This window comes from Microbacterium bandirmense (genome assembly GCF_037204185.1).
Classification (GTDB): Bacteria; Actinomycetota; Actinomycetes; order Actinomycetales; family Microbacteriaceae; genus Microbacterium; species Microbacterium bandirmense.
This window is the reverse complement of sequence record NZ_JBBDGM010000004.1, coordinates 111712-167294: the sequence shown is the minus strand read 5'-3', so window position 1 is coordinate 167294 and position 55583 is coordinate 111712. Positions and strand designations below refer to the sequence as shown.

Genomic DNA, 55583 nt, shown 5'->3' with positions numbered 1-55583 from the left:
GCAATGACGAATTCTGACCCGCACCAGCCGCGCGACCTTCCCCGCACGGCGGTGCCCGACGGCATCACCGACCCGGTGGAGTCGGCGCGCGCCGAGCTCAAGGCGGCGCTGGCCGCGATCGAGGTGCGCGGCAACTTCCCCCGCCGCATCGAGAAGGCCTCGCAGCGCGGCATCGTACGGGCACGCGCCTTCGCGCACCGCAACCCGGTCGGAGCGGCCGCAGCGGTCGCCGGTGTCGCCGCCGTCGTCGGCGGACTGGTCTGGGTGATCGCCAGGGCCGCTTCGCGCTAGAGTCGGCGCGGGTTCGCCCTCCACGGGTTGAGGGGGCACACTGGATACATGTCCGAAGCTGCTGCTGAGAACCCGTCCGGATTCACCCTGTGGGCCGTGTGGCGCCGCAATCCCGATGCACCGGTGAGCGAGCCCGACGCCACCGAACTCGAGACGATCGTCGGATACATCGAGGACTCCGGCGTCACGGTGCGCGGCTTCTACGATGTCAGCGGCCTGAAGGCCGACGCCGACCTGATGGTGTGGCTGCACGGCGACACCGCCGAAGAACTGCAGCGCGCTCTGCGCCGGTTGCGTCGCACCGATCTGCTGCACTCGCTGCTGCCGGTGTGGAACGTGATGGGCGTGCACCGTGACGCCGAGTTCAACCGGGCCCACGTGCCCGGCTTCCTGCGTGGTGTCGACCCCAAGGGCTGGCTGTGCCTGTACCCCTTCGTGCGCACCCCGCAGTGGTACCTGATCGACGAGGACGACCGTCGCCGCATGCTCGCCGACCACGGTCGCAAGGGCGCGGCGCACCGCGGCGTGATCGCCAACACGGTGGCGGCCTTCGCACTGGGCGACTACGAGTGGCTGCTGCCGCTCGAGGCCGATGACCCCACCGAGCTCGTCGATCTCATGCGCGACCTGCGCTACACCGAGGCGCGCGACTATGTGAAGGAGGAGGTGCCCTTCTACACCGGGCGCCGCCTGCGCTTCGACGAGATCGCCGACGTGCTGCAGTGACCGCCGTGGCATCCGCTCCCATTCGTCTCGGCACCCGCCGCAGCGCGCTCGCCCAGGCGCAGTCCGGCCATGTCGCCGACGCCCTGGCGAAGGTCGCCGGCCGCCCGGTCGAGCTGGTGCCGATCGTCTCGGAGGGCGACACGAACAGGGCATCCCTGTCGGAGATCGGCGGAACGGGCATCTTCGCGAACCGTCTGCGTGAGGCTCTCGTGGCGGGGGAGTGCGACATCCTGGTGCACTCCCTCAAGGATCTGCCCACGGCCGTGCCGCCCGAGCTGGTGATCGCCGCCACCCCGCTCCGTGAAGACGCCCGTGACGTGGTGATCACCCGCGGCGGAACGCCGCTGCACGAGCTGCACCGCGGCAGCAGGGTCGGCACCGGCGCCCCGCGCCGCATCGCACAGGTGCGCCGGCGCGCACCGCACGCCGAGGTCGTCGACATCCGCGGCAACGTCGACTCGCGGCTGGAGCGGGTCTCGACGGGTGAGCTCGATGCGGTCATTCTCGCCGCCGCCGGCCTGTCACGGCTGCGCCCCGAGATGAAGCTGCACCGCGAGGACCTCGGGCTGGCCGAGTGGCCCACCGCCCCCGGGCAGGGCGCGCTGGCCGTGGAGACCGTCGCCGACGCCCCCGCCGAGCTGATCGAGGCGCTCGCACAGCTCGAGGATGAGGCCACCCGGCTGGCCGTCACCGTCGAGCGCGCGATCCTCGCCGGGCTCGAAGTCGGATGCCAGGCGCCCATGGCCGCCCATGCGGTCGTCACGGGTGACAGCATCCGCGTGCGTGCCGTCGTGTACGAGCCCGGCGGCGGCCGCCGAATCGGACTCGATGTCACCGAGTCCCTGAACCGGGGGTATATTCGACGGAACGGCAGCGGCAACGGTGCGGATGCTGCCGATGGTGCAGACCCGATGCGCACAGCCCGTGATATCGGTGATTCTGCGGCCCATCGGCTGCTCGAACAGGGAGCGGCCGACCTCCTCCCGCGAGAGTGATCCTGATGACTGCTTCCGAAACAAAGACGGCCCGGCCGCTGGACGGCTGGCGAGTGCTGGTGCCCCGTGGCGGCCCCTGGGGCGACGGTGTTGCGGCGAGTCTGCGCGCGCAGGGGGCGGTGCCGGTGGTGGCGCCGCTGATCAATTTCGCGCCGACCACCGACCAGGAGGCTCTCGATGCGGCGCTCGCGCGTCTGCAGGCCGGAGACTACGACTGGCTGACCGTGACCAGTGCGACGACGGTCGACGTGCTGTACGCGCATCGGGTCGAGATCCCGCGCACCACCAAGGTCGCCGCCGTCGGCGAGACCACGGCTGCGGCGCTGCATGCGGTCGGCTACGAGGTCGCCCTGGTCCCCGACCTCGACAACTCCGCCGCGGGGATGGCCGAGCAGATGATCGGCCTCGAGCCCGAGCCTCGGCACATCCTGTCACTGCGCAGCGAGATCGCCAAGCCGGTGCTCTCGGTGATGCTCAAGGATGCCGGTCATGACGTCGACAGCGTCGTCGCCTACCGCACGGTGGGTGTGCCGGTCACCGACCGCATCCGCCGCGACGTCGAGAACGGCCGCATCAACGCGATCCTGATCACCAGCGGCTCGGTCGCCGGTCAGGTGCGCGAGCAGTTCCCCGAGATTCCCGACAGCACGCTGCTGGCCGCGATCGGCCCGCGCACCGCGAAGGACGCCCGCAAGGCGGGGCTGACGATCGCCGCGATCGCCGACAAGCAGACCGTGGATGCCCTGATCGAGACCGTCTCGCACTTCACGCTTCCGCACGCGGCCGACGAGTTCGCGCCGTGAGTCGGTTTCCTGAGGCGCGGCTGCGCCGTCTCCGTCAGTCGGCGCCGGTCCGCTCGATCGCGCGAGAGACCTCGCTCGAGGCGCGACAGCTGGTGCTGCCGATGTTCGTGCGCGAGGGTCTCGCCGAGCCGTCGCCGATCGGCTCGATGCCCGGCGTCGTGCAGCACTCGCTCGACTCGCTGAAGAAGACGGCGTCGGATGCTGCCGAGGCCGGCCTCGGCGGGGTGATGCTCTTCGGCGTGCCCGAAGTGCGCGATGCCATCGGCGCAGGGGCGGACGACCCGAAGGGCGTCCTCAACGTCGCGACCGAGGCTCTCGTGGCCGAGGTCGGCGATGCGCTGGTGGTGCAGACCGACCTGTGCCTGGATGAGTTCACCGACCACGGGCACTGCGGAGTGCTCTCCGACTCCGGTGCTGTCGACAACGACGCCACACTCGAGCGGTACGAGTCGATGGCTCTCGCGCAGGCGCGCGCCGGCTCGCAGCTGCTGGGGCTCAGCGGAATGATGGACGGCCAGGTCGCCGCGATCCGCGGGGCGCTCGACGCCGAGGGCTTCCACGACGTGCTGCTGCTGGCCTATTCGGCCAAGTACGCCAGCGCGTTCTACGGGCCGTTCCGCGAGGCGGTCGACTCGCAGCTGCAGGGCGACCGACGCACGTATCAGATGGATCCGGGCAACCGCCGCGAGGGTGTGCGCGAAGCGCTGTTCGATCAGGACGAGGGCGCCGACATCGTGATGGTGAAGCCCGCGATGGGCTTCCTCGACGTGCTGCGCGAGGTGCGCGATGCCGTGGATGTGCCGGTGTGGGCGTACCAGGTGTCCGGCGAGTACGCCATGGTCGAGGCGGCAGCCGCGAACGGCTGGATCGATCGTCGTGGCGCGATCCTCGAGTCGCTCATGTCGATCCGTCGTGCCGGTGCCGACGCGGTGCTGACGTACTGGGCTCTCGAAGCGGCACGGCTGCGGTCCTGACCCGCCACCCGGTGCCCATCCGATCCGTTCCCGTGCCGGATTACTGATGCCGCCGGTGCAGGACCGGCATGTCGTTTTCCGACACGCCGCCAGGCACACCGACCATCAGTGATCCGGTACACCAGGCGCGAACATAGCCGCGGGATCTACGCTGGTCTGCATGTCTGATCGCAACGACTCCCTGTTCGACGCCGCCCGCGCGGTGATTCCCGGCGGTGTGAACTCGCCGGTTCGCGCGTACGGTTCCGTGGGCGGGACGCCGCGTTTTCTGGCATCCGCTTCCGGCGCGACGGTGACGGACGCCGCCGGCGCGACCTATCTCGACCTCGTCGCATCGTGGGGTCCTGCGCTGCTCGGTCACGCGCACCCCGAGGTCGTGCAGGCGGTGCAGGAGGCGGCGACGCGCGGTCTGTCGTTCGGCGCCCCGACGGAAGGTGAGGTCGAACTCGCCGAGATGATCGCGAAGCGCGTGCGCCACGGCGACGCGCGACCGGTCGAGCGGGTGCGACTGGTCTCGACCGGCACCGAGGCGACCATGACGGCGATCCGCCTCGCGCGCGGTGCCACCGGTCGCGACCTGCTGGTCAAGTTCGCCGGCCATTACCACGGGCATTCCGACGGTCTGCTCGCCGCCGCAGGCTCAGGCGTGGCGACCCTGGCGCTGCCCGGCTCCGCGGGAGTGCCGGCGCCGATCGCCGCGCAGACGCTGGTGATCGACTACAACGACCCGGATGCTCTCTCCGCCGTGTTCGCCGAGCACGGTGACCGCATCGCCGCGGTGATCGTCGAGGCCGCATCCGCGAACATGGGCGTCGTTCCACCGGTGTCGGGCTTCAACCGCCTGATCGCCGAGACCGCGCACGCACACGGCGCGCTGATGATCCTCGACGAGGTGCTCACCGGGTTCCGCGTGCACCCGGCCGGCTTCTGGGGACTGCAGCAGCAGAGCGGTGAGCAGTACCTGCCCGACATCATCACCTTCGGCAAGGTCGTCGGCGGCGGCATGCCGCTGGCGGCGCTGGGTGGCCGCGCGGAGATCATGGACTTGCTCGCGCCGGTCGGGCCGGTGTACCAGGCGGGCACGCTGTCTGGGAATCCGCTCTCGGTCGCCGCGGGCCTTGCCACGCTGCGCCTCGCGACCGACGAGGTGTACGCCGGCATCGACGCGGCCGCCGATCGCCTGGCATCCGCTCTCGACACCGCGCTGTCGGATGCCGGTGTCGTGCACGCCGTACCGCGGGCCGGCAACCTGTTCGGCGTCGTCTTCGCCGCCGAGACCCCGCGCGACTACGCGCAGGCACAGGCGCAGGAGTCGTTCCGGTACGCACCCTTCTTCCACGCGATGCGCGAGCAGGGCGTGGCACTGCCGCCGAGCGTGTTCGAGGCGTGGTTCCTCACCGCCGCACACGGCGATCAGGAGCTGGCGGCGATCGAGGCCGCTCTGCCCGCGGCTGCTCGGGCCGCCGCCGCTGCGAAGTGATCAACATGGATGGACCTTATCTGGCGACTCGATAAGGTTCGCCTGATGTAAGTGTCTTGATAGATCTTATCCTTTCGACCGATAAGATCTATCAAGATGGACGAACTACAGAATCCTTACCGCCCCGGCGCAGGCACGCAACCGCCAGCGCTCCTCGGTCGTGACGCATACATCAATCACTTCGGTACGTTGTTGCGCCGAGCGCTCAACGGGATGCCAGGCAAGAGTGTCATGCCCATCGGGCTTCGCGGTGTCGGCAAGACAGTGCTCCTCAACCGGTTCACGGAGATCGCAGAAAATGAGGGTCTCGCCGTCGCATTCATCGAAGCACCCGAGACAGGTGATCTGCGGTCGTTGTTGACGAGGTCATTGCGCAAGATTCTCCTGACATTCGATGCGAGGAAGCCGTCGGCGAAGGCGCTGAAGGCGCTAAGAGTGCTGAAGTCCTTTCAAATGCAGCTACCTGATGGCTCTTCGGTGTCATTGGACTTGGACGCGCTCGCCGGCACCGCCGACTCTGGCGTACTGTCCGACGATCTCACTGATCTGCTTGTTGCTGCCGGGGAGGCTGCAGTCGAGCGGGACACGGGCATTCTCATCGCGATCGATGAGGTGCAATATCTCACCGCAGAGGAGCTCGGCGCCGCCATTTCGGCAATCCATCGCACAACCCAGCTCAATCTTCCTGTCGTCCTCGTCGGCGCAGGACTTCCCCAGTTGCCTGGCCTCGCGGGTGATTCGAAGTCGTACGCTGAGAGGCTCTTCGAATTTCCGGCGATCGGGTCGCTGAACGACTCCGATGCGCGCGCGGCGCTCGTCGTTCCTGCTGAAGCGCAGGGGGTCACCTTCACTGATGATGCAATCGCAGCTTTGATCGCCGAGACGGCCGGTTATCCTTACTTCGTTCAGGAGTGGGGATATCACCTGTGGAACCACAGTCAGGGACCACGAATCGACCTTGGTGATGTTGACGGGGTGCGAACGATCGTGACGGATCACCTCGACCGCAATTTCTTCCTTGTGCGTCTGGATCGGCTGACCCCTAAAGAGAAGGAATATCTGGCTGCAATGGCCGAGTTGGGACCCGGTCCGCATAGATCCGGTGATATCGCGGCTGCACTCGGGGTGAGAGTTGAGAGCGTCGCTCCTCGCCGATCGGGCTTGATCACCAAAGGAATGATCTACAGCCCCGCGCATGGCGATACGGCTTTCACTGTTCCGTTGTTCGGAGAATTCATGATGCGGACCAAAGGCCGGGCGTAGAACGCCGCACCCGAATGCTGTGCGATCCCACCAAGGGATCGTTGCGGTCCTGTGAGCAAGTCGCAGGCATCTCGCAGGGCGGCGCTGGCAGACTGTACGCATGGTGACGTTGCTGTTGGATCAGACGCGACTCGAGGTCGTGCTGTCTCCGATCGAGCGGGCATCCACCTTCCATCGCGCCAACCTGCACATCGAGCGTGAGCACATCACCAAGGTGCAGCTCACCGACGATGCGTGGACCTGGATGCGCGGTGTGCCGGGACCGGGAACCTACATCCCCGGCATTCTGGCCGCGGGCACCTGGAAGGCGGCCGGCACGACGGACTTCGTGCTGATCCGCCGTCGGCGTCCCAGCGTCGTGATCGACCTCGAGGGTGACCCGCAGTATCAGCGGCTGATCCTGACGACCCGCCACGGGCTCGCGCTCACGCAGGCGCTGCGTCTCGACGTGACCGAGCACCCCGAGGACGTCGTCGACATCGCGTCGACCGCACCGGTGCCGACACCTAAGCGTCAGCGTCCGGTGATCCGACCCCGCCCGGCCTGATCCCGCCCGGCCTGACCCGGCGCCCGGGCCGGACTCGGCGGTCAGCCGTGGTGCTGGTCGGCGGACTGGTCGTCCTGCTCGTCTGACGGGGCGTCGGGCTGCTCCGCCTCGCCAGCGGGGGTGGAGTCCGCCTCGTTCGCCGATGGGCTGCTGGCCGTCGCCCGGGAATCCGCGGTGCCGTAGGGATAGCTCGGCGCGGGGCCGTCGAAGAAACGGCTGGCAGCGGACGACAGCGAGGTGCGCATCGCCGCGAGTCGTGGATCGTCCTCGGCATCGTCGACGGCGGAGTCGTCGTCATCGTCGTGCACGACGGCCGGTGGCGCCACCGGGATCGCCTCGGTGCCCGGCGTCGGATCGTCGGTCGTGCTGGCGGGGATGCCGGTGATCAGATCCGTGAAGGACTGCACCTCGTGGGTGATGGGCAGAGCGACCGAGGCCGTGGCCGTCGGCAGCAGCACCGGGCGGTCCTGCGCGTCGTCCTCATCGGTGCTCGCCGGTGCAGCCGCCGAATCGTCGCGCGCTGTGTCGCCTTCGGCAGAGTCGGATGCTGCCGCATCGGCGGCACGGGGAGCCCAGGCATCCGAGACATCGACATCGTCCACCTCGTCGTCGGCGTCCGCGATCGGAGCCGCTTCGCCCTCGACCGAAGCGTCGTCGGCGATCGGCGTCTCGCCGAGGAGGGGAGCCTCATGGTCGATCGCCGTCTCGCTCGCGACGGGAACGTCGGTCGCAGCATCCGCATCGTCGGCGGCTTCGCCGGTCGCTTCGTGCTCACCCGCAGTCTCGCCGGCCGCATTCGATGCATCCGCATCCGCATCAGCGTCCGCGCCCGACGGGATGATGTCGATCGGCGCCGTGCCGTAGCCGACGCCCGCGGCGGCGACCACGCCGCCGTCGGCGACCACCGCGGCCGCCCCGGCGAGGGGCACGCCACCGGCGACCAGCGCGGCATCGGCGACCGGGTCGGCGGACCCGGCGGGGTGGGTGACCGGGTTCGCGACCTCGTCCACCCGGGGGCTGTCACCGCGGCGCCCGTACACCAGGTCGAGGAAGACCTCCTCCAGGCTTGGCCCGCGCTGCTGCAGGGTGCTCAGAGCGATCCCCGCCTCGGCGGCGATGGCACCCACCCGCGTGGCATCCGAGTTGCGCACGGTCACGCCGGAGCGCAGCAGGTCGAACGAGAGGTCGGCAGAGGTGAGCGCCGCGATCAGCGCAGGGCGATCCTCGGCATCCACGACCACGGCGCCGCCGGCGGGGTCGGCCAGATCGTCCATGCTGCCCGAGAACACCGCCTTGCCCCGCGACAGCACCACGACGTTGTCGGCGACCTGCTCGATCTCACTCAGCACGTGCGACGAGACGAGCACGGTGCGGCCCTCGTCGGCGAGACGACGCATCAGCAGGCGCATCCAGCGGATGCCCTCCGGGTCGAGGCCGTTCGCGGGCTCATCGAGCACCAGCACGCCGGGATCGCCGAGCAGGGCGGTCGCGACCGCGAGACGCTGGCGCATGCCCAGCGAGTAGCTGCCCAGACGGGTGTCGGCGTCGTCCTGCAGGCCGACCAGGTGCAGCACCTCGGCCACGCGCTCGCTGGGAATGCCGTTGGCCTTTGCCGCGATGTTCAGGTGACGCGCCGCCGTGCGACGTGGACGGTATGACGACTCCTCGAGCACGGCGCCGATCGTGCGCAGCGGCTGGCGCAGCTCGGAGTACGGCACGCCGCCGATGGTGGCTGTGCCGGTCGTCGGCTTGATCTGCCCGAGCAGGATGCGCAGCGATGTCGTCTTGCCCGCGCCGTTGGGCCCGAGAAAGCCGGTCACGGCTCCCGGCTCGACGCGCACGGAGAGCTCGGAGACGGCGGTGACCGTATTGAAGCGCTTGGTGACGTCGGCGAATTCAAGCACCTGTCCTTCAGGCATGGTGACTCCCCCTGTTGTCTGCCAGTTCACCCCATCTTCTCGGAAATACCTGAGAATGCGGGTCTTACCTGCCGAAAACGCCCATCCCGGGGGCCCGAATGGGGGCAGAACCCGAAGCGGAGTAGCCTGGCGACCGTGACCGACGTCGAAGAAGCCACCGTCCTCGCGCGCACCGAGAGCTCCCTCGGCCGCATCACCCTCAACCGTCCCCGTGCGATCAACGCGCTCGATCTGGGGATGATCGAGCAGATCACGGCGGCACTGACCGCGTGGATCGACGACAGCGACGTGCAGACCGTGCTGATCGACGGCGCGGGCGATCGCGGGCTGTGCGCCGGCGGCGATGTTCGCGCGCTGCACGACCAGATCGTGGCCGGCGCCCCCGAGCGCACCGCGGAGTTCTTCCGCGCCGAGTACGCCATGAACGCCCTGATCGCCGAGTACCCCAAGCCGGTCGTGGTCTTCGCCGACGGCATCACGATGGGCGGCGGCATCGGCCTGGCCGGCCACGCGGCGGTGCGCATCGTCACCGAGCGATCACGTCTGGCCATGCCCGAGACGCGCATCGGCTTCACCCCGGACGTCGGCGGCACCTGGCTGCTCGGCCGGGCGCCGGGGCGCATGGGCGAGTACTTCGGTCTGACGGGACAGAGCATGAGCGGGGCGGATGCCGTCCACCTCGGCTTCGCCGACCACTTCGTGCCCTCCGAGAATCTCGACGCGCTGCGCGATGCGCTCGCCTATCGGGCCGATCCCGGCACCCCGAACGAGATGGTGCTGCTGTTCGACGAGACGCCCGAGCCGTCCTCATTGCCTGACGTGCGGGAGTGGGTCGATGAGGCGTTCTCCGCCGACACCGTCGGCGGGATCGTGGAGCGCTTGCGCGCATCGGATGCCCCGGGCGCAGCATCCGCCCTCGCCACTCTCGAGGAGCTGTCGCCGACCGCCCTCGCCGTCACTCTCGATGCCGTTCGCGAGGCGCGTGCCATGAGCGGCGTGCGGGAAGCCCTTGAGGGCGAGTACCGCCGCGTGATGTGGTTCGCGCACAATCACCCCGACCTGGTCGAGGGCATCCGCGCGCAGCTTGTCGACAAGGACCGGCAGCCGAGATGGCAGCCCGCGACGATCGCCGAGATGCCCGACGATGCCGGCGCCGCAGCCCGCGCCTACGTTCCCGAGGCGCCGCTGTTCTGATCGTCAGACCGAGGCGATGAGCTCCCGCAGGCGGGCGACGTGCGCGGCGGGCTGGCGCTCGCGGGCGTAGGCGACGGCGCCCTCGCGGTGCGGGGCGAGCAGCGCCCGATCGGCCTCGAGGCGCACGATCTGGTCTGCCAAGCCCTCGGCATCAGGGGTGGTCGTGCCGATCGCGGCCTCCTCGAACTCGGTGGCCAGCACCGGATCGCTGACGATCACCGGACGTCCATGGGCGAAGGCCTCCAGCGCGACCATCGGCTGGTTGTCGAAGCCCAGCGAGGTGATGAGTGCGGCATCGGCGGCGTCCATCAGCTCACCCACCCGCTCACCGGGCACCGGGCCGTGGAACGTCACCGCCTCGACGGGGCGGTGGGTGCCGCCCGCGACGTCGAGATGCACGCGATCCGGGCCGAGCCGCTCGACCACCAGGCGCATGGCATCGAGCGCGACCTCGAGGCGCTTCTCGGGCGCGAACCGCGCCACCCACAGCAGGCGCAGCGGACCGCCCTCGGGAGCGGCCGCCACGCGCAGCGGCTGCGCCACGTTCGAGAACGCCTCCACGCGTCCGGCTCCGGCGGCGCGCAGCGCCTCCGCCTGATGGCGTGACGGCGAGAGGACGATGTCGGCGCGCTGGGCGATGCGCAGGGTCATCGTGCGCAGCGCGTTGTTGAGCGGATGGCTGCCGGTGAAGCGGTCACCGCCGCGGATGCCGGTGAGCGCACCGTGCACGCGTGAGACCAGCGGTGCGAACGGCGCGAGCACGGCGGGCGCGCGCCAGAAGAAGGTGTGCACGGTGTGCAGCGAGGGGATGCCGAGGCGGCGGGCCACGGCGATCGCCGCTGCCGCGAGGGCGAACTCGGAGTGCACGACCACGGCGCCGATCTCATGCCGCCGGATCGTCGCGGCGACCAGCGGAGCGAGATCGCCGGCACGGCCCAGCAGCGGCAGGTCGAGCACGGGGATCGTGCCGCGCCGGGGCGGTGCGATCGTGACGAGCGGATGCTGCACAGCACCCGCCATCTCATCGTCGGCGCGCCGCAGGGCGAGTGCATCCGCATCGGGGGCGAGCACCACGACCCGCACACCTTCGTCGGCCAGCGCTTCGGCCTGCCGCAGGAAGGCGGTCTGCGCACCGCCCAGGTAGCGCAGCGAGTAGTCGCACACCATCAGCACCGCGGGTGCGGCCGTCTCGTCCTCGCGCATGGATTCCCTTCGCTCGCTCCAGCGAGTCTATTCGGGCGTTTCCCTGTCAGCGAAGGTCATCCCTGAGGGGGATACGAAGGTCGGAAGTTCGTGGCACGCTATCGTGTGGCCTTTTCCGGCCACTCTCAATCTCGCAAGGAAGTCTGCCTGTGCTGGGAAAAATCCTCTTTCGATACCTCTCACGATACCGATGGCTGCTGCTCGGCGTGCTGGTGTTCCAGTTCGCGAGTGCGATGGCCTCGCTCTACCTGCCCCGGCTGAACGCCGACATCATCGACCAGGGCGTGGCCCGCGCCGACATCGGCTACATCTGGTCGCACGGTGCATTCATGCTGACCGTCTCCCTCGGCCAGATCGTCGCGTCGATCGTGGCGACGTTCTTCGCTGCGAAGGCGGCGATGGCACTCGGCCGTGACATCCGCGCCGACGTGTTCTCCCGCGTGAGCGGCTTCTCCGAGCGCGAGGTCTCGCAGTTCGGAGCCGGCTCGCTGATCACCCGCAACACCAATGACGTGCAGCAGGTGCAGATGCTGGCGATGATGGGCGCGACCATGTTCGTCACCGCCCCGCTGCTGGCCATCGGCGGCATCATCATGGCCGTGCAGACCGACGTCGGCCTCAGCTGGCTGATCGCCGTCTCGGTGCCGGTGCTGCTCATCGTCGCCGTGCTCATCATCGGCCGCATGGTGCCGCTGTTCCGCTCCAACCAGCGCAAGCTCGACACCGTGAACCGCATCATGCGCGAGCAGCTGACGGGGGTGCGCGTGGTGCGCGCCTTCGTGCGCGAGCGCATCGAAGAGCAGCGGTTCCGCGTCGCCAACACCGACCTGATGGTGCTCGGGCGCAAGATCGGCTCGCTGTTCGTGCTGCTGTTCCCGCTGTTCATGCTGATCCTCAACGTCACCGTCGTGGCCGTCATCTGGTTCGGCGGCATCGAGATCAACGAGGGCAACGTCGAGGTCGGCACCCTGTTCGCCTTCATGCAGTACATCGGCCAGATCATGATGGGCGTGATCATGTCGAGCTTCATGGCGATGATGATCCCGCGCGCCGCTGTCTCGGCCGAGCGCGTCGGCGAGGTGCTCGACGCCGAGTCGTCGATGACCCGGCCCGAGAACGGCACGACCGCGTTCCCCGAGCCCGGCGCCGTCGCCTTCGACGACGTCGAGTTCACCTACCCCGGCGCCGAGGCCCCCGTGCTCAGCCGGATCAGCTTCACCGCGGCGCCGGGTGAGACCGTCGCGATCGTCGGATCGACCGGATCGGGCAAGACCACGCTGGTTTCGCTGATCCCGCGCCTGTTCGACGTCACGGGCGGCGCCGTTCGGGTCGGTGGTGTCGACGTGCGCGAGGCCGACGTGGATGCCCTGTGGCAGGGCATCGGCCTAGTGCCTCAGCGTCCGTTCCTGTTCACCGGCACTGTGGCATCCAACCTGCGCTACGGCCGTGAGGAGGCCACCGACGAAGAGCTCTGGAAGGCGCTCGAGATCGCTCAGGGGCGGGACTTCGTCGAGGCGATGCCCGAGGGGCTGAACTCCCGGATCTCCCAGGGCGGCACCAATGTCTCGGGCGGTCAGCGGCAGCGGCTCGCGATCGCCAGGGCGATCGTGCACCAGCCGCAGATCCTGGTCTTCGACGACTCGTTCTCGGCACTCGACCTGACCACCGATGCGAGACTGCGGCAGGCACTGTGGCGCGAACTGCCCGAGGTGACCAAGATCGTCGTCGCGCAGCGCGTGTCGACCATCACCGACGCCGACCGCATCGTCGTGATCGAAGACGGCACCCTCGCCGGCGTCGGCACGCACGATGAACTCCTCGCCACGAGCTCGACATACCGCGAGATCGTCGAATCGCAGCTGGGGGTGGACGCATGAGCCGCTCGACGAACTCAGAGACTCAGAGCACGAACGACAAGACCGTGACCACAGCAGCATCCGAGGTCTCGGCCGACGACGCCTACGAGGCAGAGCTGGCTGAGGCGGCGCGCCTGGACGGAGGCGGCTGGGACGGCCCCGCGGCGGGCAAGGCCGACAATTTCGGCAAGAGCTTCGCCCGCATGATCGGCCTGCTCAAGCCCTCGGCCATCTGGCTCGTCTTCGTGTCGGTGCTCGGCGCCATCGGCGTCGTCCTGGCCGTGATCGCGCCGAAGGTTCTCGGCGAGGCGACCAACATCGTCTACGAGGGCTTCATCTCGAACGTCCTCGGCCAGAGCGTCGGAGGAGCCCCCGGCTTCCCCGAGGGCACCAGCAGGGACCAGGTGGTCGAGACGCTGCGCGCCGCCGGCCAGGACGACTTCGCCAACATGGTCGGCGCCATGGCCGACTTCCAGGTCGGTGACGGCGTCGACTTCGAGCGCCTGCGCTGGATCATCGTGGCGGTGATGGCGATCTACGTCGTCTCGGCTCTGCTCAGCTGGATCCAGGGCTACGTCATCAACGTGATCATGGTGCGCACCATGTGGCGTCTGCGCGAGAGCGTCGAGGCCAAGATCAACCGCCTGCCGCTGTCGTACTTCGACAAGGTGCAGCGTGGCGAGCTGATCTCGCGGGTCACCAACGACATCGACAACATCACGCAGACCATGCAGCAGTCGCTGTCGGGTGCCCTGACCTCGGTGCTCACCGTGATCGGCGTGCTGATCATGATGTTCTCCATCTCGTGGCAGCTGGCGCTGGTCGCACTGGTCTCGCTGCCGCTGATGGGCGTCATCTTCGGCATCATCGGTCCGCGCTCTCAGAAGGCGTTCGGCACCCAGTGGCGCAAGGTCGGCCGACTGAACGCCCGCGTCGAGGAGGCCTTCTCCGGCCACGCGCTGGTGAAGGTGTTCGGTCGCGAGCAGGACGCCCTCGACAAGTTCCAGGTCGAGAACGAGGAGCTGTTCCAGGCGAGCTTCAAGGCGCAGTTCCTGTCGGGCATCATCATGCCCGCCATGACCTTCGTCGGAAACCTCACCTACGTCGGCATCGCCGTGCTCGGCGGGCTGATGGTCGCCGGCGGAAACCTGCGCCTGGGTGACGTGCAGGCGTTCATCCAGTACTCGCAGCAGTTCAGCCAGCCGCTCAGCGAGCTGGGCGGCATGGCGGCGGTCGTGCAGTCGGGCACGGCCTCGGCCGAGCGCGTCTTCGACTTCCTGGATGCCGACGAGCAGGACCCCGACGACGAGGACGCCCCCACCGTGAAGGACGGGCGGGGCGTGATCGAGTTCGAACATGCGGCCTTCTCGTACAGCGACGACCGCCCGCTCATCAAGGACCTGTCGTTCCGGGTCGAGCCGGGGCAGACCGTCGCGATCGTCGGTCCGACCGGTGCCGGCAAGACGACGCTGGTGAACCTCATCATGCGGTTCTACGAGCTCGACTCGGGCCAGATCCTGCTCGACGGGCAGGACATCTCGAAGATGACCCGCGACGACCTCCGTCGCCGCACCGGCATGGTGCTGCAGGATCCGTGGCTGTTCGGCGGAACGATCCGCGACAACATCCGCTACGGCAACGAGTCGGCCTCCGATGACGAGATCATCGCGGCCGCCGAGGCGACGTACGTCGACCGGTTCGTGCACTCGCTGCCCGACGGGTACGAGACCGTGCTCGACGAGGACGCCTCGAACGTGTCGGCCGGTGAGCGTCAGCTGATCACGATCGCCCGCGCGTTCGTGGCGCGGCCCTCGATCCTCATCCTCGACGAGGCGACCAGCGCCGTCGACACCCGCACCGAGCTGCTGCTGCAGCACGCCATGGCCGCACTGCGCCAGGGGCGCACCTCGTTCGTGATCGCGCACCGCCTGTCGACGATCCGCGATGCCGACCTCATCCTGGTGATGGAGCACGGCGACATCGTCGAGCAGGGCGACCACGACGAGCTGATCGCCAAGCAGGGCGCCTATTGGCGCCTGTACCAGTCGCAGTTCGAGCAGGCCGCGACCGATATCGACGCCGAGGAGGCGCTGACGGGCTCGGTGCCCGTGATCGTCACCGGCGAGGCCGATGATGCCTCCGAGGCCGCTGCCGAGCAGGCCATCGCCGAAGCGCCGGACGCCGTACAGCTGGCCGAGGCGGTGAAGGACGCCGAGTCGACGGCATCCGACCCCCGCCGCGACTGACGCACCACGCAGAGCGCCCGCCCCGTTCCCACGGGGCGGGCGCTCTCTGTTTCTGCGACGTCTCCCGCGGGGCGGGCCGGGCCGGCGTGCGCGTCAGTCGATGCCGAGCAGCTCGAGCGGGTGCGTCAGGCGCCACCAGGCACTGGGCGGGGTGATCTCTCCGGCGAGCGATACCGAGGTCTCAGCCGTGCCGAGCGGACCCTCTGCGATCAGCGTGCCGATCTGCGCGCCGGCCTCGGTTTCGTCGCCCAGGTCGAGGGTCGTCTTCGCGGTCGCCGTGGCGCCGTTCCACAGCACGACCTGCGCGTCGGCATCCGACACCACGTCGACCGGATCGCCCCACTCGGTCGAGACGTGCCCGACGACCGTGCCCTTCGGCACGGCGATCGGTTGGGAGGCGAGCGACGCCTCGACCTCGGCGAACAGCTGGCGGGTGACGGCCAAGCGCGCCTCGTCGTCGTCCTGACCGAGAACGGCCGCGTACAGGCGCACGGTGCCGTCGCCGGACGGGACATCCTTGGCGGTGAGCAGGTTCCAGTGCGAGAGCGTGCCGGTCTTGATGCCGACGACGCCGGCGTCCTCGAGCATGCCGTTCGTGTTGGTCACGGTACCGGCGCCGGGGATCTCGGCCGTGCGGGTGCCGACGATCTCGGCGAACACCGGGTTCTTCATCGCGAGCTCGCCGAGCTCGAGCACAGCCGTCGGCGAGGCGATGTTGTCCTCGTCGAAGCCGGACGGCGACTCGATCACCATGCCGTCGATGCCGTGGTCGCTCAGCCACTTCTCGGATGCCTGCGCGAACGCCCAGTCCGATCCCCACAGCTCGTCGGAGAGCCGGTCGATGTAGTTGTTGGCCGACCCCAGCAGCACGCCCTGCAGCATCTGGTACTCGGTCAGACTGCCGCCCACCGGAACGTCGAGTGCCGACTGGTCCATGCTGCGGTACTGCCAATAATCGACGGTGTCGCCGTAGTCGAACTCGAAGCTGGGACCCTGTTCGCCCGGCTCGAGCGGCAGCTCGTCGAGCACCATCAGCACACTCGCGACCTTGGAGATGCTGGCGATCTCGTCGCGGTCGGTGGTGGAGGCCACCGGGGCGATGCCCTCGACCGTCACCGCGGCACTGCCGGTGCCCGGCCATGTGACGGCGGCCACCGGAGCGGGTGCGATCTCGACCTTCGCCGTATCGGCCACGGGGGCGACGGCGTTCAGCGGCCACAGCAGCGTCGTGGCGACATACGAGCCGCACACAGCTGCGACGATCCCGATCGGGATCAGCACGCGCGGACGCAGCCAGCCGGGCACCAGCTTTGCGCCGGCGAACAGCTCGGGCGACGTGCGCGACTCGGGCAGCGACTCGGGCGTCAGCGCGGTGGTGTCGATCCAGGTGAGCGCCGTGGGAGGACGCTTCTCGTCAGCCCACTCGGTCTGCGGTTCGGGCGCGGGCGACGATGTGCCGACCACGGCGACCTCGCGGGTCGCAGTGCCCTCCTCGAGCAGTGCGTCGAACTCAGCATCCGGATCGGCGTCGGCGTCGATCGAATGCGGATGCCCGTCTGCGGGCACGCTGAAGAAGCGCGGCTCGGGCTCTGAATCGGCGACACCCACAGGCACAGTATCGAGGTAGCCGTCGGTGAAGCCGGTAACCAGGGGGTGTTCCGCAGTGTCCGTGTCGTCGACGACTTCGTCGAGACGGTCGCTCGGGGGACGTGCTTCGCCAGGGTCTCCGGGGGTAGGGGCATCGTCGATGATGCCGTCGTCGGCGGCGCGCAGTGAGTCGCCGAAGGCCGGCAGCGGACCGCGGAAGGCTGTCTCTGCCTGCGCATGGGCGCGCTCGCGCAGTTCACGGCGCGTGGCAGGGCGCGTGGACTCGGGGGAGGTGGTCACCCGTCCACGCTACCGAACGTCGCTATGTCCGCTGACCGGACTATGATCGATGGCACAACCACGGGAGTCCGGCAAGCCGGGCTGAGAGGAAGCGAACCGCGCTTCGACCGTCGAACCTGATCCGGATCATGCCGGCGCAGGGAGGAGATCATATGAGTACGTCCACACGCACGTCCACCACCACCCGCACGGGGCTGGGACGGCCGGAGATCTGGCGCTGGCGCGTCGTCGACATCGTCGTCGCCAGTGTTCTCGGCGTCGCCTGCGGGTTCCTGTTCCTGGCCTGGAACGTCGGCTACCTCGGGCCGAAGGCCCTGCTCGAGCCGCTGATGCCCGGAGTGCAGGGGCTGCTCGACGGCCCGTGGCTGATCGCCGGCGTGCTCGGCGGTCTGATCATCCGCAAGGTCGGCGCCGCGATCTACGTCGAGACGATCGCCGCGGTGGTCTCGGCTCTCGCCGGCGCGCAGTGGGGTGGCTTCCTCACGATCGAGGCGGGCCTCGTGCAGGGGCTCGGTGCCGAGCTGATCTTCCTGCTGTTCGCCTACCGGGTGTGGACCCTGCCCGTCGCGATGCTCGCCGGTGCGGGTGCTGCGCTGTTCGGCGGTGTCAACAACCTGCTCCTGTGGTTCGCCGGATCGGGCGCGGCGTTCACCGTCGTCTACCTGATCTGCACCGTGATCTCGGGTGCCGTGCTGGCCGGCCTGCTCGGCTGGCTGCTCGCCCGCGGGCTCGCGTCGACCGGGGCGCTCGACCGCTTCGGTTCGGGGCGCGAGGTGCGGGCGCGGGTCTGAGGAGGGCCATGTCGTCTGCGGGCGATATCGCACCTGCAGCGGTCGAGGCCCGCGGGTGGGGCTGGCGGCATGCCAGTCGCCTCGCGTGGGCACTGCGCGACGTGTCGCTGCACATCGAGCCCGGTGAGCGGGTTCTGCTGCTCGGCGCCTCGGGTGCCGGCAAGTCCACGCTGCTGCACGGCCTTGCCGGTGTGCTCGGCGGTGATGAGGAAGGCGAGGTCGAGGGCGAGCTGCTCATCGACGGCATCCCCGCCGCCGCGGCACGCGGCCGCACCGGACTCGTGCTGCAGGACCCCGACTCGCAGGTGATCCTCGCCCGGGTCGGCGACGACGTGGCGTTCGGATGCGAGAACCTCGGCATCCCGCGCGACGAGATCTGGCGTCGTGTCGACGCGGCGCTCGACGCGGTGGGCCTCGACGTACCGCGTGACCGGGCCACGAAGGCGCTGTCGGGCGGGCAGAAGCAGCGTCTCGCGCTGGCGGGATCGCTGGCGATGCAGCCCGGGCTGCTGCTGCTCGACGAACCCACCGCGAACCTCGATCCAGATGGCGTGCTCGAGGTGCGTGAGGCGGTGGAGCGGATGCTGGCGGCGCAGCGCACCACGCTGATCGTCGTCGAGCACAGGCTCGACGTCTGGCTGCCGCTGATCGACCGGGTCATCGTGATCGGCGACGACGGCGGCGGTGCCGGGGTGATCGCCGACGGGCATCCCGACACCGTGCTCGCCGCGCAGGGCGAGCGGCTCGCGCGGGCTGGCGTCTGGGTGCCGGGGCGCGCACCGCAGTATCCGCCGCCGCCATCGTCGCCACCCGGGGAGGTGCTGATCGGCGCCCGCGATCTCGCCGTCGCCCGCGTGCGTGGCACGACGGTCGCGGCGGGCATCGACGTGAACGTGCGGGCGGGGTCGGTGCTCGCGATCACCGGACCCAACGGGGTCGGCAAGTCGACGCTCGGCCTCACCCTCGCGGGACTGCTGCCGCCGGCGGGCGGCGATCTCATCGCCTCGGATGCCCTGGCGGGCGACGCCGGTCCGTACCCGATCCGGTGGGCGTCGCGGCAGCTGCTGACCCGCATCGGCACGGTGTTCCAGGAGCCCGAGCATCAGCTGCTGGCGTCGACGGTGCAGGGCGAGCTCGCGATCGGCCCACGCTCGCTGGGACTGCCCGAGGCCGAGATCGCTGACCGCACCGACGAGCTGCTGCAGAGACTGCGGCTCGACCGGCTCGCGAAGGCCAACCCGTACACGCTCTCCGGCGGCGAGAAGCGGCGATTGACCGTCGCCGCGGCGCTCGCGACCCGCCCGCGTGTGCTCGTGCTCGACGAGCCGACCTTCGGTCAGGACGCCCGCACCTGGCAGGAGCTGATCGCGATGCTCGCCGATCTGCGGAATGCCGGCTCGGCACTGGTGACGGTCACGCACGACCTCGATGTGGTCACAGCTCTGCACGCCGAGCAGCTCACGCTGGTGGCGCGGTCGTGACGCTGCTCGAGACGCGGGCGCGCACCGGCGCCATGGCCCGCATCAATCCGGTGGCGAAGCTGGGGGCCAGTGCACTGATCGCGGTGCCGCTGATCCTCACCCTCGACATGGTCTCGGCCGCCGTCGCCCTCGCTCTGGAGTGCGTGCTGTTCCTGTTCGCCGGCATCGGCTGGCGGGAGTTCTGGGTGCGCACCTGGCCGGTGTGGCTGGCGGCACCCCTCACCGGTGTGACGATCGCGCTGTACGGCGAGGCGAGCGGCACCGTGTACTTCGAGTGGTTCCTGGTGCACATCAGCGACGGGTCGCTGGCGCTCGCCGGGGCCACCACGCTGCGGGTGCTGGCGATCGCCCTGCCCTCGGTGGTGCTGTTCATCACCGTCGATCCGACCGACCTCGCCGACGGACTCGCGCAGACCTGGCGGCTGCCGGCGCGGTTCGTGCTCGGCGCGCTGGCGGGCCTGCGCATGGTGGGGCTGTTCGTCGACGACTGGCGTGCGCTCGAGCTGGCCCGCCGTGCGCGCGGAGTCGCCGACCGCGGACGGATCCGCCGCTTCCTCGGCATGGCCTTCGCACTGCTGGTGCTCTCGATCCGCCGCGGTGCGAAGCTGTCGACCGCGATGGAGGCGCGCGGCTTCGGAGCGAGCACCCGGCGTGCGTGGGCGCGCCCCGCGCGCTTCGGGGGGCAGGAGTGGATGCTGCTGCTCATCGGTGCGGTGATCTCAGCATCCGCTATCGCCGCCGCTGTCGCGACGGGTACGTGGAACTTCATCCTCGGACCCGGGTGACGGGGCGCGGGCCGCGGTGACGGGGCTCGGCCCCGGCCGGCGGCTCAGGTGGCGTTCCAGAGCTCGCGGTAGTAGGCGAGGCGCTCGCGGTCGGGCGTGAGGCCGTAGGCCTCGATGAGCGCGTCCTCCCAGCCGGGGCCGTAGTTCCACTCGGTGCTCATGGATGCCACGGCGAGATCCGCCCAGCGGTCCGCGGTGCCCATGAGGCCGAGGTCGACGTGCGCGATCCAGCGTCCGTCCGCATCGAGCAGCGTGTTCGGGCAGCAGGCGTCGGCGTGCGAGACCACGAGGCGGTCGATCGGCGGCGGGGTGCGGAAGCGCTCGGGAACGCGGATGCCGCGGCGCTCGGCGTTCTCGATGCGCGAGGTCACGCTCCACTCCCAGGGGCACTCCGTGACAGGCAGACCCTCGTGCAGCGCACGCAGACCCTCACCGACCGCACGCACGGCGAGCTCCGGCCGGGCCTCCCACTGCGGAGCGACGGCACTCGCGCCATCGATCGCCGCAGTGACCAGCCATTCGTGCTCGGCATCCTCACCTTGCGCGAGAACGCGCGGCACGGTGATCCACCGTCGAGCCCACGTCATACGTTCGGCCTCGTCGCGCAGGTTCGACTCGGCGTGACGCGGGCCGCACTTGATGAAGAACGGCGCTCCGGCATCCGGCGTGGCACGGAACGTGAGTCCGCCGTAGTCGTTCTCCCAGACGCACTCCAGCGAGGCGCCGTCCGCCAGCGCGCGCACGCGTTCGGGAACGGTCACGGGCGCAGCGGGAATCGACATGTGTCCATCCTGCCCGCCGTCGCGCCGATGGTCCTCTGCGAGAATGCCTGCATGGGTTCGGATGAACGGGCGGACATCACCGTCATGCGCCACGTGCGCGACCGCATCGACCGCGAGTTCGCCCAGCCGCTGAACGTCGAAGACCTCGCACGTGGCGTGCACATGTCGGCCGGATTCCTCAGCCGTGAGTTCCGGCGCATCTACGGCGAGCCGCCGTACTCGTATCTGATGACGCGGCGCATCGAGCGGGCGATGACGCTGCTGCGGCGCGGGGACCTGTCGGTCACCGACATCTGCTTCGCCGTCGGGTTCTCGTCGCTCGGCACCTTCAGCACCCGCTTCTCGCAGCTCGTGGGCGTCTCACCCAGTGCCTACCGCGATGACCCCTCCCGCTCGGTCGAGGGCATCCCGCCGTGCCTGGCGAAGCAGATCACCAGACCGGTCAGGAATCGAGAAGCGCAGGCGGTGACGCGGTCGTAGCGTGGGGTCATGAACATCTCGATCCACAACACGTTCCTCCCACACACCGACGCCGAGGCGGCGCTCGGCTTCTACCGCGATCTGCTCGGCTTCGAGGTGCGCAACGACGTCGGCTACAACGGCTTGCGCTGGCTCACGGTCGGCCCTGCCGGGGATGCGACCTCGATCGTGCTGCACCCGCCCGTCGTCGACCCCGGCGTGACCGAGGCCGAGCGCGAGACCGTGCTGAACCTGATGGCCAAGGGCGTGCTCGCCGCCGTCACACTGGGCACCGACGACCTCGACGGGCTGTTCGAGCGCCTCGAGGCCGGAGGCGCCGACATCGTTCAGGAGCCCACCGACCAGGACTACGGTGTGCGCGACTGCGCGTTCCGCGACCCCTCCGGCAACCTGGTCCGCGTCAACCAGCTCTGATTCGTCCGCGGACTCAGAGCAGTTCGCGCAGGGCCTGCTCCAGCACGACGGCGTGGTTGTGCTCGGTGTCGTGCAGGGCGTAGACGAGGGTGACGATGGGATGCTGTCGCAGCTCGTCCGCCAGGGCGCGCAGCGCCTCGGCGTCTTCACCGGCCAGTTCTGCCCGGTACCGATCGGCATAGATCTCGAAATCCGTGTCGGGCGCGGCGTGCCAGTCGTGCCGCAGCTCGGTGCTCGGCGCGATGTCCTTGGCCCACAGATCGATCGCGGCTCTCTCCTTCGAGACCCCTCTCGGCCACAGGCGGTCGATCAGCACACGGAACCCATCCTCGGCTGAGGCCGTGTCGTAGGCTCGTTTGCGACGAAGGTCCATGTGCTCAGCATCCCCCTGTCGTGCGCAACCCGCCAGTGGCGGCACTCAGAACCACGTATGCTGAGACCCAGTCGCACACGACGCCGTGGACAGGTGGCGTGTCGTTTCGAAGGAGAACACGATGCAGATCACGGGACAGGGTGCGCTCATCACGGGTGGTGCCAGCGGTCTGGGCCTGGCCACCGCGCGCCGGCTGGCCGCCGCGGGCGCACAGGTCGCGATCGTCGACCTGCCGGGCTCGAACGGCGCCGAGATCGCCGCCGAGCTGGGCGGCGTCTTCACGCCCGCCGACGTGACCAGCCCCGACGAGGTCGCCGCGGCCGTGGCATCCGCTCAGGCGATCGCGCCGCTGCGCGTCGTCGTCAACTGCGCCGGCATCGCCCCACCCGCCAAGGTGATCGACCGCGACGGCAATCCCGCCGACCTCGCGGCCTTCGAGCGGATCGTGCGCATCAACCTCGTCGGCACCTTCAACGTCACCTCGCAGGCGGCCGCCGTCATCGCGCAGAACGAGCCGACCGAGGGCGGTGACCGCGGCGTGATCGTCAACACCGCCAGTGTCGCGGCCTTCGACGGACAGATCGGGCAGCCGGCGTACTCGGCGTCGAAGGGCGGCGTGCACGCCATGACGCTGCCGATCGCGCGCGAACTCGCGCGCCACGGCATCCGCGTCTGCACGATCGCCCCCGGCATCATGGAGACCCCCATGCTCGCGGGCCTGCCCGAGGCGGCGCAGGCTTCGCTCGGACAGCAGGTGCCGCATCCGGCGCGCCTCGGCAAGCCCGACGAGTACGCGGCGCTGGCCCTGCACATCATCGAAAACGGCTACCTCAACGGCGAGACCATCCGCCTCGACGGTGCCATCCGCATGGCACCCAAGTAAGGAGACCCCATGTCACTCGCAGGCAAGACCATCCTCATGTCGGGCGGCAGTCGTGGCATCGGCCTCGCCATCGCGCTGCGCGCGGCGGCAGACGGCGCGAACATCGCGATGCTCGCCAAGACCGACTCCCCGCACCCGAAGCTCGAGGGCACCGTGCACACGGCGGCCGATGCCATTCGCGCGGCGGGCGGCCAGGCTCTGCCGATCGTCGGCGATGTGCGCGACGACGACGATGTCACCGGTGCCGTGTTCAAGACGCAGGGCGAGTTCGGCGGCATCGACATCGTGATCAACAACGCCAGCGTCATCGACCTGTCGCGCTCGACCGATCTGGCCGCGAAGAAGTACGACCTGATGCAGGACGTCAACGTGCGCGGAACCTTCATGCTCTCGCGGGCCGCGGTGCCGGTGCTGCGCGAGGCCGAGAACCCGCACATCCTGTCGCTGTCGCCGCCGCTGAACCTGTCTCCGAAGTGGCTGGGCGCCCATACCGGCTACACTCTCGCCAAGTACGGCATGACGATGGCGACACTGGGGCTCGCGGCGGAGTTCGCGGATGCCGGGATCGCCGCGAACACGCTGTGGCCGCGCACCACGATCGCGACCGCCGCGGTGCAGAACGTACTCGGCGGTGACCGGCTGATGGCCGTCAGCCGCACGCCGGAGATCTACGCCGACGCCGCATACGAGGTGCTCACCAAGCCCGCTCGCGAGTACACCGGTCAGACGCTCATCGTCGAGGACGTGCTGTCGGATGCCGGTGTGACCGACTTCTCGAAGTATGCCGCCGTGCCGGGTACGCCCGACGACCGCCTGTTCCCGGACATCTTCCTGGACTGACGCGCCCGGTTTCCGGCATCCGCTCCTTCAATCGGGAACGGATGCAGGGAGATTGAACGCTTGCAGGGCGACACGCCGACGAGTTCGCCTGCAAGTGTATTTTCGACCTGCATTCGTTCCCGGAGGCGTGTCGGCTGCGTCGGCGTCAGCCGCGCGCGGCCGCCAGTGCGGCGGCGAAGCGCGCGGCACGGGCCTCGAGATCGGCCCAGTCGGATGCTGCGATCGACGCCCCGCTCGCGAGATCGCCCCCGGCGCCGACGGCCACGGCGCCTGCGGTGAACCAGTCCGCCAGGTTGTCGGGCTTGACGCCGCCGGTCGGCATCAGCGGGGCATCCGGGAACGGACCGCGCAGCGCGCCGAGGTACGACGGCCCGCCCAGGGATGCCGGGAAGATCTTCACCACGTCGACGCCGAGATCCAGGGCGGTCATGACCTCGGTCGGCGTCAAGGCGCCGGTCATCACGACGCGACCGGTGTCGAGCATGGCGCGGGTGAGGTCGGGCAGCGTGCCGGGGCTGACGAGGAACTCCGCTCCCGCATCGGCGGCAGCGGCAGCCTGTTCGGCGGTGGTGACGGTGCCGGCGCCGATGTGCGCGGCGTCGCCGTGCCGTGCGACGAGCTCGCGGATCACGGCCGGGGCGTCAGGGGTCGAGTAGGTCACCTCGATGCCGGTGATGCCGCCGCGGATGATCGCCTCAGCGGCATCGAGCGCACTCTCGGGGGAGGGAGCGCGCAGTACGGCGAGGACGCCGGTCTGGCGGGTGCGGGCGAGGCGGTCGGTCATGGGGCTCCGTTCGTCTGTTCCATTCTCCTTGCCGCAACTTGTCATTACAAGTTCTTTACGCAGGTGGCTCCCGTACCCTGGAGACATGTCAGCATCCGATGAGAACTCGCGCCCCCGTTCCACCCCGGTGCGCGCCACCGGATCTGCGCGCACCCAGGTGCGCCCCAAGACCGAGGGCTGGACGCAGCAGAAGGATGCCGAAGGCCGGCCGCTGCTGCAGTTCGCCAGTCCCAAGCGCGGCAAGCCGCCCGTGCACCTGGCCGACCTGACCCCCGCCGAGCGCGTCGAGAAGGTCAAGGAGCTGGGCCTGCCCGGGTTCCGGGCCAAGCAGCTGTCGACGCACTACTTCACGCACTACACGTCCGACCCCGCGCAGATGACCGACCTTCCCGCCGCCCAGCGCGATGAACTCGTCGCCGGCATGCTGCCGCCGCTGCTCACCGAGGTCAAGCGCCTCGAGACCGATCGCGGTGACACCATCAAGTTCCTCTGGCGGCTGCACGACGGCGCGCTCGTCGAGTCGGTGCTGATGCGCTACCCGGGGCGGATCACCCTGTGCGTGTCGAGCCAGGCCGGCTGCGGCATGAACTGCCCGTTCTGCGCCACCGGCCAGGCGGGGCTCACCCGCAACATGTCGACCGCCGAGATCATCGAGCAGATCGTGCGCGCCAACCGTCTGATCGCCGAGGGTGGTCTCGGCGGGGTTTCGTCTCGCTCCGCGCGCTCAACCACCGGTCCTGACAGGGAACGTGTGACGAACATCGTCTTCATGGGCATGGGCGAGCCGCTCGCCAACTACAAGCGCGTCATGGATGCTGTCCGCATCATGGTCGCACGGCAGCCCGACGGCCTCGGCATGAGCGCGCGCGGCATCACGGTGTCGACCGTCGGACTGGTGCCGGCGATCCGCAAGCTGTCCGACGAGGACATCCCGGTCACCTTCGCCCTCTCGCTGCACGCCCCCGACGACGAGCTGCGCGACGAGCTGATCCCGGTGAACTCGCGCTGGAAGGTCGGCGAGGCACTGGATGCCGCCCGCGAGTACTTCGACAAGACCGGCCGCCGGGTGTCGATCGAGTACGCGCTGATCAAGGACATGAACGACCACCCCTGGCGCGCCGACCTGCTGGCATCCAAGCTCAACTCGCGCGGCAAGGGCTGGGTGCACGTGAACCCGATCCCGCTGAACCCGACGCCCGGTTCGATCTGGACAGCATCCGAGAAGGCCGTGCAGGACGAGTTCGTCCGCCGACTCAATGACGCCGGCATCCCGACCACGCTGCGCGACACCCGCGGCAAGGAGATCGACGGCGCGTGCGGTCAGCTGGTCGCGACCAGCGAGGACGAGGTCGCCGCGGCCGCAATGGCCTGACGGCACGGCGCGCCAGGGTCGCCTTCAGCGCGCGAGGGGTCGCCTTCAGTGCGCGGTGGCGGATGCCGGCGCCGTCGCGGGCCGGCGGTCGCGCTCCCCGTCGCGCGCGCCGAGGGCGGCCGCGCGGTCGAGCCAGCCCTCGATGCGCGCGGCCGACGCGGCCTTCACTCCCAGCATCCGATGTGTGCGCACCGAACGGATGCCGACCAGCTTCATCGTGTTGCGCACCACCTGGGTCTGTGCGGGCACTCCGGTGACCGGCGTGAAGAACCATGGTGTGTCGGCGAGCAGCAGCAGGCGGCCGCGATTCGCGCCCACCAGGCCGACCGGCAGGCCCGCAGGGGTGTAGCGGTACTCCTGCTGGGGCAGCAGGGCGCGGTCGAAGAACCCCTTCAGAACCGCGGGCACGCCGCCCCACCACAGCGGGGTGGCGATGATGACGTTCGTCGCCTCGTGCAGGGCTGCCCTCGCCTCGACGAGGTCGGGTTCGAGGGTCATGCGCTCGCGGTACCCGAACCGCAGGTGGGGATCGAAGTCGAGATCGCGCAGCGCGAGCAGGCGGGCGTCTGCGTGCGCTTCTGCGTAGCGTCGGGAGAGTTCGGCGGTGAGTGAGCGGTCGTCGGGGTGACCGTCGATGACGAGGGCGGAGGCCATGGTGGTCCAATCTTGACAGTGTCTATTTGATTGACAGTGTCAAGATAGGGAACAATGTTGCGCGTGTCAAGTTCCCGATCGGCGTACCATCATGGGGATCTCGCGCACGCGCTGGAAGCCGCGGCGATGCAGCTGCTGGCCGACAAGCCCGCCACCGAGATCAGCCTGCGCGAGGTCGCGCGCGCGGCCGATGTCAGCCACAACGCGCCGTACCACCACTTCTCCGATCGACGCGGGCTGCTCAAGACCCTCGCCGAGCGCAGCATGGCTGAACTCGTCGCCGACGTCCGTGCGGCGTTGGAGGGTGCCCCGGACGCGACGGCAGCGCTGATCGCCGGCGGCCAGGCGTACATCCGCTTCGCCGTCGAGCGACCCCACGCGTTCGACGTCATCTACGACCCGACGGTCTGCATCCCCGGCGCGCCCACCGCGACCATGGCGCCCCTCATCGACGAGCTCGAGACGCTGCTCGGGGGCGCGGTCGTCGACGCCGGTCTTCGCGCGAGCGACCTCACCGCGTGCTGGGGGCTCGTGCACGGACTCGGCACGCTGGCCGCGGCCGGGCACTTCCGTCTCGACGTGGCGACGGACTCGTTCGAGTCCGCGGCGCGGGCGATGCTAGCGGGCTGACCGACCGGCGGGCGTGCGCAGCTGGACCAGCCGACCCGATCCCTCGATCAGCTCGGCCCACGAGTCCACTTCGACGCGGCACTCCGCGACCGCGCACGTCGGGAACTCGACGAAGGTCCCGGTGAGCTCGGCCACGGCATCGTGCATCCCGGGGTTGTGACCCACGAGCATCGCGACCTCCGCCTCATCGGGCAGACGCGACGCCGCCGCCAGGATCGAACGCGCCGACGCCGCGTACAGCAGCGGCTCGTGCACGACCTCGACACCGTGCACCGCGCCGTACTCGGCGGCGGTGGTGCGCGCCCGCACCGCCGTGCTCGAGACGATGTGCGTCGGTCGGATGCCCTCGTCGCGCAGCCGTAGAGCCATGTCGGGCGCATCACGCCGGCCTCGGGCGTTCAGCGGCCGGTCATGATCGGCCAGCGCCGGGTCGCCCCAGTCGGATTTGGCGTGACGGGCCAGCAGCAGCGTCTTCATGCCGCCCATTGTCACATCCCGCAATCCTGGGAGCCGTCCTCAGCGATCATCCGGGACTCCCACAGGCGGGGTTTCCTACTCTCGAGGGATGTCCTATTCCGCACATCGCCCTGGTCGGATGGATTCCCAGGGGCGGATCTCGTTCGAGACCGATGCGTCCGACGGTTCGGTGACCGACGAGGACCTCGACTTCCTGCGACACTACGAGCCGGCCGGCAGCGACTCTCCGGCGGGAGACGCCCTGGTCCCTGAGCGACCTTCGTCTCATCGCTCCGCTCCTCGCTCAGGAACCGCGGAGCGAGACGAAGGGCCGGCGTCCGAGCCCGTGGCATCCGAGACCCCCGCTGCGCCACCCCGCGCAGCGCGGCAGCCCCGGGAGCGTCGCCCGCGCCGCGCCGTTCGACGGGCGGAGCGCACCCCCGGCTCACGCGAGCGCACCCCCGGCTCACGCCTGCGCACGCTCGCGATCCTCGGCGGGGCCGAGGGTGAGATCCTCGACCGCGTGCCCGGCGAGACCCCGCGCTTCGTCCAGATGTTCTTCGTGCTGCTGGGTACCGCACTGGTCTCGGCGATCTCGATGCTGTTCGCCCTGACCACGGGCGTACAGGTCGCGATCTGGGTGGCCGTGCCGCTCGCGATCGTGTGGGCCGGCATCATCTTCAATCTCGACCGCTTCCTCACCTCGACCATGACCTCGACGCGCAGCGTCGCCAAGCTGATCGGCCTGGCGGTGCCGCGTGTCGCGATGGCGGCCCTGATCGGCGTGCTCGTCGCCGAGCCGCTCGTGCTGCAGGTGTTCCACAACGACATCTCGCGCGAGGTGGCATCGACCAACATCACCCAGTCACAGTCCGATCAGGACGCACTCGAGGCCGGACCCGAGAAGAAGGCACTCGACGCAGCATCCGAGCGCGTCGCCGTCCTCGAGAACCAGGCGGCCACCGGCGTCGTCGCGGGCACCGACGAGGGATCGGCCAGCACATCCGCGGCGGCCTCGACCGTCGACGACCTCACCGCCAAGATGACCGAGCAGCAGCAGGTCATCGATGACGCCCGTGCGCTCTACCAGTGCGAGCTCACCGGCGAGGGCGCCGGCGAGGTGCCCGGCTGCACGGGCGTGAACGGAGAGGGCTCGAGCTCGGATGCCGCCAAGGCGCAGCTCGCCCAGGCCCAGCAGACCTACGACGCGCTCGCCGCGCAGCTGCGCGACGCCAACGACGACCTCGCCGCCGCCGAGACCGCTGCCAAGCAGAACACCTCGGCGTCGGAGGCTACCAACCGCCAGCAGGCGCAGGACCAGCTTCCGGCCGCGCAGCAGACCTACGAGCAGGCGCTCGCCGCGTACAACGCCCGCGCCGACTCGGTCGCCGCCGGCAACGCGCAGGCGGTCGGGCTGCTCAGCCAGATCACCGGGCTGAACCGCCTCGCGGCGAAGGAGCCCACCATCTGGTGGGCGCACTGGCTGATCGCCGCCCTGTTCTTCATGATCGAGCTGCTGCCCGTGCTGGTGAAGGTTCTCACCAGCTGGGGCGATCCCTCGCTGTACGAGAAGACGAAGGCGATCCGCAAGCAGGTGCAGCTCGACCGCGTGACGGCCGACGGCTTCCGTGATCGCGCGGCGATCGTCGCCGAGAGCGCCGCGGCGCCGGCCGCGGGTGCGTCCGCCCAGACCTCGGATGCCGCACTGCAGACGGCGGATGCTGCACAGCGCGAGACGGATGCTGCAGCATCCGATCCCGGCAACGGAACGACCCCGTCGGCCGACCCCGGCCCGCCGACCGGGCCGGTGACGCGCGCCGACCTGCGCGAGACCGCCGGCGTCTGAACCCGAACATCAGCCCCCGCCAGCCCGTCCAGGTCGCAATGGATGTCGCTATTCCTGGCGAATAGCGACATCCATTGCGACCTGAAGTGCGGGACGAGGCAGGATGGCAGCAACGATTGCGACCTGAACAACCGTCGGAGAGGATGGCGCCATGACGTCGCGCAACGTGGTGTGCATGGCCGGAGTGATCGCGGTGGCGCTGTACGCCGCCTGGGCCGCGGTGCAGATCCTGGTGCTGAACCCGCTCGCCGCCGTGCCCGGTGCCTCACTGGCCGAGGTGTACGCCGAGATGGCCGCCGTCGGGGAGCGGATGCCCGTGACCGGCGTGCTCGTGTTCCTCGGGATCGGCGTCGTCATCGCCGTGGTCGTCGCGGTGCTCAGCATCCGATCCCGCCTCGATGCGACCGTGACCGCGCTGCTGTTCGCGAGTGTGCTCGCGCTGGGCGTGCCGGCGTACTTCCTCGCCTCGTTCGGCCCCGGCATGTCGGTCGCCGATGCGTTCATGGTCTCGGGTGCGGATCTGACGCCCTGGGCGGCGCCGCTGTACATCGTGAGCCTGCTCGCCTCAGGAGCGATCGTCGGCCTCGCCGTGCGACTGGCGCGCCGACGGCCCGCCGCCGCGCCCGCATGACCTGCGCGGCAGTAGCGTGGACGGATGGTCAACTATCGCTATCTCGGTAACAGCGGACTCAAGGTCTCGGAGATCACCTACGGAAACTGGGTGACGCACGCCTCGCAGGTCGGCGACGATGCCGCCGTCGCGACCGTGCACGCCGCACTGGATGCCGGCATCACCACCTTCGACACCGCCGACACCTACGCCAACACCGCGGCCGAGGTCGTGCTGGGCAAGGCCATCGCCGGGCAGCGCCGCGCGGGCCTTGAGATCTTCACGAAGGTGTACTTCCCAACCGGGCCGAAGGGCCCGAACGACACCGGCCTCAGCCGCAAGCACATCCTCGAGTCGATCAACGGGTCGCTCAAGCGACTCGGCACCGACTACGTCGACCTGTACCAGGCGCACCGCTTCGACTACGAGACCCCGCTCGAGGAGACCATGCAGGCCTTCGCCGATGTCGTGCGGCAGGGCAAGGCGCTGTACATCGGCGTCTCGGAGTGGACCGCCGAACAGCTGCGCGACGGGCATGCGCTGGCCCGACAGCTGGGCGTGCAGCTGATCTCGAACCAGCCGCAGTACTCGATGCTGCACCGGGTCATCGAGAGCAAGGTCGTGCCCACATCGCAGCAGCTGGGCATCTCGCAGATCGTCTGGTCGCCGATGGCTCAGGGCGTGCTCAGCGGCAAGTACCTGCCCGGCCAGCCGGTGCCCGACGGGTCAAGGGCGACCGACCCGCATTCGGGCGCCGAGTTCATCAAGCGCCTCCTTCAGGATGACATCCTCGAGGCCGTGCAGCGGCTGAAGCCCATCGCCGCCGAGGCGGGTCTGACGATGCCGCAGCTCGCGATCGCCTGGGTGCTGCAGAACCCCAACGTCGCCGCGGCGCTGGTGGGCGCTTCGCGCCCCGAGCAGCTCGCCGACACGGTGAAGGCCTCCGGTGTGACGCTGGACGCCGAGGTCATGACCGCGATCGACGAGGCGCTCGCCGGTGTCGTGAACGACGACCCCTCGGCGACGTACGACGTGTCGCCGAAGACACGACTGGTCTGAGGTCGCTCAGCCTGCCGCTCAGGTCGCAACGGATGCCGCTATTCCGCACGGATAGCGGCATCCACTGCGACCTGGACCGGGGTCGGCGCTACTCCTTGACCGCGCCCGAGGTCAGACCCTGCACGATCCAGCGGCTCGCGAGGGCGAACATCACCATCGTCGGCAGGATCGTCAGCACGGCTGCGGCCGACATCGAGCCCCAGTCGATGTTGAACGTCGAGATGAAGCCGTTCAGCGCCGAGGGCACGGTGCGGTTCGCATCGGTGTTGATCAGCACCACCGACAGGAACAGCTCGTTCCAGCAGTTCACGAAGTTGAAGATGAACGCCGCGATGATGCCGGGCGTCATCACCGGAACCAGCACCCGGAACAGAGCGCCGAGCCGCGAGCATCCGTCGATCATCGCCGCCTCCTCGAGGGCGTCGGGCACGTTCTCGAAGAAGCCGCGCAGCATGACCGTCGAGAACGGGATGCAGATCGCGATGTACACCAGGATGAGACCGGGCTTGGTGTCGACCAGGCCCAGATCGCTCATCATCGAGTACAGCGGCCCGAGCGCGATGAACGCGGGGATCATCTGCGTCAGCAGGAACGCGATCAGCACCGGTCCCTTGCCGCGGAACTCGAACCGGGCCAGCACGTAGGCGCTGAGCAGCGCGATCAGGGTCGCCACGGCGCCGGCGGTGACGGCCACCAGCGCCGAGTTGCCGAGGAACACCCCGAACGAACTCGTCTCGAACAGGCCGACGTAGTTGTCGAGCGACGGCTCGCTCGGCCAGTACTCGATCGGGTAGGCGTTGATCGTGCCCGGCGACTTGAACGACGTCAGCGCGATCCAGTACAGCGGGAACAGCGTGATGATCAGCCACAGCCCCAGGCCTACCACCCGCACGACGCCGCCGACGGTCACCCGGCGCGGCGGGCGCGGGGCGTCCGCGGGGTTCGGCACGGTCACCCGGCGCGTCTCGGTCATGGTGCGTGCGGTCTCGATGGTGCTCATCGCTGCGCCCTCCTCATCGCCATCAGGTAGAACGCGCAGAACACGAACAGGAACGCGACGACGATCAGTCCGATCGCGCTCGCGATGCCGTAGTTGCCCTGCTGGGTGTAGTTGATCATCCACGTCGTGATGATGTGCGTCTGGTTCGCGGGGCCTCCGCCGGTCATCGCGTAGATGATGTCGGGGAAGTTGAAGATCCAGATCACGCGCAGCAGGATCGTCAGGAACAGCGTCATCGAGATGTACGGGATGATGATCGAGAACAGCTGACGGGCCTTGCCCGCACCGTCGAGGCTCGCCGCCTCGAGCACGTCATCGGGCACCGACTGCAGGGCCGCGAGGATCATGATCGCGAAGAACGTCACGCCGTACCAGATGTTCGCCACGATCACGGCGAACATCGCCAGCTTCGGATCGGCCAGCCACGGCAGCGGGGCGTCGATCAGGCCGGCCTTCATGAGCAGGTCGTTGATCACGCCGAACTCGGCGTTGAACATCCAGCGGAACAGCATCCCGATCAGGAAGCCGGACACCGCCCACGGGAAGAACACCAGCGCCTGGTACAGCCCGCGGAAGCGGAACCTCTTGCGCAGGGCCAGTGCGATGAGGAAGCCGATCACCAGCTGCGGGACGAGCGAGCCGACCACCCACAGCACCGAGTTCCACGCCACCGTCCCGAACGACGGGTCCTGGAACACGGCGACGAAGTTGTCGAAGCCGACGAAGGGCGTCGAGGTGAGGTCCCACAGGTTCCAGTCGTGGAACGCCATGCGGGCGCCCTGCAGCATCGGGAAGTACGTGAACCAGCACACGAACACGATCGCCGGCAGCATGAACGCGAGCAGCGTCAGCGCGTGCCGCGCGCGGAACGGTCGCCGGCGGGCCGGGGAGGCCCCGCCGGCTGTGCCGGCGGAGCCTCGTGTGCGGGCGCTCGTGCGAGTGCGCAGTGCCAAGGGTCAACCCTTCTCCGAGGCGTATTTCTCCGTCCAGAACTCATCCCAGGACGACAGCAGCTCTTCGGTGGTCATGCTTCCCAGCAGCACCTTCTGCACGTCCTGATCGGACTTCTGGATCCACTCGGTCCACCAGCTCACGCCACGCGGCTGCTGCACGTTGACGTACGTGTCGGGGTTCTCGGTCATCGTGACGTAGCTCGTCCACGGGCCGGTCGAGTAGAACTCGTCGTCGGATGCTGCGGCGATGATCGGCACCAGGCTGTTGGCCTGCGCGAATTCGGTCGCGGGCTCGGCCGACGACAGGAACTCCACCAGCTTCGTCGCGGCCTCCTTGCTCTCGCTGGCCTCAGCCACACCCCAGCCGGCGACGGCCAGAGGCTGCGCCGCCTTGCCCGAGGGGCCCACGAGCAGCGGCGCCGTGTCCCACTGGTCCTCGGTCAGCGAGGACTCCTGCACGGTGGCGATGACCTCGGGGTCCTGCAGCAGGAACGCGGTCGAGCCGTTGGTGAAGCCGGCGACCATCTCGGGGTAGCCCCACGACACGGCCGACGGCGGGGAGGCCTGCTCGAACAGCGCGAAGTAGTCGTCGAGGGCGTCCTGCGCCTCGGGGGCGGCGAAGATCGTCGAGCCGTCCTGCAGGAGGAACGCGTTCTCGACGTCGAGGTCGTCCATGACGTACGCCTCGATCGCCGCGACCACGTTGCTGTTGGCGTTCTGCCCACCGCGGAACGCGTACCCGTAGGTGTTGTTCTTCGGATCCTGGATGGCCGAGGCCTGCTCGAGCAGATCCTTCCAGCTGTGCGGCGGGCCGTCGAAGCCGGCCTGCTCGACGAGGTCCTTGCGGTAGAACAGCGAGAGACCGTAGAAGCCATAGGGCACGAAGTAGCTCTTGCCGTCGGCGGCGACCGATGCCGCCTTCGCGTTGTCGGTCAGTGCGTCCCAGCCGTCCCACGACTCGAGGTCCGAGCCGAGGTCGTGCAGCCAGCCGTTGTTGGCGAACGGCCCGACGGTGATGTCGCGCACCTCGAGTACGTCGACGCCCTTGCCGGACTGCAGCATCTGCTGGATCTTCTGATCGGCCTGCTCGGTGGGCGGTGAGACGAGGTTGACCTTGATCTTCGGGTTCTCGGCCTCGAACTCGTCGAGCAGGCCGCGGATCAGGTCGGTGCGGGCGGGGTTGGTCAGGCTCTCGACCATCTGCAGGGTGACCGAGCCGTCTTCCGCCGGGCCGGCGCCCGAGGAGCATCCGGTCAGGGCGAGGACGGCGACGGTGCCGATTCCCGCAGCGGTCAGCATCTTGCGCTTCATGATGTGCCTCTGTTCTTTCGTGTGTCGTATCGGGTGTCAGGAGATGGTGCTGAGGTGCGCGGGGCGGATGCCGGCGCGGGTGAGCAGCTGCGGGACGCAGCGCTCGACGAAGGCGTCGAAGTCGGACGTCTCGGTGTACAGGTGCACCGAGAGGCGGAAGTAGCCGATGCCGCGGAAGCTGGTGAACGCGGTCTCGACGCCGACCTCGTCGAGCAGCTGCATGCGCAGCTCGTCGGCCTCTTCGCGGGTCGCCCCGAGTCCGAGTGGCAGCCGGATCAGTCGCATCGACGGCACTGCCCCCGGCAGCTGCATGAGGGGGTCGTCATCGCTGTAGGGGCGCAGCGCCTGAGCGATCGTCTCGGCGCCGGCATCCGCGATCGAGGCGAGCGTCTCACGTGCGTTCGCCCAGCCGTACTCGCGCTCGACGAAGTCGACCGCGGCGGGAGTGGCCAGGTACGAGGTCGCGTCGATGGTGCCCTGGGTGTCGAAGCGCCCGGGGTACGGCTCGCCGGCGCCCCAGGAGTCGATCAGCGGCCACAGGTCCTGCCGGTCGGCGGCTTCGGTGACCAGCAGGGCCGAACCGCGCGGAGCGCACGGCCACTTGTGCATGTTGCCGAACCACCAGTCGCCGCCGCCCTGCTCTCGGGCGTTCTCGATCAGACCCGGGGCGTGCGCTCCGTCGACGAGTGTGCGCACGCCCCGCGTCGTCGCCAGTTCGGCGATGCGGCGCGTGGGGAGGGTGCGTGCGGTGGGCGAGGTGATCTGGTCGACGAGGATCAGACGGGTGCGGTCGGTGAGGGCATCCGAGAATCGCTGCACGATCTCGTCATCGGATGCCGACAGCGGCAGCTCCACGGTGCGCACCGACGCGCCGAAGCGACGCGCCAGGCGCTGCGCGCCCATCGTGATCGCGCCGTAGCCGTGGTCGGTGACGAGGATCTCGTCACCGACGCTCAGGCGCAGTGCGTTGTAGACGACGGTGGCCGCTGCGGACGCGTTCGGCACGAAGACGCTGTCGGATGCCCGTGCCCCGACGAACGGCGCGGTGCGCTCGCGCGCCTCGTGGACGCGCTCGGCGATGCGGGGGAACCACTCCACGGGGCTGCGGTCGGCGCGGGCGCGCATCTCGTTCTGCTGGGCGACGACAGAGGTCGGCACGGCGCCGAAGGAGCCGTGGTTGAGATGGATGAGGTTCGGATCGAGCGGCCAGGCGTCCTTGGCGCGGGCGAACGACTTCAGCGAGAGCGAAGCGGGAAGGGGTGTGGCCGTCATGGATCCTCGTCGACAGTTCAGAGAGTTGTTGCACAACTGTGCCACATCCTCCGCGATCTCGCGACTGAATGATGCAAGAATCGAAGAAGTTGTTATACAAATTGGTGTTGAGAGTGTCATCCGTCAGACTCGCTGGAGAAGCACCGCATCAGAGGGGAGCGGCATGAGCGCGCTGGACACCGCCGTGCACGGACTGCGCGCGCTGATCGCCGAGGGCACGCTGCGACCCGGTGACCGTCTGCCGAGCGAGGGCGAGCTGTGCGAGCATCTCGGTGTCTCGCGGGGCTCGCTGCGCGAGGGCATCCGCATGCTGTCGGCGCTCGGCGTGCTCGAGACGCGACACGGCTCGGGCAGCTACGTGAGCGACCTGAACGCCGGCGACCTGATCGGCAGCCTCTCGCTGACGGTCGGTCTGCTCCCACTGGAGTCGATCCTCGAGCTGTACGAACTCCGCCGCGCGCTCGAGGCGCACGCGGCGGCGCTGGCCACGGCGCGCATCTCTCCCGACGAGATCGCCGAGCTGGAGGCGATCCTGGTCGAGCTCGAGGGGACCGTCGACGACGGCGAACAGTCCGCCCTCGATCACCGGTTCCACATGCGCGTGGCAGAGATCGCCGGCAACTCGGCGCTCGCCAGCCTGCTGGCGGTGTTCCGCGCCCGCTCGCGCGCCTACCGGATCTTCCGCACCGAGAGCGCCGCCGAGATCAAGGTGCTCTCGGATGCCGGGCATCGGTCGATCCTGCGGGGACTGCAGTCGCGCGATCCCGTGGCTGCATCGTCGGCCGCCGCCGGCCACGTCGCGCAGACCGAGTACTGGCTGCGCAAGCTGCAGCCCGACGCCATCGGCCTCACCGACTGACGCCTTCACCGACCTGCGGCCTCACCGACTGACGCCTTCACCGACCTACGGCCTCCCGACTTACGGCTCACCGTCACTCCAGGTCGCAATGGATGCCGCTATCCGCGCGGAATAGCGGCATCCATTGCGACCTGAACGAGAATACGGCCCCCCGCAGGAGCTCAGAGTGCGCCGAAGACGGCGCCGGGGTTCATGATGCCGTCAGGGTCGAGGGCGCGCTTGATGCGCAGGTTCAGCTCGAGCACGTCGTCGCCGAGGTAGTCGGCCAGCCAGGGCTGCTTGAGCCTGCCGACGCCGTGCTCGCCGGTGATCGTGCCGCTCAGGGCGATGGCGAGATCCATCACCTCGCCGAAGGCGATCTCAGCGTTCGCCCGCTGCTCGGCATCCGTCGGATCCAGCACGATCAGCGGATGCGTGTTGCCGTCACCGGCATGGGCGACCACCGCGATCTCCACGCCTCGGGTCTCGGCGATCACGCGCATGCCGTCGATCAGATCACCCAGCCGCGGCAGCGGCACGCCGACGTCCTCCAGCAGCAGTGCTCCGCGCTTCTCGACCGCCGGGATCGCCTGCCGACGCGCCTCGATCAGCGCCTCGCTCTCGTCGGGATCGCTGGTCGCGTACACCTCGGATGCCCCGTGCATCCCGCACGTCTGCTCGATCATCTCGATCTGCTGTGCGGCGATCTCGACGGATTCGTCGGACTGCACGATCAGCATCGCGGCCGATTCACGGTCGAGGTCCATGCGCATCATGTCCTCGACGGCGTTGATGGTGACGCGGTCCATGAACTCCAGCATCGACGGGCGCATGGCGGCCTTGATGTCGACGACGGCGCCGATCGCGCCCTCGACCGTCGGGAACATCGCCACCAGCGTGGTGGGAGCGCGCTGCGCGGGAACCAGCCGCAGCACCGCCTCGGTGACGATGCCGAGCGTGCCCTCGCTGCCGACGAACAGCTTCGTCAACGAGAGGCCTGCGACGTCCTTCAGGCGCGGCCCGCCGAGCTTCACGGCGCGGCCGTCGGCCAGCACGACGGTGAGCCCCAGCACGTAGTCGGTCGTCACGCCGTACTTCACGCAGCACAGCCCGCCGGCGTTGGTGGCGACATTGCCGCCGATCGAGCAGAACTCCTGCGACGACGGGTCGGGCGGGTACCAGAGACCGTGCTCGGATGCCGCCGACTTCACCTCGGCATTGAACGCGCCGGGCTGCACGACGGCCATCTGCAGGGCCGGGTCGATGCGGATCTCGCGCATGCGGTCCAGCGATATCACGATCGTGCCGTCGACGGCCGAGGAGCCTCCCGACAGGCCCGAGCCCGCACCGCGGGGCACGATGCCGATGCCCTCGCGCGCCGCGATGCGCACGACGGCCTGCACATCCTCGGTCGAGGTCGCGCGCACCACGGCGAGCGGAGTGCCCGCGTTCGGATCCTCGGCGCGGTCGCGACGGTACGCCTGCAGCGAGTCGGGGTCGGTGATGAGCGACCCCTCGGGCAGCGCGGAGCGCAGGTCGGCGATGGCGTTCTCAGCGGTCACAGGGCACCTTTGCGGGAGTCGGATGCCGGCGGCGCCGGCGGGCGGAAGACGTTCAGTCCAGCGTGATGTCGACCTGGATCTCGGCGGCGATCCGCTCGAGCGCTGCGCGCAGCGCATCGAGGTCCACCGACGCCGGAACCGTGGCGGTCACCGATGACTCGAACAGCCGCCCACCGGCCATCGCGGCATCCCGCGTCTCGGTGGTCATGCTCTCGATGCTCAGGGCATGGGTGCTGAGCACACCCGAGATCTCTCGCACGATGCCGGGGCGGTCATTGCCCAGCACGGTCAGCGAGACGCGCTGTTCGACGTCGGATTCCGCTGCGCCCGCGCCCGCGTGGACGGTGATCGTCAGCATCCCCTCGAGGGCGCCGAGCGCCGCACGCAGGTCGCCCACGCGCTCTTCGGCGACCGAGATCTCGATCACCCCCGCGAAGGTGCCGGCGAGCTCGGCGAGGCGGCTGTTCTCCCAGTTGCCGCCGTGGGCATCGACGACATCGGCAACGGCGGAGACGAGTCCGGGGCGATCCGCTCCCGCGACCGTGAGGATGAGCGTGGTCATGCCGCCCAGACTAGCCCGGTGCCGGCCGTCGGCGGTTCACAACTCCGGAGAAAACGGTCCGCTGAGCGGTGAAAGTGGCGCGGAGCGCCCGAACCGGCGTGAATCTCCGGAGTCTTGGACGGCGCGCCGCCCAGAGCGAGCTCGAGAAGCCGGCTCAGCCCCAGGCGCCGCCACCCAGGAACCGCTCCATGCGCTCCCGATGCGGCGCCAGGTCCCAGCCCTGCGCGGCCACCCACTCGTCGGAGTAGTACGTCTGCGCATAGCGGATGCCGCTGTCGCAGATCAGGGTGACGACGCTGCCGGTCTCGCCGGCATCGCGCATCCGCCCGATCAGCTCGAACGCCCCGTACAGATTGGTGCCCGTCGAGCCGCCGGCGAGGTGCAGGCTGCGCTCGCGCAGCAGCCGGATCGCGGCGATCGAGGCGGCATCGGGCACCGGGATCATCTCGTCGATCACGCTCGGCACGAACGAGGGCTCCACCCGTGGCCGGCCGATGCCCTCGATGCGGCTCGGCGCTCCTGTGGCATCCGCGTCGCCCTTCCAGGCGGCGTAGAACGCCGAGCCCTCGGGGTCGACGACGGCGACCTGCGTCGCGTGGCGGCGGTAGCGCACGTAGCGTCCGAACGTCGCGCTGGTACCGCCGGTGCCGGCGCCGACGACGATCCAGCGGGGGATCGGATGCCGCTCCTGCGCCAGCTGGCTGAACACGCTCTCGGCGATGTTGTTGTTGCCGCGCCAGTCGGTGGCGCGCTCGGCGTAGGTGAACTGGTCGAGGTAGTGACCGTTGCACCCGGCGGCGAGGCGTCGCGCCTCGGGCGAGATGTCTTCCGCCCGGTCGACGAAGTGGCAGCTGCCACCGTAGAACTCGATGAGGTCGATCTTCTCCTGGCTGGTCGAGCGGGGCACGACGGTGATGAAGGTCAGGCCGAGCATGCGGGCGAAGTACGCCTCCGAGACGGCCGTCGAGCCGCTCGACGACTCCACCAGCGTTGTGCCCTCATCGATCAGGCCGTTGACCAGCCCGTACAGGATCAGCGAGCGGGCCAGGCGATGCTTCAGCGACCCGGTCGGATGCACCGACTCGTCCTTCAGATACAGGTCGATGCCCCACTCCGCCGGCAGCGGGAACAGGTGCAGGTGCGTGTCGGCCGAGCGGTTGGCATCCGCCTCGAGCACCTGGATGGCGGAACTGACCCACTCACTCATGCTTCGAGCGTAACGGCCGCGATCACGCGATGCGGATGAGCGCCCCGCGGGAGTTCTCGGCGTCGAGCCGGAACTCGAACCGCGAGCGGTCGCCGCGGTGATAGGCGATGAAGAACTCGATCGGCCGGTCGCCGGCGTCGCGGCTAACGCTGCGCAGGCGCAGCAGAGCGGCGCCCGCGGTCACGCCCAGCAGCAGCGCCTGCTCGTGCGTCGCGACGGTCGCCTCGGCCGAGCGGATGCCGTGCGTCGCCGTGATGCCGTGCTCGGCGAGAAGACCGTAAAGCGAGGCGTCGCGCAGATCGGCATCGAGCGAGTGGATGCCGACGGCCTCGGGCATCCACGTCGTCGACAGCGACCATGTGTCGCCGTCGACGTGACGCAGGCGCTCGAGCACGATCACCGGGTCGCCCTCGTCGAGTTCGAGGGCGGCGGCGACCTCGGCGTCGGCGGTGATGCGCTCGTGGCGCAGCACGTCGCTGTGCACGTGCCCGCCGCGCCGCTCGACCTCTTCGTACAGGCCGACGAGGGTGTGCACGAGCGACTCCGGCGTGCGCGGCCGGGCGACGAACGTGCCCTTGCCCTTGACGCGCTCGACGAGACCCTCGTGCTCGAGCTGTCCCAGCGCCTGCCGCACCACGGTGCGGGAGACCCCGTACTGCTCGCACAGCCGGTGCTCACCGGGCAGGGGGTCGCCGGGCTGCAGGCCCTCGTCGTCGATGTGCTCGATGATCAGACGACGCAGCTGGTCGTACATCGGTGCGGCGGAGCGACGGTCGATCGCCTCGATCATGGTGGACTCCTCGTCGGTGACGTTAGTCAGTATGCGACGCCGGCCTGCAGGATCACGTTGGCGTACGGGGTGAACTCGCCCGAGCGCACGAACGCGCGCGCCGCACGGGTCTGCTTCTTGAACTCGACGTGCGGCACGAGGGTGATCTCGATGCTCGGCAGCCGCTCGCGCAGCGCCTCGAGCACGTGCGGGCTCGCCTCGGCGACCTCGGCCGACACCGTCGCGCCCTCCACGACCAGTTCGGCGAGCACCGTGTCGAGCACATCGAGGAACGCGGGGGAGCCGGGCCGGTAGGCGAGATCGATGCGCTCAGCATCCGGCGGGATCGGCAGGCCGGCATCGGTGACGACGATCAGGTCGGTGTGGCCGGTCTCGCTGATGACGCGCGACAGCGCGGGGTTGATGGTGGTGTTCGTCTTGCGCATGGTGGCCTCTCTCAGCTCTCGGATGCCCGGGTCCACCCGGAAGCGGCGAGCAGGGCATCCACCTCGTCCCGCTTGGGCAGGCTGGGCGACGCACCCTGCCGGGTGACGGCGATCGCGCCGGCCGCGCTCGCGAGCCGGGTGGCGTCGGCGAGCGACCAGCCCTCGGCGAGGGCGGCGCCGAGGTATCCCGCATAGGCGTCGCCCGCCGCGGTGGTGTCCACCGGCTCGACGGGGATCGGGTCGATGAACGTGGTGCCCTCGGCGGTCACGACGCACGAGCCCTTCTCGGCCATCGTGATGACCGCGGCCCGCGCGCCCTGGGTCAGGAACCAGCGCCCGGCGCGCTCGGCGGATTCGGCACCGGTCACCTCGATGCCGCTCATGATCGTCGCCTCGGTCTCGTTCGGCGTGACGATGTCGATGTGCGCCCACACCTCGGGGTCGAGGGTCGCGGCGGGAGCCGGGTCGAGTACGACCGTCATGCCGTGCTCGCGGGCGCGCGAGGTGATGTGCAGCGTGAGCGATGCCGGGGTCTCGAGCTGCGTGAGCAGCACCGAGGTCGTGGGGGCGAGGGCCTCGAGCGCCGCATCGATCTGCTCGGGGCTGAGGTGCGCGTTGGCCAGGGGCACCATCACGATGTCGTTCTGCGCCGAGGCGTCGACGCGGATGTGTGCGATGCCGGTGGGGCCGGGCACGGTGCGCAGGTGCGCCAGGTCGACCCCGGCGCCGCTCAGGCCGTCGACGACGAGGTCGTGGAACAGGTCGTCGCCGACGCAGCCGACGAAGCTGGTGCGTGCGCCGGCGAGGCCCGCGGAGACGGCCTGGTTGGCGCCCTTTCCGCCCAGCAGCAGGGTGAACTCGTCGCCCAGGATCGTCTCTCCGCGTGCGGGAAGGCGCTGCGAGAAGGTAGTCACGTCGGCGGTGACGCTGCCGACGATGACGACACCGGTGCGGGTGGACTGGTCGCTGGTCATATTCTCCCGATCGTCGGTGACGTGGCATCCGCTGTGACGTGGCATCGTCTTTTGACAGAGGCGGATGCCGTCATTACATTAGCCGCATCCCCACCTGTAACGACAGGTGGGCGCTCGTGAACGGAGACCCGATGACCGCGCCGCGGCTGTATGTGGACAGTGCCGACCTCGACCGGGTCGGGCGACTGCTCTCGGCCGGCGTCGTGCAAGGCGTCACCACCAACCCGACGATCCTCGAGCGCGGGGGCCGCGCGGCCGCCGAGATCCCCGACCTCTACGCGCGGTGGGTGGCCGAGGGCGCGCACGAGGTGTTCTTCCAGACCTGGGGCGAGGACCGGGCATCCTTCCTGCGCAACGCAGCGGGTCTGCTCGAGCTCGGCGACCGCGTCGCAGTGAAGGTCCCCGCCACCGCGGACGGGTTCGCGGCGGCATCCGCCCTCGTGCGCGACGGTGCCTCGGTCCTCGTCACCGCCGTCTACTCCGTCGCGCAGGCCCTCGCGTGCGCGAGCATCGGCGTGCGCTACATCGCCCCGTACCTCGGCCGGATGCGCGATGCCGGGATGGACGGCGATGCGCTCATCGCGCGGATGCAGGCGATGTGCGCGGACAGCGACACGAACGTGCTCGCAGCCAGTCTGCGCTCGCCCGACGACATCGTGGGCCTGCGCGAGGCAGGCGTGCCGTATTTCACCGCTGCGCCCGACGTGCTCGACGCGCTGCTGCACCACCCGGTCAGCGACTCATCGGCGGCCGAGTTCGACGCCGCCATGGACCGGATCGGCTGACCAGCGGCTTACGCCTGAGCGGCCTGACGCAGCCAGCGCTCCACCCCGGCGACGTGCGCCGTCGCCAGTGACGCCGCCAGCGTCGAGTCGCGGCCCGCAATCGCCTCGGCGATGGCCTGATGCTCCGACAGCGTGCGCGCGACCGCCCCCTGCTCGGTGAGACCGCGCCACACTCGCGCTCGGATCGTCTGGCTGCTGAGACCATCGATCAGGCTCGCGAGATAGCCGTTGCCCGCCAGCTCGACGACCTGCCCGTGAAAATGCGTGTCATGCGCCACGAGGTCATCGATCGACACGGTCTCGGGGTCGACCGACGCGACGTCCTCGAGCAGCTGCTGAGCCTGTTCGGTCGTCGCAAGGCCCGCGGCGAGTCCGGTGGCCTGCGATTCGAGCATCCGACGCACGGCGAACAGCTCGAGCAGCGAGTCGTCGTCGTGCATGTCGACGACGAAGCTGATCGCCTCGAGCAGCAGGTGCGGCTCGAGGCTGGTGACGTACGTGCCGTCGCCGCGGCGCACATCGAGCACGCGGATGACCTCGAGGGCCTTCACGGCCTCGCGCATCGAGTTGCGCGACAGGCCGAGGTGCTCGGCCAGCTCCTTCTCGGGCGGGAGCCGGTCTCCGGGGGCGAGCTCGCCCGACACGATCATCGCCTTGATCTTCTGGATCGCTTCGTCGGTGACAGCCATGGCGACATCCTCCCACAGTGATCGGATGTCTGGGTGCTGTGTTCGCCTCGGATGCGGCAGGATGGGCTCATGCGCGTCATCGACTCCCATCTGCACCTGTGGAACCTCGACGTCCTGACCTACCCGTGGCTCGACGGAGCGCTGTCGGCGACGTACGCAGCCGAGCAGATCGACGCCGAGCGTCTCGCGGGCGTCGAGACCGAGGCCGCGGTCTTCGTGCAGGCCGATCCCCTGGAGGGGCAGTCGCTCGACGAGGTGCGGTGGGTGGATGCCACAGCCGGCGCCACGGGCGTCGTCGCGATCGTCGCCGGTGCACGCCTCGACCGCGGTGCCGAGACCGAAGCGCACCTGGAACGGCTGGCGGCCCTCGATCGCGTCGTCGGCGTGCGCCACCTGCTGCAGGGCGAGGCCGATGGCTTCGCCCGTACGGCTGAGTTCATCGAGGGTGCGCGCGCACTGGCATCCCGAGGGTGGACATTCGACGCCTGCGTCCGTGCCCAGCAGATCCCCGACGTGACCGCGCTCGCCGCGGCGGTGCCCGAGCTGCCGATCGTGCTCGACCACCTCGGCAAGCCGGCCATCGGAACGGCGGATGCTGCGCACGAGCCGAGCGCGGAGTGGCTCGGCGACCTGCGTGAGCTGGCGTCGAGCCCTCAGGTGTTCTGCAAGCTCTCGGGGCTTCCTGCCGAGGCCGGCGGCAACTGGAGCGCGGCGCAGGTGACGCCGTTCCTCGACGCGGTGCTGGACGCCTTCGGTCCGGACCGCCTCATGTGGGGCAGCGACTGGCCGGTCTCGTCCGTCGACTTCACCCCGCCCGAGGGCAGCGAGTACCGCACCGGCGACCGCGCCCGCTGGTTCGACACGGTGCTGGCGTGGGCCGACGCTCGCCGCCTGGATGCGGATGCCATCTTCTGGGCCAACGCCTGCCGGTTCTACGGGATCCGGTGAGTCGGCCCGGTGCGGGCGGTGCTCCAGGTCGCAATGGATGCCGCTTTGGCGCCGGAATAGCGGCATCCATTGCGACGGGAACGGGATCGGATGCCGGGATAGCGGCATCCATTGCGACCGGAACGCGTCGGATGCCGGAGCACGTCGGATGCCGGAACGCGTCGGATGCGGGGATGCGCCGGATCAGGCGCGCAGGGCGGCCCGCACGCGCGCGATGATCTGCTCGGGGTGGGCGAACAGCGCGCTGGTGACCTCGATGACGATCCATCCTGCTGCGCGCAGCCCCGCGATGCGCTCCACGTCGGCGGCGTACTGACCGCTGTGCAGCACGCCGTGGTACTCGATCGCGATCTTGCGGTCGGGGTAGGCCAGGTCGACGCAGCCGAGGAACCTGCCGTCCTCGTACACGTCGTGATTCAGCAGCGGCTCGGGCAGACCGGCGAGCACCAGGTGGCAGCGCAGCTGTGATTCCCGCGGAGACCACGAGTCCTCTCGAACGAGCTCGACCGCCTCGCGCAGGCGCCGGATGCCCGACCAGCGGAACGACGCGATCGTGGAGCGCAGCTGATCGATGGTCGTCAACGGTGCTCGGCCGACGTCCGGGCGTCCGGGGCCGGGCCGCCACTGGCGGCAGTAGTAGTCGCCGAGCGCGACGAGGTCGGGCAGGCGAAGATGAGCGAGCTGAGCCCACGAGGTGGCGGGGCTGACGATCATGAAATCTCGAACCCGGGAGACCGTTGTCGCGTCTGGCGCGGCACGATGACCGCGAACTCCCTTCGCCCGCACCAGTGGACCGTCGCCGATCGTGCTGACGTGTACGTCGAGGTGCTGACCGTCCATCGGATCGGGTGGCGCGCCATCGGTGTCGCTGCGTGGCGTGAAGACAAGCGGCAGCGGGCCACCCAGCACGGCGACCGCCGACTCATGACTGAGGACCTGGTCAGCGCGCAGGCGCGGCGCATAGTGGTACGCCTGGATCCTGCGCTCGGTCACCTGCCGGGTGAACGGATCGAAGTCGGAGAGGTCGGAGGCGATGGGTCGCACCCGCACAGCGTGGAACGGCGCGTCGAGATCCGAGCGCCGCAGACGTCCGGGGGTCGCGCCGGCGTTCAGCGCGTCGGCAACGGCGAACCGCAGGCCGAGCGATTCGGGAAGAGGGCCGGGGTTTCGCATCCCGACACCTTGCCAGCAGACGCGGCGGTGCCGTCTGAGTTGTCCACAGCCCCGCTCCAGGTCGCAATGGATGCCGCTATGGCCTCGGGATAGCGGCATCCATTGCGACGGGAACGCGTCGGATGCCGGGATAGCGGCATCCATTGCGACGGGAACGCGTCGGATGCGGGAACGGGTCGGATGCTGGGGGGGTGCCCCTATGTTGTTTGTCAAGCGGCGAGGGTTTGGTCTGACCGAGTAGGTGGCTGGTAGAGGGTGCCGTCGCGGAGCATGGCGTAGAGGACGTCGGATCGGCGTCGGGCGAGGGCGATGATGGCTTGGTTGTGTCGTTTGCCTTGGGCGATCTTGCGGTCGTAGTAGGCGCGCGATTCGGGATCGCGGAGCGCGGCGAAGGCGGAGAGGAACAGGGTCCGTTTCAGGATCTTGTTCCCGCGCCGAGATGAGTGTTCTCCGCGAATCGAGGATCCTGACCGTCTGGTCACGGGGGCGAGGCCGGCGTAGGCGGCGAGGTGCCCTGCAGTGGGGAAGGTCTTCGTGGTCACTTCGGTCAGGAGCCGGGCTGCGGTCCTGACGCCGACTCCGGGCATGCTCGTCAGGACCGGCTGAAGAGGGTGCGCATCGACGATCTTCTCGACCTCGACGGCGATCTCGTCCCGTTGCCTGCGCAGCGCGGCCAGCTGCTCCGCCAGGCGCGGCAGCACGAGGGCTGCGGCGTCGGTCCCAGAGACCACGACCGTCTGCTCGCCGAGAGCCGCGAGGATCTCTCCCGCCCAGACGCGGCCCTTGCGGGGCGCGTTCTTCAGGAGCTGGTTCCCGAGGCGCTTCTCGCCGGCAGCTTTGAGCGCTGCCGGCGACGGGTAGCGCTGCAGCAGATCGAGCATCGCCGGGTGATCCAGACGCGGGCCGATCACCCGCTCCAGCGCGGGGTGAATCTGGGTGAGCAGGCCCCTGATCCGGTTCGAGACCTGGGTAATCTGCCCGGCGAGGTCATCGTCGAACCCGCAGAGCATCGACAGCTCAGCGACCTGCTCGTCGGCGACCTGGATGGATCGCAGCGTGTGCGGCATCGTGCGGGCGGTTTCGGCGATGATTGCGGCGTCCCTGGCGTCGGTTTTGGCTTCTCCAGGATGCAGGTCCGCGATGCGCCGCATCGCCAACCCGGGCAGGTAGCCCACCAGCGCGCCGACAGCCTGCGCGACCGCGACCGGCAGCGCACCGATCGTCGCGGGCTGGTCGACCACGAGGAGGATCAGACCGCGTGTGCTCAACTGGTCGAGCACGGTCCGCAGTCGGGCCTCGTCGTTCGGGAGTGCCTTGTCGAACAGGCGCTTGCCCACCCGGTCAAGGGCGACCGCGTGGTGCTCACCTTTGCCGACGTCGAGTCCGATGAAAACGTCGACGTCGTCGAATCTATCAATGCTCGTGACCACTTCGTCCTCCGTTCACTGACGACCGCAACCGCAGGCGGCGCGTCTCGGCATCCACGTTACGAACGGCCTCGAGCAGAAGCTCGGGTCCAGCCCCTATCAGCGATCACACACCACCAACCAGGCCCGGTGACAACACCCCCCAGATCATGAGCGACAGGGGGCAGCAATCATGCCGGGCCCAGCAGGCCGTCACCCCTCAGGATCCCTCCATCCGGGGCTACAAAGAAAGTAACGGGGCAGTGCCTACTCGGAGCGGAGGCGCAGGGCGGCCATGCCGCCGTCGACCTCGATGCACGTGCCGGTCGTCGAACCCGACAGCGGACTGACCAGGTACAGCACGGCGCCGGCGACCTCGTCGGGCGAGACCAGGCGGCCGTGCGGCTGGCGGGCGTTGAGCGCGGCGCGCTCAGCGGCGGGGTCGTCGGCCGAGTCGAGCAGGCGGCTCACCCACGGAGTGTCGGCGGTACCCGGGTTGACGGCATTGACCCGGATGCCCTCGCGCAGGTGGTCGGCGGCCATCGCGCGGGTCAGTGCCGAGACGGCGCCCTTCGACGCCGAGTACAGTGCGCGCTGCGGAAGGCCCGTGGTGGATGCGATGGATGCTGTGTTGCACACTGCTGCCGACGGGGATTTCCGCAGCCAGCGGAGTGCCGCCGCGGTCACGCGGGCGATGCCGGTGACGTTGATCGAGAGGACGCGCGCCCACTCGTCATCGTCGTTGGCGGTGATGTCGCCCTGTGCGCCGATGCCGGCGTTGTTGATCACGATGTCGATGCGACCGAACTTCTCGGCGGCGGCGGTCACGGCGGCATCCACCGACGCGCGGTCCGAGACGTCGGCCTGGAACGCGGCGAACGCGGCATCCGCCCCGACGATGTCGCGGTCGAGGACCGCGATCTGCGCGCCCTCGGCATGCAGCTTCGCGGCGATCGCCGCGCCGATTCCGGATGCCCCGCCGGTGACGATCGCGACGAGGCCCTCGAGCACGCCCTTCGTCACTTCGTCTCGCTGCGCTCTCTCAGTACGGCGCTCGCTGCGCTCGCTCAGGGACCGGGGGGTCTCGCTGCCCGCACTCACTTCGCCGCCTCCCAGGCGACGAACTGCTGGCGCTGGCTGCCCAGGCCCTCGATCTCGATGTCGACCACGTCGCCGGCCTGCAGGTACGGGAACTTGCCGCCGAAGGCCACGCCCTGCGGGGTGCCGGTGAGGATGAGGTCACCGGGCTCGAGGGTGACGTACTGCGACAGGTGGTGCACGATCGTGCGCACGTCGAAGATCATGTCGTTCGTGTTCGAGTCCTGACGGGCCTCGCCGTTGACGAAGCTGCGCAGGTTCAGGTTGTCGACGTCGACCTCGTCGGGGGTGACCAGCCACGGGCCGGTCGGGTTGAAGCCGAAGGCGATCTTGCCCTTCGACCACTGGCCTCCCGACACCTCCATCTGGAAGGCGCGCTCCGAGACGTCGTTCGCCACCACGTAGCCGGCGATGTGGGCATCCGCCTCCTCGACCGAGTCGAGGTACGCGGCCCGCGTGCCGATGACGATGCCGAGCTCGACCTCCCAGTCGGTCTTCTCGCTGCCGCGGGGAATGGTGACCGCGTCGTCGGGGCCGACGACGGTGTTCGGCGTCTTCAGGAACATGATCGGCACGGTGGGCGGCTCGGCGCCCGACTCGCGGGCGTGCGCGGCGTAGTTCTGGCCGATGCAGATCACCGCGCTGGGCCGCGCGATCGGCGCGCCGATGCGCAGATCGGCCGCGCCGGCGAGCTCGGGAAGCTCGCCGGCATCCAACGCCGTCTGCGTGCGGGCGACGGGATCCGCAGCGAGGAAGTCGCCGTTCACATCGGATGTCAGGGGGCGCAGGTCGAAGGTGCGGTCGGCGTCGATGACGACGGGGATCTCGCTTCCGGACTCGCCGAGTCGAGCGAACTTCATGGGTCTCCTCCAGGTCTTCGTGATGGGCTCCCTCTACGGCGCCCACCGATTGACAGTATAGACATCGGATGTTTACACTCCAAGTGTCTGCGTCACATCCACGACGCGTCCGAAGGAGTCTTGTGAGCCGTATCGTCGCGCTGGATACCAGCGACATCCGCTTCCCCACATCGCTGAGCCTCGACGGCTCGGATGCCATGAACCCCGACCCCGACTACTCGGCGGCCTACGTGATCGTGCGCACCGACGCCGAGGACGGCGTCGAGGGTCACTCCTTCGTGTTCACGATCGGCCGCGGCAACGACGTGCAGGTCGCCGCGATCGACGCCCTCGCCGGACACCTCGTCGGTCGCGAGATCGAGCCGCTGCTCGACGATATGGGCGGCACCTTCCGCGACATCATCGGCGACTCGCAGCTGCGCTGGCTCGGCCCCGAGAAGGGCGTCATGCACATGGCGATCGGCGCCGTGATCAACGCCCTGTGGGACATCAAGGCGAAGCGGGCAGGGCTCCCGCTCTGGCAGCTTCTCGGCCGCATGACGCCCGAGGAGATCGTCGACCTGGTCGACTTCCGCTACCTGACGAACGCCCTCACCCGCGATGAGGCGCTCGAGATCCTGCGCGCCGCCGTTCCCGGTCGCGAGGACCGCGAACAGCAGCTGCTGGCGACCGGCTACCCGGCGTACACGACCAGCCCCGGATGGCTCGGCTACTCCGATGAGAAGCTCGAGCGCCTCGCCCGCGAAGCACTGGCCGACGGCTTCACGCAGATCAAGCTCAAGGTGGGCGATGACCTGCAGGACGACATCCGCCGCTTCCGCAAGGCGCGCGAGGTGTGCGGCCCCGACTTCCCCATCGCGATCGACGCGAACCAGCGCTGGGAGGTCTCGGAGGCGATCGAGTGGGTGAACGCCCTCGCCGAGTTCAATCCCGCATGGGTCGAGGAGCCCACCAGTCCGGATGACGTGCTCGGTCACGCCGAGATCGCCCGCGGGATCGCCCCGATCCGCGTCGCCACCGGTGAGCACGCGCAGAACCGGGTGATCTTCAAGCAGCTGCTGCAGGCGAACGCCATCGAGGTCATGCAGATCGACTCGGTGCGTGTCGCCGGCGTCAACGAGAACATCGCCAACCTGCTGCTGGCCGCCAAATTCGGCGTGCCGGTCTGCCCGCACGCCGGCGGGGTCGGCCTGTGCGAGGCCGTGCAGCACCTGTCGATGTTCGACTTCGTGGCCGTCACCGGCACCCGCGAGGGGCGACTGATCGAGTTCGTCGATCACCTGCACGAGCACTTCGTCGTCCCGACCGACATCCAGGGCGGCTCGTACATGGCTCCGACCGCGCCGGGCACGAGCATGGAGATGAAGTCCGAGAGCATTGCGAAGTACACCTGGACGGGACAGCATGTCGTCGACTGACCGCGCACCGCTCGTCGTTCCCGCACTCGGCTACGGCGCGGCGAACCTCGGCAACCTGTTCCGCGAGCTGACCGATGAGCAGGCGTGGGCCGTTCTCGAGGCGGCATGGGATGCCGGCATCCGCTATTTCGACACGGCACCGCACTACGGTCTCGGGCTGAGCGAGAAGCGTCTCGGTGCGTTCCTGCAGACCAAGCCGCGCGACGAGTTCGTGATCTCCACGAAGGTGGGGCGGCTGCTGCGTGCCAACCCCGACCATCAGCCGGGCGGGCTCGACACCGACAACGACTTCTTCGTCGCGGACGACCTGCGCCGCGAGTGGGACTTCAGCGAGGCGGGCATCCGAGCCAGCATCGCCGAGTCACAGGAGCGCCTCGGACTCGATCGCATCGACCTTCTCTACCTGCACGACCCCGAGCGGAACGACCTCGACCTCGCGCTCGCTGAGGCGTTCCCCGCTCTCGAGAAGGTGCGCTCCGACGGGATCGTGAGCGCGATCGGCGTCGGGTCGATGGTGTCGGATGCCCTCGCGCGGGCGGTCCGAGAGGCCGATCTCGACCTGATCATGGTGGCCGGTCGGTACACGCTGCTCGAGCAGCCCGCCGCGGCGGAGGTGCTGCCGGCGTGCGATGAGCGCGGCACCGGCGTCGTCGCGGCATCCGTGTTCAACTCGGGTCTGCTGGCGCAGAGCGAGCCGCGGCGAGACGGGCGCTACGAGTACGGCCAGCTCCCCGACGAGCTGTGGGACCGGCTCGTGCGCATCGCCGCGATCTGCAACGCGCACGACGTGCCGCTCCCCGCCGCGGCGATCCAGTACCCCCTGCGTGCAGCATCCGTCCGCTCGGTGGTCGTGGGCGGCAGCCGCCCCGCCCAGCTGCGGCAGAATGCCGAGTACGCGGCGCTGCACGTCCCCGCGGAGCTCTGGTCGGAGCTCGCCGACGAGGGGCTCATCCCCTGACCCTCGGCGGCGGAGCGATCAGTGACTGTCGATCGTGCGCACGGCGTGCAGGCCGTCGCGAATGAAGCGGTTCGCGTGCGCCGCGAGGTCGTCGGAGTCCTGCCAGAGGTTGCGCCAGATGCCCAGGGTGTTGCTGAGCTCCTCGCTGACCACCGCCGACGAGAACGACTCGAACACGATCGGTCCGGAGTAGTGCACATCATGAAGCGCGCGGAAGAACGAGCCGAAATCGACGCTCCCGGTGCCGAGGTACCCGCGGTGGCTCTCACCGATGTGCACGTAGCCGAGCCTGCCCGCCGCGGCCACATCGTGCACGGGCTGGAAGAGATCGGACTCCTCGATGTTCATGTGGTAGGTGTCCAGATGCACCGAGACGTCCTCGCGGTCGATGCCCGCGATGAAGTCGAGCGCGCCGCGGCCGGTGTTGAACACGTTGGACTCGTAGCGGTTGACGACTTCGAGGGAGAGTCGGATGCCCCGCTGAGCGGCCTTCTCGGCGAGACGTCCGATGGCCGCCTGCGCGTGGCGGACACCACGTGCGGTCGTGGGAGCCATGTACTTGCGCATCGCCGAGTAGATCACGCCGCACAGCACGTCCCCGCCCATCGTCGCGACGTGGTCGAGGCAGCGCTCGAGCATGTCTTCGCCGGCGGCGACGATCGCAGGGTCTTCGCTGGTGAGATCGGTGTCGGCGGTGAGGCCGAGGGACGCCGTCACGGCGAGGTCGTTGTCCTGCAGCATCCGCGCGGCGAGGGCGGAATCGAAGCTCGTGACGTCCATGAGAGGGATCTCGATGAGATCGAAGCCCGCATGCTTCGTCCCCTCGATGGAATGCTGCAGACCGGGCCGGTCGAACGTGCCGCTGAACACCAGGGCGTGCGCGCCGATGAGCATGGGGTCTCCTTTCGGCGTGCGCTGCACGCCATTGTGGCCAAGATGTTATTACAAGTGTACGCTGAGGGCAGATCGTTAGTTACATTTGAGTACAACTTGCGCCGAGCCCATCAGAGGCGCACAATTGATCCGATGTTTGAAACGGATTCCACAGGAATCGTCGACCTCCAAGGGAGCAGGGGATGAGCGATCCAATCCTCAAGGTTGAGGGAATCAGCAAGGGATTCCCCGGCGTGCAGGCGCTCAAGGACGTCAATCTCGAGGTGCGCTCGGGTGAGGTGCTCGTGCTCGTCGGAGAGAACGGCGCCGGCAAGTCGACGCTGATGAAGATCCTCTCCGGGATCTACACCCGCGACGAGGGCACCATCACCTTCGAGGGCGAGCCGGTCGAGTTCACCAGCCCGCTGCAGGCGCAGCAGCTCGGCGTGACGATCATCCACCAGGAGCTCAACATGATGCCCGACCTCACGGTCGCGCAGAACATCTACATCGGCCGCGAGCCGATGGCGGGCCCCTTCGTCTCGGAGCGACGCCTGAACAAGCAGACCGAAGAGCTGCTGCAGCGTCTGGAGATCGACCTCGACCCGCGCAAGAAGGTCGGCGACCTTACCGTCGCCGAGCAGCAGATGGTCGAGATCGCGAAGGCGCTGTCGTTCAACGCCAAGGTGCTCATCATGGACGAGCCCACCTCGGCCCTCACCGACACCGAGGTCGAGACGCTCTTCGGGCTGATCGACCAGCTGCGCGAGCGCGGCACGGGCATCGTCTACATCTCGCACCGCATGGATGAGCTCCGGCGCCTCGCCGACCGCGTCAGCGTGCTGCGCGACGGTGCGTACATCGGGTCGCTGGAGAAGTCCGAGATCAGCATCCCGCGCATCATCGAGATGATGGTGGGCCGCGCGATCGACGAGGGTGCGCGCCCCGAGCCCCGCGATTTCAGCGACGAGCCCGTTGTGCTCGACGTGCAGGGCCTGGCCACCAAGTCGCTGCTGAAGGACGTCTCGTTCCAGTTGCGCAAGGGCGAGATCCTCGGATTCGCCGGCCTCATGGGCGCCGGTCGCACCGAGACGGCACGTGCCGTGATCGGCGCCGACCCGAGTGACGCAGGCACGGTGACCATCGCCGGCCGCACGCGCCGCATCCGCCAGCCCGAGGATGCCGTCAAGCACGGCATCGGCTACCTGTCGGAGGACCGCAAGATGCTCGGTCTGATGCTCGAGCAGGACGTCACCTTCAACACGGTGCTCGCCTCACTCGGCAACTACGTCGGCGCGCTCGGCTGGATGGGCGACCGTTCCGCGAAGGACAAGACCAAGGAGTATGTGCAGCAGCTGCGCATCAAGACCCCCTCGGTCAATCAGGTCGTCAAGCTGCTCTCGGGCGGCAACCAGCAGAAGGTCGTCATCGCCCGCTGGCTGATGCGCGACTGCGACATCCTCATCTTCGATGAGCCCACCCGAGGCATCGACATCGGAGCCAAGGAGGAGATCTACCGCCTGATGCAGCAGCTCGCCGACTCGGGCAAGTCCATCATCGTCATCTCGTCCGAGCTGCCCGAGCTGCTCCGGATCGCGAACCGCATCACGGTCTTCGCGAACGGAGAGGTCACCGGCGAGCTCTCGAACGAAGAAGCAACCCAGGAGAAGATCATGCACCTCGCAGCACACGGAGAGGACAACTGATGAGCGGTTCGACCACGACCGTCGTGCAGGCGGCGGTGAATGAGGACACCCAGAAGGGGCGGCTCGTCGCTGCGCTGCGCAACTCGTTCCAGCAGTCCCTCGCACTGGGCACCCTGGTGGTGCTGTTCGTGTTCTTCGCGATCTTCGGATCGAACTTCACCTCGGCCTCGAACATCGAGAACATCCTGATGTCGACGGTGCTCGTCGGGGTGCTGGCGCTCGGGACGACCTTCGTCATCGTGACCGCCGGCATCGACCTTTCGCTCGGATTCGGCATGACGCTGTGCTCGGTGATGATGGGCACGATGATCACCGGCTGGGGCCTTCCGGTCTGGATCGGCGTGCTGGGCGCGCTGATCACCGGTGCGCTGATCGGCCTGATCAACGGCCTCAACATCACCGTGCTGCGCCTGCCCCCGTTCATCGCGACCCTCGCGATGATGATGATCGCGCAGGGTCTGGCGCTGGTGATCTCGAACGTGCGGCCGATCACGTTCGAGCCCGAGACGCGCACCCAGGTGACCGGCATCGTGCAGTTCGATCCGGTGTTCGCGATGTCCGACGGCTACTTCGCCAGCCTGCCGTCCGGCGTGCTGATCTTCATCGTGCTCGCGGTGTTCGCCTACCTCGTGCTGAACAAGACGATCCTCGGGCGCTACACCTTCGCCATCGGCTCGAACGAGGAGGCCACCCGCCTGTCGGGTGTCAACACCCGCCGCTGGACGATCCTCGTCTACGTCTTCGCCGGCCTGTTCATCGGCATCGCCGGTGTGCTGCTGACCGCGCGCCTGGGGTCGGCGCAGCCGACCGCCGGTGCCGGGTACGAACTGCAGGCGATCGCGGCCGTGATCATCGGCGGCACCTCGCTGATGGGTGGCCGCGGATCGATCGTCGGCACCGTCATCGGCGCCTTCATCATGAGCGTGCTGATCAACGGCCTGCGCAGCATGTCGATCCAGACCGAGTGGCAGTACATCCTCACCGGTGTCGTCATCCTGATCGCCGTGTTCTTCGACTCGCTTCGCAACCGCACCAAGGTCTGACCCGATCCCAACTGAACACCGACCTCAACCCGAGAACGTCCCTCACACAGAACGATGGAGTTTCACATGAAGTATGGAAAGAAGATCGCCGTCGCAGCCGTCGCCGCG

At 69.0% G+C, this 55583-nt stretch carries 56 protein-coding genes and 1 riboswitch (2 of these 57 only partly in view); of the genes, 32 read left to right on the top strand and 24 right to left on the bottom strand.

Translation table 11 applies throughout. The features are described from left to right. The 9 genes from WDU99_RS06285 to WDU99_RS06245 form a co-directional block, all read left to right on the top strand. A protein-coding gene (locus WDU99_RS06285) for a phage holin family protein (RefSeq protein WP_337331591.1) crosses the window boundary here: on the top strand, positions 1 to 17 show its 3' portion. The gene continues 391 nt to the left of window position 1, outside the view; only the last 17 of its 408 coding nucleotides appear in the window; its start codon lies off the left edge, out of view; its stop codon occupies positions 15 to 17. Further along, complete coding sequence (locus WDU99_RS06280) at positions 4 to 291, top strand: hypothetical protein (protein WP_337331590.1); 288 nt, start codon at positions 4 to 6, stop codon at positions 289 to 291. Before WDU99_RS06285 ends, WDU99_RS06280 begins: the two co-directional genes overlap by 14 nt. Before the next feature lie 48 nt (positions 292 to 339). After that, positions 340 to 1017 (top strand): hydrogen peroxide-dependent heme synthase, encoded by a 678-nt coding sequence (gene hemQ, locus WDU99_RS06275; protein WP_337331589.1) that lies wholly within the window; start codon positions 340 to 342, stop codon positions 1015 to 1017. Positions 1018 to 1022: 5 nt separating this feature from the next. After that, on the top strand, positions 1023 to 2012 hold the full coding sequence (gene hemC, locus WDU99_RS06270; RefSeq protein ID WP_337331588.1) for a hydroxymethylbilane synthase: 990 nt from the start codon (positions 1023 to 1025) through the stop codon (positions 2010 to 2012). Between the two features lie 5 nt (positions 2013 to 2017). Next, positions 2018 to 2815 carry a uroporphyrinogen-III synthase gene (locus tag WDU99_RS06265; protein ID WP_337331587.1) on the top strand — a complete coding sequence of 266 codons (798 nt, stop codon included), beginning with the start codon at positions 2018 to 2020 and terminating at the stop codon, positions 2813 to 2815. Beyond that, positions 2812 to 3789: a porphobilinogen synthase gene (hemB, locus tag WDU99_RS06260; RefSeq protein WP_337331586.1), complete on the top strand. Its 978-nt coding sequence runs from the start codon at positions 2812 to 2814 to the stop codon at positions 3787 to 3789. Before WDU99_RS06265 ends, hemB begins: the two co-directional genes overlap by 4 nt. A gap of 160 nt (positions 3790 to 3949) precedes the next feature. Beyond that, positions 3950 to 5269, top strand: a complete 1320-nt coding sequence (gene hemL / locus WDU99_RS06255; protein ID WP_337331585.1) for a glutamate-1-semialdehyde 2,1-aminomutase — start codon at positions 3950 to 3952, stop codon at positions 5267 to 5269. A 96-nt stretch (positions 5270 to 5365) separates the two neighbouring features. After that, on the top strand, positions 5366 to 6532 hold the full coding sequence (locus WDU99_RS06250; protein ID WP_337331584.1) for an ATP-binding protein: 1167 nt from the start codon (positions 5366 to 5368) through the stop codon (positions 6530 to 6532). A 100-nt stretch (positions 6533 to 6632) separates the two neighbouring features. After that, on the top strand, positions 6633 to 7079 hold the full coding sequence (locus WDU99_RS06245) for a hypothetical protein (RefSeq protein WP_337331583.1): 447 nt from the start codon (positions 6633 to 6635) through the stop codon (positions 7077 to 7079). 41 nt (positions 7080 to 7120) lie between these two features. Here WDU99_RS06245 and WDU99_RS06240 read toward each other — a convergent pair whose 3' ends face one another. After that, positions 7121 to 8998 (bottom strand): ABC transporter ATP-binding protein, encoded by a 1878-nt coding sequence (locus tag WDU99_RS06240; RefSeq protein ID WP_337331582.1) that lies wholly within the window; start codon positions 8996 to 8998, stop codon positions 7121 to 7123. Positions 8999 to 9133: 135 nt separating this feature from the next. Between WDU99_RS06240 and WDU99_RS06235 the strand changes: the two genes are divergently transcribed. After that, complete coding sequence (locus WDU99_RS06235) at positions 9134 to 10192, top strand: enoyl-CoA hydratase/isomerase family protein (RefSeq protein ID WP_337331581.1); 1059 nt, start codon at positions 9134 to 9136, stop codon at positions 10190 to 10192. 3 nt (positions 10193 to 10195) lie between these two features. On the opposite strand, the gene WDU99_RS06230 is transcribed toward WDU99_RS06235, so the two are convergent. After that, complete coding sequence (locus WDU99_RS06230) at positions 10196 to 11395, bottom strand: glycosyltransferase family 4 protein (protein ID WP_337331580.1); 1200 nt, start codon at positions 11393 to 11395, stop codon at positions 10196 to 10198. A 149-nt stretch (positions 11396 to 11544) separates the two neighbouring features. Here WDU99_RS06230 and WDU99_RS06225 point away from each other — a divergent pair, with 149 nt between their 5' ends. Next, on the top strand, positions 11545 to 13272 hold the full coding sequence (locus WDU99_RS06225; protein ID WP_337331579.1) for an ABC transporter ATP-binding protein: 1728 nt from the start codon (positions 11545 to 11547) through the stop codon (positions 13270 to 13272). Further along, positions 13269 to 15497 (top strand): ABC transporter ATP-binding protein, encoded by a 2229-nt coding sequence (locus WDU99_RS06220; protein WP_337331578.1) that lies wholly within the window; start codon positions 13269 to 13271, stop codon positions 15495 to 15497. Before WDU99_RS06225 ends, WDU99_RS06220 begins: the two co-directional genes overlap by 4 nt. 93 nt (positions 15498 to 15590) lie before the next feature. Here the strand turns inward: WDU99_RS06220 and WDU99_RS06215 are convergent, their stop codons facing one another. Next, the gene (locus WDU99_RS06215) at positions 15591 to 17384 is read right to left on the bottom strand and encodes a D-alanyl-D-alanine carboxypeptidase family protein (protein ID WP_337331577.1); all 1794 of its coding nucleotides are present in this window, start codon (positions 17382 to 17384) and stop codon (positions 15591 to 15593) included. 50 nt (positions 17385 to 17434) lie between these two features. Beyond that, a riboswitch (TPP riboswitch) is annotated at positions 17435 to 17544 on the top strand. Here WDU99_RS06215 and WDU99_RS06210 point away from each other — a divergent pair. From WDU99_RS06210 to WDU99_RS06200, 3 genes are all read left to right on the top strand, one after another. Next, the gene (locus WDU99_RS06210; RefSeq protein ID WP_337331576.1) at positions 17537 to 18175 is read left to right on the top strand and encodes an ECF transporter S component; all 639 of its coding nucleotides are present in this window, start codon (positions 17537 to 17539) and stop codon (positions 18173 to 18175) included. It overlaps the preceding riboswitch by 8 nt. Positions 18176 to 18183: 8 nt before the next feature. Next, the gene (locus tag WDU99_RS06205) at positions 18184 to 19656 is read left to right on the top strand and encodes an ABC transporter ATP-binding protein (protein WP_337331575.1); all 1473 of its coding nucleotides are present in this window, start codon (positions 18184 to 18186) and stop codon (positions 19654 to 19656) included. Continuing rightward, entirely contained in the window at positions 19653 to 20441 is a 789-nt protein-coding gene (locus WDU99_RS06200) for an energy-coupling factor transporter transmembrane component T family protein (RefSeq protein ID WP_337331574.1), read from the top strand. Before WDU99_RS06205 ends, WDU99_RS06200 begins: the two co-directional genes overlap by 4 nt. Before the next feature lie 44 nt (positions 20442 to 20485). Here the strand turns inward: WDU99_RS06200 and WDU99_RS06195 are convergent, their stop codons facing one another. Beyond that, positions 20486 to 21223, bottom strand: a complete 738-nt coding sequence (locus WDU99_RS06195) for an aminoglycoside 3'-phosphotransferase (protein ID WP_337331573.1) — start codon at positions 21221 to 21223, stop codon at positions 20486 to 20488. Between the two features lie 51 nt (positions 21224 to 21274). Between WDU99_RS06195 and WDU99_RS06190 the strand changes: the two genes are divergently transcribed. Together WDU99_RS06190 and WDU99_RS06185 are read left to right on the top strand one after the other, a co-directional pair. After that, positions 21275 to 21703: a helix-turn-helix transcriptional regulator gene (locus tag WDU99_RS06190; RefSeq protein ID WP_337331572.1), complete on the top strand. Its 429-nt coding sequence runs from the start codon at positions 21275 to 21277 to the stop codon at positions 21701 to 21703. A 9-nt stretch (positions 21704 to 21712) separates the two neighbouring features. Next, the gene (locus WDU99_RS06185) at positions 21713 to 22117 is read left to right on the top strand and encodes a VOC family protein (protein ID WP_337331571.1); all 405 of its coding nucleotides are present in this window, start codon (positions 21713 to 21715) and stop codon (positions 22115 to 22117) included. A gap of 13 nt (positions 22118 to 22130) precedes the next feature. On the opposite strand, the gene WDU99_RS06180 is transcribed toward WDU99_RS06185, so the two are convergent. After that, positions 22131 to 22490 carry a DUF488 domain-containing protein gene (locus WDU99_RS06180; protein ID WP_337331570.1) on the bottom strand — a complete coding sequence of 120 codons (360 nt, stop codon included), beginning with the start codon at positions 22488 to 22490 and terminating at the stop codon, positions 22131 to 22133. Between the two features lie 121 nt (positions 22491 to 22611). On the opposite strand from WDU99_RS06180, the gene WDU99_RS06175 reads away from it, so the two are divergent. Beyond that, positions 22612 to 23373, top strand: coding sequence for an SDR family NAD(P)-dependent oxidoreductase (locus WDU99_RS06175; protein WP_337331569.1), 762 nt, complete (start codon positions 22612 to 22614; stop codon positions 23371 to 23373). A gap of 9 nt (positions 23374 to 23382) precedes the next feature. Next, on the top strand, positions 23383 to 24213 hold the full coding sequence (locus WDU99_RS06170) for an SDR family oxidoreductase (protein WP_337331568.1): 831 nt from the start codon (positions 23383 to 23385) through the stop codon (positions 24211 to 24213). Between the two features lie 145 nt (positions 24214 to 24358). Here the strand turns inward: WDU99_RS06170 and WDU99_RS06165 are convergent, their stop codons facing one another. Next, positions 24359 to 24997 (bottom strand): bifunctional 4-hydroxy-2-oxoglutarate aldolase/2-dehydro-3-deoxy-phosphogluconate aldolase, encoded by a 639-nt coding sequence (locus WDU99_RS06165; protein WP_337331567.1) that lies wholly within the window; start codon positions 24995 to 24997, stop codon positions 24359 to 24361. Positions 24998 to 25082: 85 nt separating this feature from the next. On the opposite strand from WDU99_RS06165, the gene rlmN reads away from it, so the two are divergent. Further along, a complete protein-coding gene (rlmN, locus tag WDU99_RS06160; RefSeq protein ID WP_337331566.1) occupies positions 25083 to 26369 on the top strand; it encodes a dual-specificity RNA methyltransferase RlmN in 1287 nt (428 codons plus the stop codon). A 45-nt stretch (positions 26370 to 26414) separates the two neighbouring features. Here the strand turns inward: rlmN and WDU99_RS06155 are convergent, their stop codons facing one another. Beyond that, positions 26415 to 27023 (bottom strand): NAD(P)H-dependent oxidoreductase, encoded by a 609-nt coding sequence (locus WDU99_RS06155; protein ID WP_337331565.1) that lies wholly within the window; start codon positions 27021 to 27023, stop codon positions 26415 to 26417. A gap of 63 nt (positions 27024 to 27086) precedes the next feature. Here WDU99_RS06155 and WDU99_RS06150 point away from each other — a divergent pair, with 63 nt between their 5' ends. Beyond that, positions 27087 to 27653, top strand: coding sequence for a TetR/AcrR family transcriptional regulator (locus WDU99_RS06150; protein WP_337331564.1), 567 nt, complete (start codon positions 27087 to 27089; stop codon positions 27651 to 27653). Here the strand turns inward: WDU99_RS06150 and WDU99_RS06145 are convergent. Beyond that, the gene (locus WDU99_RS06145; protein WP_337331563.1) at positions 27642 to 28130 is read right to left on the bottom strand and encodes a SixA phosphatase family protein; all 489 of its coding nucleotides are present in this window, start codon (positions 28128 to 28130) and stop codon (positions 27642 to 27644) included. The genes WDU99_RS06150 and WDU99_RS06145 overlap by 12 nt on opposite strands. An 88-nt stretch (positions 28131 to 28218) precedes the next feature. On the opposite strand from WDU99_RS06145, the gene WDU99_RS06140 reads away from it, so the two are divergent. The 3 genes from WDU99_RS06140 (at position 28219) to WDU99_RS06130 (ending at position 31624) form a co-directional block, all read left to right on the top strand. Then, positions 28219 to 29955 (top strand): DUF4407 domain-containing protein, encoded by a 1737-nt coding sequence (locus WDU99_RS06140; protein WP_337331562.1) that lies wholly within the window; start codon positions 28219 to 28221, stop codon positions 29953 to 29955. 151 nt (positions 29956 to 30106) lie between these two features. Then, entirely contained in the window at positions 30107 to 30586 is a 480-nt protein-coding gene (locus WDU99_RS06135) for a hypothetical protein (RefSeq protein ID WP_337331561.1), read from the top strand. A 24-nt stretch (positions 30587 to 30610) separates the two neighbouring features. After that, on the top strand, positions 30611 to 31624 hold the full coding sequence (locus WDU99_RS06130) for an aldo/keto reductase family protein (protein ID WP_337331560.1): 1014 nt from the start codon (positions 30611 to 30613) through the stop codon (positions 31622 to 31624). Positions 31625 to 31712: 88 nt separating this feature from the next. Here WDU99_RS06130 and WDU99_RS06125 read toward each other — a convergent pair whose 3' ends face one another. Genes WDU99_RS06125 through WDU99_RS06110 form a run of 4 tightly spaced genes read right to left on the bottom strand, consistent with a single transcriptional unit; the run spans position 31713 to position 36160 of the window. Next, positions 31713 to 32624 (bottom strand): carbohydrate ABC transporter permease, encoded by a 912-nt coding sequence (locus WDU99_RS06125; protein ID WP_337331559.1) that lies wholly within the window; start codon positions 32622 to 32624, stop codon positions 31713 to 31715. Continuing rightward, positions 32621 to 33577: a carbohydrate ABC transporter permease gene (locus WDU99_RS06120; protein ID WP_337331558.1), complete on the bottom strand. Its 957-nt coding sequence runs from the start codon at positions 33575 to 33577 to the stop codon at positions 32621 to 32623. The genes WDU99_RS06125 and WDU99_RS06120 overlap by 4 nt, the downstream gene beginning before the upstream one ends. Before the next feature lie 3 nt (positions 33578 to 33580). Beyond that, positions 33581 to 34888: an ABC transporter substrate-binding protein gene (locus WDU99_RS06115; RefSeq protein WP_337331557.1), complete on the bottom strand. Its 1308-nt coding sequence runs from the start codon at positions 34886 to 34888 to the stop codon at positions 33581 to 33583. Between the two features lie 36 nt (positions 34889 to 34924). Then, the gene (locus WDU99_RS06110) at positions 34925 to 36160 is read right to left on the bottom strand and encodes an aminotransferase class V-fold PLP-dependent enzyme (protein ID WP_337331556.1); all 1236 of its coding nucleotides are present in this window, start codon (positions 36158 to 36160) and stop codon (positions 34925 to 34927) included. 163 nt (positions 36161 to 36323) lie between these two features. Between WDU99_RS06110 and WDU99_RS06105 the strand changes: the two genes are divergently transcribed. Then, complete coding sequence (locus tag WDU99_RS06105; protein ID WP_337331555.1) at positions 36324 to 37019, top strand: FadR/GntR family transcriptional regulator; 696 nt, start codon at positions 36324 to 36326, stop codon at positions 37017 to 37019. Positions 37020 to 37180: 161 nt separating this feature from the next. Here the strand turns inward: WDU99_RS06105 and WDU99_RS06100 are convergent, their stop codons facing one another. From WDU99_RS06100 to WDU99_RS06075, 6 genes are all read right to left on the bottom strand, one after another. Next, a complete protein-coding gene (locus WDU99_RS06100; RefSeq protein WP_337331554.1) occupies positions 37181 to 38560 on the bottom strand; it encodes an FAD-binding oxidoreductase in 1380 nt (459 codons plus the stop codon). A gap of 52 nt (positions 38561 to 38612) precedes the next feature. Beyond that, positions 38613 to 39122 carry a glycine cleavage system transcriptional repressor gene (locus WDU99_RS06095; protein WP_337331553.1) on the bottom strand — a complete coding sequence of 170 codons (510 nt, stop codon included), beginning with the start codon at positions 39120 to 39122 and terminating at the stop codon, positions 38613 to 38615. 154 nt (positions 39123 to 39276) lie between these two features. Further along, positions 39277 to 40329 carry a PLP-dependent cysteine synthase family protein gene (locus WDU99_RS06090; protein WP_337331552.1) on the bottom strand — a complete coding sequence of 351 codons (1053 nt, stop codon included), beginning with the start codon at positions 40327 to 40329 and terminating at the stop codon, positions 39277 to 39279. Between the two features lie 22 nt (positions 40330 to 40351). Then, a complete protein-coding gene (locus WDU99_RS06085) occupies positions 40352 to 41119 on the bottom strand; it encodes a GntR family transcriptional regulator (protein ID WP_337331551.1) in 768 nt (255 codons plus the stop codon). 26 nt (positions 41120 to 41145) lie between these two features. Then, on the bottom strand, positions 41146 to 41544 hold the full coding sequence (gene rbsD / locus WDU99_RS06080) for a D-ribose pyranase (protein ID WP_337331550.1): 399 nt from the start codon (positions 41542 to 41544) through the stop codon (positions 41146 to 41148). Between the two features lie 11 nt (positions 41545 to 41555). Next, a complete protein-coding gene (locus tag WDU99_RS06075) occupies positions 41556 to 42518 on the bottom strand; it encodes a ribokinase (RefSeq protein ID WP_337331549.1) in 963 nt (320 codons plus the stop codon). A 131-nt stretch (positions 42519 to 42649) separates the two neighbouring features. Here WDU99_RS06075 and WDU99_RS06070 point away from each other — a divergent pair, with 131 nt between their 5' ends. After that, positions 42650 to 43303, top strand: a complete 654-nt coding sequence (locus tag WDU99_RS06070; protein ID WP_337331548.1) for a transaldolase family protein — start codon at positions 42650 to 42652, stop codon at positions 43301 to 43303. An 8-nt stretch (positions 43304 to 43311) separates the two neighbouring features. Here the strand turns inward: WDU99_RS06070 and WDU99_RS06065 are convergent, their stop codons facing one another. After that, positions 43312 to 43992 (bottom strand): FadR/GntR family transcriptional regulator, encoded by a 681-nt coding sequence (locus WDU99_RS06065; RefSeq protein WP_337331547.1) that lies wholly within the window; start codon positions 43990 to 43992, stop codon positions 43312 to 43314. Between the two features lie 69 nt (positions 43993 to 44061). Between WDU99_RS06065 and WDU99_RS06060 the strand changes: the two genes are divergently transcribed. Beyond that, positions 44062 to 44940, top strand: coding sequence for an amidohydrolase family protein (locus tag WDU99_RS06060; protein ID WP_337331546.1), 879 nt, complete (start codon positions 44062 to 44064; stop codon positions 44938 to 44940). A gap of 183 nt (positions 44941 to 45123) precedes the next feature. Here WDU99_RS06060 and WDU99_RS06055 read toward each other — a convergent pair whose 3' ends face one another. From WDU99_RS06055 to WDU99_RS06040, 4 genes are all read right to left on the bottom strand, one after another. Next, positions 45124 to 46113, bottom strand: a complete 990-nt coding sequence (locus tag WDU99_RS06055) for a hypothetical protein (RefSeq protein ID WP_337331545.1) — start codon at positions 46111 to 46113, stop codon at positions 45124 to 45126. A gap of 209 nt (positions 46114 to 46322) precedes the next feature. Beyond that, positions 46323 to 47531, bottom strand: coding sequence for an IS110 family RNA-guided transposase (locus WDU99_RS06050; protein ID WP_337331683.1), 1209 nt, complete (start codon positions 47529 to 47531; stop codon positions 46323 to 46325). A gap of 255 nt (positions 47532 to 47786) precedes the next feature. Then, positions 47787 to 48542 (bottom strand): SDR family NAD(P)-dependent oxidoreductase, encoded by a 756-nt coding sequence (locus WDU99_RS06045; protein ID WP_337331544.1) that lies wholly within the window; start codon positions 48540 to 48542, stop codon positions 47787 to 47789. A gap of 74 nt (positions 48543 to 48616) precedes the next feature. After that, positions 48617 to 49477 carry a fumarylacetoacetate hydrolase family protein gene (locus WDU99_RS06040; protein ID WP_337331543.1) on the bottom strand — a complete coding sequence of 287 codons (861 nt, stop codon included), beginning with the start codon at positions 49475 to 49477 and terminating at the stop codon, positions 48617 to 48619. Between the two features lie 122 nt (positions 49478 to 49599). Between WDU99_RS06040 and WDU99_RS06035 the strand changes: the two genes are divergently transcribed. Together WDU99_RS06035 and WDU99_RS06030 are read left to right on the top strand one after the other, a co-directional pair. Continuing rightward, the gene (locus WDU99_RS06035; protein ID WP_337331542.1) at positions 49600 to 50895 is read left to right on the top strand and encodes an L-fuconate dehydratase; all 1296 of its coding nucleotides are present in this window, start codon (positions 49600 to 49602) and stop codon (positions 50893 to 50895) included. After that, positions 50882 to 51853, top strand: a complete 972-nt coding sequence (locus tag WDU99_RS06030) for an aldo/keto reductase (RefSeq protein ID WP_337331541.1) — start codon at positions 50882 to 50884, stop codon at positions 51851 to 51853. The genes WDU99_RS06035 and WDU99_RS06030 overlap by 14 nt, the downstream gene beginning before the upstream one ends. 18 nt (positions 51854 to 51871) lie before the next feature. Here WDU99_RS06030 and WDU99_RS06025 read toward each other — a convergent pair whose 3' ends face one another. Further along, the gene (locus tag WDU99_RS06025; RefSeq protein WP_337331540.1) at positions 51872 to 52747 is read right to left on the bottom strand and encodes a sugar phosphate isomerase/epimerase family protein; all 876 of its coding nucleotides are present in this window, start codon (positions 52745 to 52747) and stop codon (positions 51872 to 51874) included. Between the two features lie 182 nt (positions 52748 to 52929). On the opposite strand from WDU99_RS06025, the gene WDU99_RS06020 reads away from it, so the two are divergent. The 3 genes from WDU99_RS06020 to WDU99_RS06010 all read left to right on the top strand — a co-directional run. Beyond that, the gene (locus WDU99_RS06020) at positions 52930 to 54432 is read left to right on the top strand and encodes a sugar ABC transporter ATP-binding protein (RefSeq protein ID WP_337331539.1); all 1503 of its coding nucleotides are present in this window, start codon (positions 52930 to 52932) and stop codon (positions 54430 to 54432) included. Next, positions 54432 to 55475: an ABC transporter permease gene (locus tag WDU99_RS06015; protein WP_337331538.1), complete on the top strand. Its 1044-nt coding sequence runs from the start codon at positions 54432 to 54434 to the stop codon at positions 55473 to 55475. The genes WDU99_RS06020 and WDU99_RS06015 overlap by 1 nt, the downstream gene beginning before the upstream one ends. A 66-nt stretch (positions 55476 to 55541) precedes the next feature. Beyond that, positions 55542 to 55583, top strand: the 5' portion of a protein-coding gene (locus WDU99_RS06010) for an ABC transporter substrate-binding protein (protein ID WP_337331537.1). Its footprint extends 957 nt past the window's final position; only the first 42 of its 999 coding nucleotides appear in the window; its start codon is at positions 55542 to 55544; the stop codon falls past the right edge of the window.

Coding starts and splice junctions, on each gene's coding strand:
- WDU99_RS06020 (WP_337331539.1), top strand. CDS start 52,930: ATGAGCGATCCAATCCTCAAGGTTGAGGGAATCAGCAAGGGATTCCCC.
- rbsD (WP_337331550.1), bottom strand. CDS start 41,544: ATGCGCAAGACGAACACCACCATCAACCCCGCGCTGTCGCGCGTCATC.
- WDU99_RS06110 (WP_337331556.1), bottom strand. CDS start 36,160: ATGACGGCCACACCCCTTCCCGCTTCGCTCTCGCTGAAGTCGTTCGCC.
- WDU99_RS06210 (WP_337331576.1), top strand. CDS start 17,537: ATGAGTACGTCCACACGCACGTCCACCACCACCCGCACGGGGCTGGGA.
- WDU99_RS06040 (WP_337331543.1), bottom strand. CDS start 49,477: ATGAAGTTCGCTCGACTCGGCGAGTCCGGAAGCGAGATCCCCGTCGTC.
- WDU99_RS06245 (WP_337331583.1), top strand. CDS start 6,633: ATGGTGACGTTGCTGTTGGATCAGACGCGACTCGAGGTCGTGCTGTCT.
- WDU99_RS06265 (WP_337331587.1), top strand. CDS start 2,018: ATGACTGCTTCCGAAACAAAGACGGCCCGGCCGCTGGACGGCTGGCGA.
- WDU99_RS06230 (WP_337331580.1), bottom strand. CDS start 11,395: ATGCGCGAGGACGAGACGGCCGCACCCGCGGTGCTGATGGTGTGCGAC.
- WDU99_RS06170 (WP_337331568.1), top strand. CDS start 23,383: ATGTCACTCGCAGGCAAGACCATCCTCATGTCGGGCGGCAGTCGTGGC.
- hemL (WP_337331585.1), top strand. CDS start 3,950: ATGTCTGATCGCAACGACTCCCTGTTCGACGCCGCCCGCGCGGTGATT.
- WDU99_RS06195 (WP_337331573.1), bottom strand. CDS start 21,223: ATGTCGATTCCCGCTGCGCCCGTGACCGTTCCCGAACGCGTGCGCGCG.
- WDU99_RS06070 (WP_337331548.1), top strand. CDS start 42,650: ATGACCGCGCCGCGGCTGTATGTGGACAGTGCCGACCTCGACCGGGTC.
- rlmN (WP_337331566.1), top strand. CDS start 25,083: ATGTCAGCATCCGATGAGAACTCGCGCCCCCGTTCCACCCCGGTGCGC.
- WDU99_RS06205 (WP_337331575.1), top strand. CDS start 18,184: ATGTCGTCTGCGGGCGATATCGCACCTGCAGCGGTCGAGGCCCGCGGG.
- WDU99_RS06180 (WP_337331570.1), bottom strand. CDS start 22,490: ATGGACCTTCGTCGCAAACGAGCCTACGACACGGCCTCAGCCGAGGAT.
- WDU99_RS06155 (WP_337331565.1), bottom strand. CDS start 27,023: ATGGCCTCCGCCCTCGTCATCGACGGTCACCCCGACGACCGCTCACTC.
- WDU99_RS06030 (WP_337331541.1), top strand. CDS start 50,882: ATGTCGTCGACTGACCGCGCACCGCTCGTCGTTCCCGCACTCGGCTAC.
- WDU99_RS06220 (WP_337331578.1), top strand. CDS start 13,269: ATGAGCCGCTCGACGAACTCAGAGACTCAGAGCACGAACGACAAGACC.
- WDU99_RS06240 (WP_337331582.1), bottom strand. CDS start 8,998: ATGCCTGAAGGACAGGTGCTTGAATTCGCCGACGTCACCAAGCGCTTC.
- WDU99_RS06055 (WP_337331545.1), bottom strand. CDS start 46,113: ATGCGAAACCCCGGCCCTCTTCCCGAATCGCTCGGCCTGCGGTTCGCC.
- WDU99_RS06065 (WP_337331547.1), bottom strand. CDS start 43,992: ATGGCTGTCACCGACGAAGCGATCCAGAAGATCAAGGCGATGATCGTG.
- WDU99_RS06090 (WP_337331552.1), bottom strand. CDS start 40,329: ATGAGTGAGTGGGTCAGTTCCGCCATCCAGGTGCTCGAGGCGGATGCC.
- WDU99_RS06250 (WP_337331584.1), top strand. CDS start 5,366: ATGGACGAACTACAGAATCCTTACCGCCCCGGCGCAGGCACGCAACCG.
- WDU99_RS06130 (WP_337331560.1), top strand. CDS start 30,611: ATGGTCAACTATCGCTATCTCGGTAACAGCGGACTCAAGGTCTCGGAG.
- WDU99_RS06140 (WP_337331562.1), top strand. CDS start 28,219: ATGTCCTATTCCGCACATCGCCCTGGTCGGATGGATTCCCAGGGGCGG.
- WDU99_RS06075 (WP_337331549.1), bottom strand. CDS start 42,518: ATGACCAGCGACCAGTCCACCCGCACCGGTGTCGTCATCGTCGGCAGC.
- WDU99_RS06085 (WP_337331551.1), bottom strand. CDS start 41,119: ATGATCGAGGCGATCGACCGTCGCTCCGCCGCACCGATGTACGACCAG.
- WDU99_RS06105 (WP_337331555.1), top strand. CDS start 36,324: ATGAGCGCGCTGGACACCGCCGTGCACGGACTGCGCGCGCTGATCGCC.
- WDU99_RS06145 (WP_337331563.1), bottom strand. CDS start 28,130: ATGAAGACGCTGCTGCTGGCCCGTCACGCCAAATCCGACTGGGGCGAC.
- WDU99_RS06125 (WP_337331559.1), bottom strand. CDS start 32,624: ATGAGCACCATCGAGACCGCACGCACCATGACCGAGACGCGCCGGGTG.
- WDU99_RS06025 (WP_337331540.1), bottom strand. CDS start 52,747: ATGCTCATCGGCGCGCACGCCCTGGTGTTCAGCGGCACGTTCGACCGG.
- WDU99_RS06115 (WP_337331557.1), bottom strand. CDS start 34,888: ATGAAGCGCAAGATGCTGACCGCTGCGGGAATCGGCACCGTCGCCGTC.
- WDU99_RS06165 (WP_337331567.1), bottom strand. CDS start 24,997: ATGACCGACCGCCTCGCCCGCACCCGCCAGACCGGCGTCCTCGCCGTA.
- WDU99_RS06190 (WP_337331572.1), top strand. CDS start 21,275: ATGGGTTCGGATGAACGGGCGGACATCACCGTCATGCGCCACGTGCGC.
- WDU99_RS06060 (WP_337331546.1), top strand. CDS start 44,062: ATGCGCGTCATCGACTCCCATCTGCACCTGTGGAACCTCGACGTCCTG.
- WDU99_RS06280 (WP_337331590.1), top strand. CDS start 4: ATGACGAATTCTGACCCGCACCAGCCGCGCGACCTTCCCCGCACGGCG.
- WDU99_RS06135 (WP_337331561.1), top strand. CDS start 30,107: ATGACGTCGCGCAACGTGGTGTGCATGGCCGGAGTGATCGCGGTGGCG.
- WDU99_RS06175 (WP_337331569.1), top strand. CDS start 22,612: ATGCAGATCACGGGACAGGGTGCGCTCATCACGGGTGGTGCCAGCGGT.
- WDU99_RS06095 (WP_337331553.1), bottom strand. CDS start 39,122: ATGACCACGCTCATCCTCACGGTCGCGGGAGCGGATCGCCCCGGACTC.
- hemQ (WP_337331589.1), top strand. CDS start 340: ATGTCCGAAGCTGCTGCTGAGAACCCGTCCGGATTCACCCTGTGGGCC.
- WDU99_RS06185 (WP_337331571.1), top strand. CDS start 21,713: ATGAACATCTCGATCCACAACACGTTCCTCCCACACACCGACGCCGAG.
- WDU99_RS06015 (WP_337331538.1), top strand. CDS start 54,432: ATGAGCGGTTCGACCACGACCGTCGTGCAGGCGGCGGTGAATGAGGAC.